Origin of the sequence: Phreatobacter sp., from assembly GCF_027532945.1 — a bacterium.
Taxonomy (GTDB): Bacteria; Pseudomonadota; Alphaproteobacteria; order Rhizobiales; family Phreatobacteraceae; genus Phreatobacter.
The window spans coordinates 111908-163890 of sequence record NZ_JAPZTZ010000001.1; the positions used below are offsets into that span (position 1 = coordinate 111908).

The window sequence follows — 51983 nt, forward strand, 5'->3', positions numbered from 1 at the left end:
GCGAGGATGGCGAGGCCGTGCCTGGCCGCCACCTCCCCGAGCGCGCCCCGCATGGCCTGGAGCTCGTTGCGGGCGCCGGTCGGCGTTGTGTGGACCGACGAGGTGATCTCGATCTGCGACTGCAGCATCTCGCTGCCGACGCGGTCGCCAAGCCTTGCTTTGGCCGCGTCGAGGAAGCCCTGCGGCATCCGCCGCATGACTGCCTTGGTCTCTGCATCGACCACGAAGAATTCCTCCTCGATGCCGAAACGGCGCGTGTCGGACATGATCATCTCCATGAAACGGCTTTGGAATTTGCTGGACGCGTCCTGCGCCTCAACGCGGCGCGGTCCGGGCCGTTCCCTGATGGGGAAGGGGTCACCGGCGGCGCAAAGCCTGGCGGGCCGGGGGGCGAAAATGTGGCCCGAACCGGTCACGCGCCGCCCCAATTCCGTAAGGCGTTGAAAGATGGCGTGAACTTAAAATGGTTGACTTGGGCGCCGTTCAGGGCAGGGGCGGCCGCCGCTGCGCTAGGCTCAGCGCCAGTCGCCAAGCACCGCCTGGACCACCGCCAGGGCCGCCACCGCCGCCGTATCGGCGCGCAGGATGCGGGGACCGAGCGACAGGGCGAGGGCCCGCGGGTGACGCGCCACCAGCGTGCGCTCCTCGGGCGCGAACCCGCCCTCGGGGCCGATCAGCACGGTGATTCCCCCGGTGATCGGCCTTGCCGCCGCCAGGGCCTCCGCCGGATTGGCGAGCGCCGCATCCTCGTCGCAGAAGACCAGCAGCCGGTCGGCGGGCAGGGCGGCCAGCGCCTCCGGCAGGCCGGCCGTCTCGTCGCAGGCGGCGAGCGTCAGCACGCCGCACTGTTCCGCCGCCTCCACCGCATTGGCGCGCATCCGGTCGAGATTGACCCGCGCGGCCTGTGTCCGCCGGGTCATCACCGGCTGGAGCCGCGTCACGCCCATCTCCACCGCCTTCTGCACCATGTAGTCGAGGCGGGCGTGCTTGAGCGGCGCGAACATCAGAGCGAGGTCGCCTGCCGGGGGTTGCGGCCGCAGCATCTCCTCGACGATCAGGTCGAGGCCCTTCTTGCCGGAACGGGCGAGACGCGCCCGCCATTCGCCATGCGCGCCGTCGAACACGGCGATGCTCTGGCCATCGCCGAGCCGCATGACGTTGAGGAGATAATTGGCCTGGTCGCGGTCGCAGCCGATGGTCGCACCCGCGGCGAGAGATCCCTCGACGCGAAGCCGGATGGCGCGGAAATCATAGGCCGCCATGCGGCATTCCTCCTCCTGCGGGCAGCCTCGGAGCCGGTGCCAGGGCCACACGCACCCGGCGGTGATGAACCTCGCCAGCCCGTCACATTGCCACGATGCCGTCGGATTGATATGTAACCTGCCGAATTCACTCAACCTCGATTGCATCGTCGCTCGCCTTGCGGGCGGGTTCAGGGGCCGTCCACATGAGCCTTCGCCGCGTCAAGACCGTCCTCGCCGCGACCGCGCTCGCCGCCGGCCTCGCCATGGGCGGCACGGTGCGGGCGAACGAGATCTGCCAGGCCGAGTTCCAGCCGCTTGTCGCCGCCCACCAGGAGGTGATGAAGGAGACCCAGGCCGGGATGCCGCGGGGCCGCCCGACCACCTTCGAACAGGCCAAGGCCAATGCCGAGCGGGCTTGCCGCCTGCTCACCAATGCCCGCGCCTCGTTCCTGCGCCTGCAGCAGTGGATGCAGAACAATGCCGATTTCTGCCGCCTGCCCGACCAGATCATCAACGACGTGAACACCGGCGTCACCAACATCACCCGCAACCGCACCCAGGCCTGCAACGGCGTCGCCCAGATCGAGCGCCAGCGCCGCCAGGCCGAGGCTGGCGGTGACGGCGGCGCCAATCCCTTCGCGCCCAATGCCGGCCGGCGTCCGCAGCTCGACCTGCGCACACCCGGCGCCCTGTGATCCGGCCGTGCCGCTGATCCGGTCATGACGGCCACCGACGGACGCGTCGCAGACGCCGTTCGCGGCTCCTGGGTCGACACGCTCGCCCCCGCCGCCTGGCGGCCCTATCTGCGCCTCGCGCGCGCCGACCGTCCCATCGGCTCCTGGCTGCTGCTGCTGCCCTGCTGGTGGTCGGCTGCCTATGCGGCGATCGCCGCAGGCCATGCCCTTCCCAATCTCTGGCACATGGCGCTTTTCGCCATCGGCGCGGTCGCCATGCGCGGCGCCGGCTGCACCTACAACGACCTTGTCGACCGCGACATCGACGCCATGGTCGAGCGGACCCGCTCGCGTCCGCTGCCCTCCGGCCAGGTGACATCGCGCCAGGCCAAGATCTTCCTCATCGCCCAGCTCGCCGTCGGCGCCATGGTGCTGCTGGCGCTGTGGAATCCCTTCGCATGGGCCGTGGGCATCGCCTCGCTCTCGGTGGTGGTCATCTACCCCTTCATGAAGCGCATCACCTCCTGGCCCCAATCGGTGCTCGGCCTCGCCTTCTCCTGGGGCGCGCTGATGGGATGGGCCGCAGCCTTCGGCCGCCTCGATGCGCCGGCCCTGCTGCTCTATGCCGCCTCCATCCTGTGGGTCATCGGCTACGACACGATCTACGCCCACCAGGACCGCGAGGACGACGCCATTGTCGGCGTCCGCTCCACCGCCCTGCTTTTCGGCGAGCGCACACCGCTCTTCCTGTCGCTGTTCTATGCCGGAACGGTCACCTTCCTCGGCCTGTCGCTGTGGACCCTTGCCGCGCCGGCCCTCGCCTATGCCGGCCTTGCCGCCTTCGCCCTGCACCTCGCCTGGCAGGTGAGGAGCCTCGACATTGCCGATCCCGACGGCTGTTTGCGCCTGTTCAAGTCCAACCGCGACGCCGGGCTGATCTTCCTCGCCGGCCTGATGGCGGCGGCCCTCCTCCAGGCGTTCGGCTGACCTCAGCGGCGACGCTTCGCCGCCACCAGCTCCGCCACCGCCTGCTCGCCCGAGGCTGCGAGGCCGGTGATCACGCCCTCCACATCGGCGGCAGGCCGGTTCTGGCTCATCTTCATCTTGCCGTCGAAGCCGGTGACGCTGAACGCCATGCCGACAATGGCGCGCATCTGCATGGCGAGGAAATCCTCCGGCGCGTCATCCATGGCCCAGGGATGGTCGCGATGCGCCTCGTGGGCATCGGTCAGATCGGAGAGGTTCTGGCGCAGGAAGGCGGTGTCGTGGGGCCATGAGACGGTGCCCCGCACATGGACGGCGGCATAGTTCCAGGTCGGGACGACCTTCCCGGTCTCCTTCTTGGTGGCATACCAGGATGGTGTCACATAGGCCTGCGGCCCCTGGAAGATCAGCAGCGCCTCCGATCCGTCGGGCGTCGTCGACCAGTGCGGATTGGCGCGGGCGAGATGGCCGAAGAAGGCGACGGTCTCCCCCTCCTGCTTCCAGATCACCGGCAGATGCGTCGCATAGAGGCCCTCGGCGCCCTGCGTCACCAGCGTGGCGAAGGGATGGGCGGCGCAGAAGGAGGCGATCTCACGGTCCTCGCCCATGGCGAAGAGCGGCGGAACGTACATCGGAACCCTCCCAGATATGACGAGGCCGGGACGATAGGGCATCGTCCCGGCCTGTCCAATGCACAGCAATGATGGTGGAAATTCGCTCCGCTGATCAGGCGGCGCGCACCTCCGTCACGAAGGTCTTCAGCGCCGCCTCGATGTTGCTGGAGCAGGCGGCGAGACGGTCGCGGGCCTGGCCGCCCTCCGCTGCCGAGCGGCCGGTGCCCTCGGCGGCCTGGCTCACATCGACGATGGACCGGCGGGCGTGGTCGGCATGGCCATTGGCCTCGCCGATGGCGCGGGAGATCTCGGCGGTCGAGGCCTGCTGCTCGTCCACCGCCGCGGCGATGGCCGTGGTGATATGGTCCATGGCGCCGATGGTCTCGGTGATGACGCCGATGGCCTGGACGGTCGCCTGGGTGGCGGTCTGCATGCGGCTGACCTGCGAGGCGATCTCATCGGTGGCCTTGGCCGTCTGGCCGGCGAGCTGCTTCACCTCGGCCGCGACGACAGCGAAGCCCTTGCCGGCCTCACCGGCGCGGGCGGCCTCGATCGTCGCGTTGAGGGCGAGAAGGTTGGTCTGCTCGGCCACCGCATTGATGAGGCCGATGACCTCGCCGATCTTGCGGGCGGCGCCGTCGAGCTCGGCGACGCGCGAACCGGTGTCGCCGGCTTCCTTGACCGCCCGGCCGGCGACCTCCGAGGAGGCCGAGACCTGGCGGCCGATCTCGCTGATGGAGGCCGCCAGCTGGTGGGCGGCGCTCGCCACGGCGTTCATGTTCTGCGTCGCCTGGTCGGTCGCGCCGGAGGCGGTGTCCACCTTCCCGCTCATGGCCGCCGCGGCGGAGGAGAGGCTGTCGGCGCTGACATCGAGGCCGCTCACCGCCGCATTGGCCTCGCTGATGCGCTGGGCCATCACCTTCTCATAGCCGACGATCGCCGTTTCGAGCCGGCGGCCGCGTTCGGCGCGGGTCTCGGCTTCCGCGAGGCGCTCGGCCTCGGCCGTCTTGGCAGCGCGGGCATTGTCGCGCAGCACGACGATGGCCCGGCTGAGATCGCCGATCTCGTCGCGCCGGGTGGAGACAGGGATGGCGCTGTCGAGGTCGCCGGCGGCGACACGCTCGAGGGCGCCGGTCGCGGCCACCAGCGGCTTCACCGCGCGCCGCACCACGAAGGCGGCGACGAGGCCGAGGACGACGACGATGCCGGTGAGCGCCGCGATCATCGCGTAGAGCGTCGACATGGCCTGTTCACGCAGCTGCTCGGTGGGGATGCCGATGAACAGCACGCCGATCACCTTGCCGGCAGTGTCGATCACCGGGTGATAGGCGGTGAAGAAGGAACGGCCGAACAGGGTCGCCGGGCCGTAATAGGGCTGGCCGGCCTTCAGCGGCGCCTGCGCCGGATGGTCGGCGGCCAGCGCCGTGCCCACCGCGCGCTCGCCATTCTGCGTGCGCACATTGGTGGTGCGGCGGATGAAGGCGCCCTTGTCGTCGGTGACGAAGATCGTGGCGACACCGCCGACCGCCTGCACCGTCCGGTCGACGATGGAATGGTCGGTGAAGGTCGGCATGGCGGGGGCCCTGAGGTCGTTGACCCGCTCGGCCACGATGCCGAAGCGGCTCTCCGGCTGACCCGCGGCGAAGAGCACGGTTAGTGTTCGCAGATTGGTCTGGGCATCCCCTGTCGCCGATTGAACGTTGCGGCTCTGGATCAGCTGCCAGCCGGCCCCCACGACGAGGGCGGCGGTCACGGCGAGGAGAAGAACAACGAAGCCGACCGACTTGGCGCCGATCTTGAGCCGCGGAAGACGTGAGAACATGGGGAGCATCGTCCTGAGGGCGTAAGGTCCAGCCCTTATTCCGCGTGCAGACCGTTAAATTCCGCTGAATAGCGGTCTTGGAATGTGTAAAAAAATTGTATTACGTTAGGTCACCTACCGAGGCGGGAGCGCGCCTCGCGGCTGTCGGCGTCCATCTGGTCGATGAGTGCCTCAAGAGAGGCGAACTTCGCCTCGCCTCTGAGGTAGGACGCGAAGGCGACGTCGACCTCCTTGTCGTAGAGGTTGCCGGCAAAGTCGAAGACATGCACCTCGAGCAGCGGCGCGCCATTGTCGAATTGCGGCCGCCGGCCATAGCTCGCGACGCCCTGGTGCCAGGTCCCGTCTAGGCCGACCATGACGGCGTAGATGCCATGGGCCAGGCCGCAAGAGGCATCCAGCCGGATGTTGGCCGTGGGATAGCCGAGCTCCCGGCCGCGCTTTTCGCCATGGATGACCGGGCCGGTGACGAACCAGGCATGGCCGAGCAGATCATTCGCCGTCTCGACGCGACCTGCCGCCAGCGCCGCGCGGATGGCGGAGGAGGAGATCGGTCCGTCAGGCCCGTCGAGGGCTGCGACCTCGATCACTGCGAAGCCACGGGCCTCGCCCGCCTGCCGGAGCGTCTCGGCATTGCCGGCCCGGCGCGCACCGTAGTGGAAGTCGCGCCCGACGACGACCGTGCCAGCCCCGAGCCAGTCGACCAGCAGGCGGTCGACGAAGGCCTCCGCGCTGGTTCCGGCCATGGTGGCGTCGAAGGGGAGCAGCGCGAGGCCGTCAGCCCCCGCCGCGGCGAGGAGCCGGGCCTTGCCGGCCGCATCGGTCAGCCGGAACAGCGGCACGTCCGGCTGGAAATAGCTGCGCGGGTGTGGCTCGAAGGTCAGCACGACCAGGGGACGGGTCGTGCGGCGCGCCATGGCGAGGACGTGGCGATGGCCGCGATGGACCCCGTCGAAATTGCCGATGGCGACGGTGGGACGGGCAAGGGAGGCGGGAAGCACCTGCCCCGGGCCGAGCACCGGAAAGGCGGCGGAAGGCCGCGGCGGCGGCAGGATCAACGGCATGTCGGACGGGATCGGAAAGGGGCCATGGCTATCGGGCGCGGACCCTGACCGCCAAGCCCTCCGCCGTCAAGCGTCGAGGCCGGTCGCGCTCAGGCCGCGGCCGCGATCTCGGCGCGCGAGGGTACCCGCACCCAGGCCTCACCCTCCAGCACCACCGCGGCATCGACCGCGCATTCGCAGACAAGCCGGGCCCGCTGGCGGGCCGGGATCAACTCGGCCACCTCGACATGGACCCGCACCACGTCGCCGATCTTCACCGGCGCCTTGAAGTTGAGGGTCTGCGACAGATAGACCGCGCCGGGCCCCGGCAGGCGGGTGCCGATCACCGCGGAGATCAGGCTCGCCGTGTAGAGCCCATGGGCGATGCGCTGCCCGAAACGGGTCTTCGCGGCATAGACGTCCGACAGGTGGATAGGATTGTGATCCCCGGAAATATCGGCGAACCCGACCACGTCCTGGTCGGTCACGGTCTTCATCACCAGTTCCGACAGGCCAACGGACAGGTCCTCATAGGCCAGCGAACGGATGGAACGGATCGTCATGGGCGTCTCCTAAGGGGGCGCAACCTTCCGCAGGCCGATGGTGCAATGCAATAGGACAATCTGCGTAATGCCGCCCCTGGGCGCCGGTTCCCGCCGTGCCTGTGGGCACCGACGCCGCGCGCCGTCCACAGGGGCTGGACGGCGAGACGAATCACGGGCGCGCGTTGCATTCTCCCGCCTTGAACAGTCCTCGACGGATCAGCCGCCAGTCCATGAACCGCCCCGGTTCCTTCCTCGTCGCCCTCAGCATGGTCGCCATTGCCGCGTCCGTGGCGGTGCTCGCCTTCACGCTCGGCGGCCTCGACGCGGGGACCGCCGCCGCCGCCGGCTGTGCGCTCCTGCTGGCGCTGGTCATCGGCCATCTCGGCGCGCAGCTCACTGCCGACCGCGCCGCGACGGACCGCCGGCTCGAGGCTCTCACCCGTGCCACCGGCGATCTGGCCCGTGACCTCGGCGACATCGCCGAGCGCATGGACCGCGTCGAGGTGCTGGCGGAGGAGAAGGCCCGCGAGGCGAGCGAGCCGCTCGGCGAGGAGATCCGCGAGCTCGGCGTGCTGGTGAAGCAGTTCGCCGAGACGCTGCAGGTTCACGAGGCGGCGATCATCGCTGCCGGCTCGCCGCAGATGGAGACCTACGCGCAGCCCGTGATGGCGGCTCCCCCGCCGCCTCCCCCGGTCCAGCCGCCGGTGTCCAAGGTCGCTCCGCCGCCGCCGCCGCCCGTCCAGGTGCTGCAGCGCCAGGCCGGCGCCCTGCGGCGTGGGGCCGAGGCGCGCATGTCATCCCCCGATCTTCCGGAGGCGCTGGCCGGCCTTGGACGGGCCGACGCCATCACCATCCTCGACGAGGCCATCACCTCGAAGCGTTACGAGCTCTTCCTGCAGCCGATCGTGACGCTGCCGCAGCGCAAGGTGCGCTTCTACCAGGCCTCAGTCCGCCTTCGGACGGCCGACGGGCGCGTGCTCCTGCCGGAAGACTACCGGGCCCTCGCCGAGGATTCTGGCCTCATGCCCGGCCTCGATACCGAGGTGCTCGGCCGTTGCGTCCAGATCGTCCGCCGGCTCACCGCGCGCAACCGCGACGTCGGCCTCGTCTGCGACCTCTCGGGCTCATCGCTCACCGATGCCGCCTTCGCCACCGACCTTATCGCCTCGCTCGAGGCGTCCCGCGCCATTGCCGGCTCGCTCATGCTCGGCTTCAGCCAGCAGACACTGCGCGACATGAGCGCCCTGGACGTCGAGACCCTGCGCGCCCTCGCCGACAAGGGCTTCCGCTTCGCCATGGATGGTGTGCGCGACCTCGGGATCGAGCCGCGTGACGTGGCCGAAAAGGGCATCCGCCTCATCAAGGTGCCGGCGCCGCTGATGATCGCGCGGGCCGCCGACACCGGCGCCTCCATCCATGTCGCCGATCTTGCTGGGCTCTTTACCCGCTACGGCATGGACCTTGTGGTCGAGGATGTGGAGAGTGAGTCGGTGGTGGTCGACCTGCTCGATTACGAGGTGAAGTTCGCGCAAGGCGCGCTGTTCTCGCCGCCGCGCCCGGTCCGGGCTGAGGTCATGGCCGCCGCCGAGCCGGCCGGTCTCCAGCCGGCGCCCGCCCCGGCCACGGCGCCGCGCCAGCGCACCGAGCCGCGCGTCGATCCGCGGAGCCCCGCTGCCGCCGCGGCTGCACCGCAGACGCTGGGCGCTGCCGTGCTAGCGCAGGGTGCGGTCACCCGCGAGCCGCGCCGGCCCGGAAGCTCCGGCCTGCGCGCCCTCATCCGTGACCGCAGCTGACGATGGCCGCGCCCGGCGCTAGCATTGCGCCATCCGCCGCAGAGGCCGCCGCGACCCGTCCCATGGCCATCCGCCAGCTTTCCGAAGGCATCGCCAACCGCATCGCCGCCGGCGAGGTGATCGAGCGTCCCGCTGCCGCCGTGAAGGAGCTGGTGGAAAACGCCCTCGACGCCGGCGCCACCCGCATCGACGTGATGATCGGCGCCGGAGGCCGGAGGCTGATCCGCGTCGCCGATGACGGCAGCGGCATGGTCAGGGACGACCTCGTCCTCTGCGTCGAGCGCCATGCCACGTCGAAGCTGCAGGACGAGGACCTGCTCGACATCCGCACCCTCGGCTTCCGTGGCGAGGCGTTGCCCTCTATCGGCGCGGTGTCGCGGCTGACCATCACCACCCGCCACGCCGATGAGCCCCATGCCTGGCAGCTCACAGTGGATGCGGGCCTGAAGGGCGAGGCGCGTCCCGCTGCCCTTGCCGCCGGCACCCGCGTCGAGATCGCCGACCTCTTCGCCGCGACCCCCGCGCGCCTCAAGTTCCTGAAGAGCGACCGGGCCGAGGCGGCGGCGGTCGCCGACGTGGTCAAGCGCCTCGCCATGGCCCATCCGACGGTCGCCTTCTCTCTCGCTGACGATGAGGGCACGACCCGCCACTTCCCTGCCCAGGCCTTCGGGGAGGCCGGCCTCCTCGCCCGCATCGGCGACGTGGCCGGCCGCGACTTCGCCCAGAACGCCTTGGCCCTCGACGTCTGGCGTGGCGAGGTCCGGCTCTATGGCTTTGCCGGGCTGCCGACCTTCGGCAAGGCGACGGGGGCGAGCCAGTTCCTCTTCGTCAACGGCCGCCCGATCCGCGACCGGCTGGTGCTTGGTGCCATCCGCGGCGCCTATGGCGACACCATGCCCCGTGACCGGCATCCGGCCGTGTCCCTGTTCCTCGAGCTCGACCCGCGCGAGGTCGACGTCAACGTCCATCCCGCCAAGACGGAGGTGCGCTTCCGCGACCCGGCCCTCGTCCGCGGCCTGATCGTCGCGGCCATCCGCGAGGCTATCGCTGCCGCTTCGCCGACGACCTCCTCCACGCTTGGTGCGGCGACGGTGGCGGCTTTCCGCCCGGCGGCAGCGCGCGCGGGCAGCTATGACTGGCGATCCTCGCCCGCGCGGCCCTTCGTGCCCGGCCTGTCGGACGGCCCTCAGGCAGGTTTTGCCCTCGACCTGCCGCCGGCGGCGGATGCCCGCGCCGCCGAGGCGCCCGCCGCCGAGGACGACCTCGACCGGCCACTCGGTGCGGCGCGCGCCCAGATCCACGGCACCTATATCCTCGCCCAGACGCGCGAAGGCCTCGTCATCGTCGACCAGCACGCCGCACACGAACGGCTCGTCTACGAACGGATGAAGCGGCAGATGGACGTGGCCGGCATCGCCCGGCAGGCGCTCCTCATCCCGGTTGTGGTCGAACTCGACCCGGCCGATGCCTCCCGCCTCGTCGATCGTGCCGACGACCTCGCGCGGTTCGGGCTGGTGGTGGAGGGCTTCGGGCCCGGCGCGGTCGTGGTGCGCGAGACCCCGGCCATGCTCGGCGAGGTCGATGCCGAGGCGCTGGTGCGCGACATTGCCGAACATCTCGCCGAATGGGACAGCGCTGCGCCGCTGGAGACGCGATTGCTGGCGGTTGCCGCGACCATGGCCTGCCACGGCTCGGTCCGCGCCGGGCGGCAGCTTCGCCCCGCCGAGATGAACGCCCTGCTCCGCGAGATGGAGGCAACCCCGGCCTCAGCCCAGTGCAATCACGGCCGGCCGACCTCGGTCGCCCTGTCGCTCGCCGATGTCGAGCGCCTGTTCGGCCGGCGCTAGCGACCGCGCCGCGTCTCCCCCACCACGTCCGCCGGCACCGCCTCCAGCGCGATGGTAACGCGCCGCTTCACCTCGTCCTTCATCGGCTCGCAGGCCGTGAGGATCTCCCGCACCTTCAGGAAATCGAGCACCCGGAACGGATCGACCGGCGGCCGCAGGTGGATGGTCGGCCGGTGTTCGGCGAGGCGCGCGGCGCTCAGCACCTGCATCATCAGCGTCACCGAGCCGAACAGCGCGTCCCAGACATTGGGCACCACCTCGTCGATCTCCAGCGCCAATTCCGAGCCGTGCAGCACATCGACCGCGACAGTGACCGGCGCCGACACCTTGTCTACCGGCACCGGATTGATCGTGCCGCCGTCGATCAGCACGCGGCCGGCATGGCGCACCGGGCTGACAACGCCGGGAATCGCCATGGAGGCGGCGACCGCCGGCAGGAGCGGCCCCGTCGAGAAGGCGACGTCCACCCGCTCGTAGAAATCGGTCGCGACCACGGTGAGCGGCGTCACCAGCTCCGAGAAGTCCTTCGGCACCTGCGCCGGAAACAGAGCGTCGAGCAGCCGCTCCGGATCGACCAGCATGGGATTGGTGATCCCCTGGCGGAACAGGTCGGAGAAGCGGCCGACGCGGGCCGAGAAGATGGCCTTCAGCACGTCCGGCTTCACCTGCATGACGTCGAGCGCATAGGCGCGCATCTCCGCCCCGCTCATCCCCGCGCAGTAGCAGGCGCCGATGATGGCGCCGATGGAGGTGCCGGCAACCTCCCGCGGCCTGAGGCCGAGTTCGTCGAGCGCCTCGATCACCACGATATGGGCGAGGCCCTTGGCGCCGCCGCCCCCGAGGACAAGCGCGAAATCGTGGGGCGGATAGGGTGCGGGGCGGATGACGGCGGTGCTCATGCCCCATCCTACCCTCACCGGCGCGGGACAGGGAGCCACCTGGCCGACTTGCGGTGGCATGGCCGGCGGGCTTTGATCGCAGGCCATTGCTCCGGACGATTCATGACCGACCTGACCCCGACCATCGCCGCCGCCTTTGATCCCGCCCATGCGCCTGCCGATGCGCTGGCGGTCAATGCGGCCATCCTCAAGCGGCTGGAGAACTGGGACAACTGGGCCCATCCGCCCGAGACCATCCGGCAGATGCGTCGCGAAGGCCGCGGCGCCTTTCCCGCGCCGGTCCTCTCGCCCCGGGCGCGGACCATGACCATTGACGGCCCGCATGGGCCTATCGGGCTGAGGATCATCACCCCCGAGGGGCAGGCGAGGGGCGTTTATCTCCACATTCACGGCGGCGGCTGGGTGCTCGGCAGCGTCGACCAGCAGGACCAGTGGCTGGAGCGCTTCGCCGACAGGGCCGGCATGGCCTGCGTCTCCGTCGATTATCGCCTCGCCCCCGAAAATCCCTATCCGCAGGGCCCGGACGACTGCGAGGCGGCAGCGCTGTGGATCGCCCGCGAGGCCAAGGCGCTGTTCGGCACCGATCGCCTCATCATCGGCGGCGAGAGCGCCGGCGCGCACCTCTCGGCCACCACGCTGCTGCGCCTGCGCGACCGGCACGGCGTCATGCCCTTCCGCGCGGCGAACCTTCATGCCGGCTGCTACGACCTCGCGCTGACCCCCTCGGTCCGCCGCTGGGGCACGGACAAGCTGGTGCTCAACACCCGCGACATCCAGATGTTCGTACGCCACTACCTGCTGCACACAGGCGCGGTGACCGACCCCGACGTCTCGCCGCTCCAGGCGGATCTGAAGGGCATGCCGCCGGCCCTCTTCACGGTCGGCTCGCAGGATCCGCTGGTGGACGACACGCTGTTCATGGCGCCGCGCTGGTCCGCCGCCGGCAACAAGGCCGACCTTGGACTTCACGATCAGCCGGTGCTCCAGCACGCGTGCGATGCGCTCGACGATGGACAGGCCGAGGCCGAGCCCGCGGGCGATCTTGGCACCCTGCTCCAGCCGCTGGAACTCCTGGAAGATGATGCGCTGCTTGGCCTGGGGAATGCCGGGTCCGGTGTCGTGCACCTCCAGCGACAGGCGCTTGCCGCGCCGCCGGCAGCCGACCAGGACGCCGCCCTTGCTGGTGTACTTGATGGCGTTGGACACGAGGTTCTGCAGCAGGCGCCGCATCAGCCGCCGGTCGGAATGGATGGCGAGCGAAGTCGGTACGAAGGTCAGCGTCAGGCCCTTCTGCGCCGCCATGGGGGCAAATTCCACCGCCAGCTGGCGGAACAGCTCGTCGAGGCGGAAGCTGGCGATCTCCGGCTTCATCGCTCCCGCATCGAGGCGGGAAATGTCGAGCAGCGCGCCGAGGATCTCCTCCACCGCTTCCAGCGAGGCGTCGATATTGTCGACAAGCCGCCGCTCGTCGCTCTCCCCCTGCCGCTCGACGAGGCTCGTCGTGTAGAGGCGCGCGGCGTTCAGCGGCTGGAGGATGTCGTGGCTCGCCGCGGCGAGGAAGCGTGTCTTCGACAGGTTCGCCTCGTCCGCCTCCTGCTTCGCCTGGGCGAGCTCGCCGTTAAGCCGCATCAGCTCCTCGGTGCGCTCGCGCACGCGCCGCTCCAGCGTCTCGTTGGCCCGCTCCAGTTCCTCGGCCGCCGCCACCGAGGCGGTGACGTCCGTGTAGGTGGTGACGATGCCGCCGTCGGGCAGGCGCGCCGCGCGCACCTCGACCACGAGCCCGAGCATGGCGAGGCGTTCGATCTGCGGCTCCTCGGCGCGCAGCAGGCGATTGGCACGCTCGGCGACCAGCGTATCGATGTCGCCGGGGCCGAACTCTCCGCGCGCGGCCAGCGCCCGCACCACCCGGTCGAAGCCGGCGCCGATATGCAGCGTCTCCGGCGGTAGCGCCAGCACCTCGGCGAAGGGCCGGTTCCACACCATCAGCTTGCCCTCGGCATCGAAGACGCTGACCCCCTGGCGGGCATGTTCGAGGGCCGTCTGAAGCACCTCGCGGTTGTACTGCATGGCGGCATTGGCGTCGTCGAGCAGCTTCAGCGCGTCGGTGGTCGAGACCGAGCGCTTCTTGAGGAGCAGCGACAGGACGAGGCGCGAGGAGGCCGTGCCGATGGCCGAGGCGAGCAGGCGCTCGGAATAGCGCAAGAGGTCGATGTCGGCTTCGGTCTGCGATTCCAGCGGCACGCCCCGCTCGAAGGCGTAACTGGAGAAGGCGGCATCCGTGCGCTCGGCGCCCAAATAGCGTGCCACCGTCGAGCGCACGTCCTCCACCGTCACGGCGCTGCGCCAGAGCCGGAAGCTCGGGGCGTAGTCCGATTGCGGCACCGGCACGAAGAGCTTGGACTGGACGATCTCGATGGCCGAGGGCCGGCGGATCAGCGAGATGGCCACATAGAGCACGACATTGATGGCGAGCGACCAGACGACACCATGGGTGAGCGGCGCCATTTCGCCGAGGCCGAACAGGTGCTGCGGCTTCAGCGCGTCAATGCCGAAGGGGCCGTCCGTTGCGAAGGCCGTGGGCACCGCCCCCGTGGTCGCCAGCATCGGCAGCAGCAGCGTATAGGCCCAGACGAGGAGGCCGGCGCCCATGCCCGCCACGGCGCCGCCGGCATTGCCGCGCCGCCAGAACAGGCCACCGAAGAAGGCCGGCGCAAGCTGCGTCACGGCCGCGAACGACAGGAGGCCAATGGAGGCGAGCTGCGCCTCACCGGCGATGCGGTAGTAGACGTAGGCGGCGAGCATGACCCCGAGGATGATCGTCCGGCGGATCGTCAGGATGGTCTGGCCGAGGTCGCCGCGATCCTCGCTGGAACTCGCGCCGGTCAGCCGCCCGCGCAGGTTCAGCAGCGAGGGGATCACCACGTCGTTGGAGATCATGATCGACAGGGCGATGCTGGCGACGATGACCATGGCGGTGGCGGCGGAGAGGCCGCCGATGAAGGCGACGAGGGTGAGGATCTCGTTGCCGCGCGCCATGGGCAGGGCAACGACGGTCATGTCGCTGTCCACCGTGCCTGGCCCGAACATGAGAAGGCCCGCCACCGCGATGGGCACGACGAAGATGTTGATGAGGACGAGGTAGAGCGGGAACAGCCAGGAGGCGCGGCGGATCTCCGCCTCCGAATGGTTCTCCACCACGCCGACATGGAACATGCGCGGCAGGAGGATGCCGCAGCAGAAGGACAGCATGCTCATCGTCAGGAAGGTCGAGGCGTCCGGCCAGCGCAGCACCGAGGCGACGATGTCCGGCCGCTCGGCGGCGCGGGCGAAGAGGTCGCCGAAGCCGCCGAACATCACGTAGGTCACGTAGAGGCCGACGGCGAGGAAGCAGACGAGCTTGACGATGGACTCCGTCGCGACCGCGAGGATCAGGCCGTCCTGGTGCTCGGTCGCATCGGCGTGGCGGGTGCCGAAGAGCATGGCGAAGGCCGCCATGGACATGGCAACGACCAGCGCGAGGTCGCCGAAGAAGGGCAGCTCCTGCGTGATGTTGACGATGCGCTCGGGGCGCACGGTGGTCATCAGCGACGCCGACACGGCTTTCAGCTGCAGCGCCACATAGGGGATCGTGCCCACCGTGACGATGAGGCAGACCATGGCCGCGACCCACTGGCTCTTGCCGTAGCGGGCGCCGATGAAGTCGGCGATCGAGGTGATGTTCTGGCTCTTGGCGAGCCTCACCACCCGGATGATGAGCGGCCAGAACAGCGCGAAGAGCAGGGCGGGGCCGACATAGATGGCGAGGAAGTCGAAGCCTGAGCGCGAGGCGAGGCCGACCGAGCCGAAGAAGGTCCACGAGGTGCAGTAGACCGCCAGCGACAGCGGATAGATCCAGGTCTGGCTCTGACGGATGGCCTTTTCGCGGGTGCGCCGCCGGTCGCCCCAATAGGCAACGCCGAACAGCGCCCCGAGATAGGCGAGCGCTGTCAGGATGATGACGAAGCCCATGCTCACGGCTGCGAACTCATTGCGTCAGGGCTCCCGCCGGTGCGAGCCGAATTCAACATGGCCGGCACGGACTGTCCACATGACGAAGGGCGGAATGTCGCATCGGCCATTGCCATCACGGACGGGATGCCGGATCGTCCGCCTGCCGCTGCGGCAGGGGTCGCGGCGGCGAGCGATCATGGAGGACAGTGCCCGATGCTCAAGGAATTCCGCGAATTCGCCCTCAAGGGCAATGTCGTCGACCTCGCCGTCGGTGTCATCATCGGTGCCGCCTTCGGCCGCATCGTCGAATCCATCGTCGGCGATCTCTTCATGCCGATCCTCGGGTCGCTCGGCGGCTTCGATTTCACCAACTACTTCCTGGCGCTGAGCAAATCGGTCACCGCCACCAACCTCGCTGACGCGCAGAAGCAGGGCGCCGTCATCGCTTATGGCCGCTTCATCACCATCGCCATCAATTTCATGATCATCGCGGCGGTGATGTTCCTGGTGGTCAAGGGCATGAACCGCCTGAAGCGCCAGGAAGCTGCGGCCCCGGCCGAGGTGAAGCCCAGCGCCGAGGCGACGCTGCTCACCGAGATACGCGATCTCCTGAAGAAGTGAGTTCGGCTCAGGCGAGGCGCAGGAACAGAAGCTGCGTCTCGCCGGCCTCGCGCCGCTCGATGAGGTCGAACCCCTCCGGCGGCGTGACAACGACATCCGCTGCCTCCTCGACCACGACGAGGGCTTGCGGTGCGAACCATCCCCCCGACAGGGCGCTCGCCAGGGCCTTTTCGGCGAGGCCCTTGCGATAGGGCGGATCACAGAAGCCAAGGCTGAACGGGTCGAACGGCGCAACGGCGCCGAGCTTCGTCGCGTCCCGCTTCAACAGGCCGGTGACCCCCGACAGGCCCATCGCGTCGACATTGCCGCGGATCAGGCCACGTGCCTCTGCGCTCTGGTCGACGAAGGCGGCGTAGCTCGCCCCGCGTGACAGCGCCTCGAAGCCAAGCGCGCCAGTCCCCGCGAAGAGGTCGATCACCCGTGCGCCCTCGCAGGGGTCGTCATAGCCATGCGCGAGCACGTTGAAGAGGCTCTCGCGCAGGCGATCCGAGGTCGGGCGGATGCCGTCCGACCTCGGTCCCAGCAGGCTGCGCCCGCGATGTTTGCCGCCGACGATCCGCAAGGCTTAGCGGTCCCGCTTGCCCCCGCCCGGACGGCCGCCCGGCTTGCCGCCGAAGCTCTTGCCACCCGAAGGCTTGCCCCCGAACGACTTGCCACCCCGGCCACCGCCGAAGGACTTGCCACCACCGAAGGACTTGCCGCCGTCGCGATCACCGAAGGAGCGCTCGCCGCGGCCACCGCCGAAGCTCTTGCCGCCGCCGAACGACTTGCCGCCCGAGGGGCGGTCGCCGAACGAGCGCTCGCCACGATCGCCGCCGAAGGACTTGCCGCCGCCGAAGCTCTTGCCACGCGGCCTGTCGCCCTCGGGACGCTCGCCGCGCGGCTTGAAGTCCCGGCCACCGCCGCGATCCTCGCGCTCGGCCCAGGGCTTCACGTCGCCGCGCGGGGCGGCGTCGCGATCCCGGAACGGCCGGTCGCCAGAGGAGCGCTCGCCTCTTGGCTTGAAGTCCCGGCGCGGAGCCTCGCCGTCGCGATCGCGGAACGGCCGGTCGCCACGGGGCTTGAAGTCGCGACCACCGCCACGCTCGTCGCCGTCGCGGTTGCCGAAGGGACGGTCACCGCGGGGTTTGAAGTCGCGGCGCGGGGCATCGCCGTCGCGGTTGCCGAAGGGACGGTCGCCGCGGGGCTTGAAGTCGCCGCGGGGTGCATCGCCGTCACGATCGCGGAAGGGGCGGTCGCCAAAGGAGCGCTCGCCTCTTGGCTTGAAATCGCGGCGCGGTGCGTCGCCGTCACGGTCGCGGGACGGCCGGTCGCCAAAGGAGCGCTCGCCTCTCGGCTTGAAGTCGCCGCGCGGAGCCTCGTCGCGGCTGCGGACCGGACGATCCTCGGCCTGACGGGCCTGGCGGCTCTCGAAACGCTCCTGCCGTTCGGCGGCCGGGCCGTCGCCGCCCATCTTCTCCACCCGCACGCGCCGTCCGCGAGAATCGGTCACCGGCGCGCCACGCTTGAAATCGCGCTCGCCGCCTTCCTCGCCGCCGCGGCCGCCCTTGTAGGCCGGCCGCGCCTTGTGGCGCGGGCCGAAATCGGTGGCCTCGCCGTCGCGCCAGACGCGCGGACGGTTGCCGAAGCGGTGCTCCGGCGTCTTGCCGCCACGCTCGCCCTCGTCACGGTCACGCCCGAAGCGGCTGGGGCCCCGGTCGTCGCGGTCGCGGCCGAAGCGGTTGCCGCCACGGTCGTCGCGATCCCGGCCGAAGCGGCCACCGCGATCCTCGTCACGGCCGAAGCGCGAGCCGCGCTCCTCGCGATCGCCGAACCTGCCACCACGGCCCTCGCTGCGACCCTCGGGACGACCCTTGCGGCCGCGCTCCTCGCGCTCGCCGATCTTCTCGAAGACCGGGCGGTCGAACTCGACGCCGGCGAGCTCGGACAGCTCTTCGCCGAGCTGGTCCCGCAGCACGCGGGTGCGCACCTCGTCGACCTCACCCTCGGGCAGCTCGCCCAGCTGGAAGGGGCCGAAGGAGACGCGGATGAGGCGGTTCACATCGAGGCCGATGGCGCCCAGGACGTTCTTGACCTCGCGGTTCTTGCCCTCGCGCAGCGAGAGGGTGAGCCAGGTATTGGCGCCCTGCACGCGGTCGAGCTCGGCCTCGATCGGGCCATAGGCAATGCCATCGACCTCGATGCCGTTGCGCAGCTCGTTGAGGGTCGCCTGGTCGACGCTGCCATGGGCGCGCACGCGGTAGCGGCGCAGCCAGCCGGTGGCCGGCAGGGCGAGGACGCGGGCAAGGCCGCCGTCATTGGTGAGGAGCAGGAGGCCCTCGGTGTTGATGTCGAGCCGGCCAACGGTCACCACGCGCGGCAGGTCCTCCGGCAGGTTCTCGAAGATGGTCGGGCGGCCTTCCGGGTCGCTGTTGGTCGTCACCAGGCCCGAGGGCTTGTGGTAGAGCCACAGGCGGGTGCGCTCGCGCTCCGGCAGGCGCTCGCCATCGACCATGATGCGGTCGCTTTCGGTGACATTCACCGCCGGGGAGGTGAGCACGGTGCCGTTGACGCTGACGCGGCCGGCCTCGATCCACTCCTCCGCCTCGCGGCGCGAGCAGAGCCCGGCGCGTGCGAGGACGCGGGCGATCCGCTCCTCACCGCGGTTCACCGGCTCGAAGGAACGGTCGCGCTCGCGCGGCACGCTGTTGCGGTCGCGGGTGGCACGGCCCTCGTAGCCACGCTCGGGACGATCGCCGCGGCGCGGCGCATCGCCGTCGCGGCTGCGCTCGGCCTTCGGCTTCTTCTCGATGCCGGCCTCGCGGGCGAGGGCCTTCACCACCGGATCCTCATCGATGTCGTCGAGGAAGTCCGGCACGTCGCCGGGAACATCGATCGGCTCATAGGTGGAGGCGACGCGCGCCTTGCCCTTCCGGGCAGGCTTCTCGGCGCTCTCGGCCGGAGCCTCGGCGGCGGCTTCAACGGCGACCGGCGCGGCGGCGACAGGCTCGGCCACCTTGCGGGGCTTGCCCTTGCGCGCCGGCACCGCGGCTTCCACCGCGACGGGCTCGGCAGCGACCGGCTCCGCGTCCTTCACCTTGCCGCGCTTCGGAGCGGCGGCGGTCTGGGTCTTCGTAGAGGCCTTCGTCTTGGCGGCAGGCTTGGCGGCGGCCGGTTGGGCCTCGACGGCCTTGGCAGGCGCCTTGGCCTTGGCCGGCGCCTTGGTCGCGGTCGCAGCGGGCTCGGCCTTCACGGCGGCGGCCTTCTTCGGCGCGGCGGCCTTGGGCGAAGCGGCCTTGGGCGCAGCAGCCTTGGGCTCGGCCTTCTTGGGCTCGGCTTTGGCCTTCGCGGCTTTCGCCGGGGCCTTCTCGGCCGTCTTGGAAATCTGGGTGGAGGTCTTTGCAGAGGTCTTTGCAGAGGTCTTGGGAGCGGTCTTGGCCGGGCTCTTGGTCACGGCGTCGGAATCGGTCTCCGTCGTCCGGCTGGTGGCCGGGCGGGCATCGTCGCGCTTGCGGGGCATGGTGGTCTCGTGGGATCGAAGTGTCGCGGCGCCGTCCGGCGTGCGCGGCCGGGCTCCCCGGCAGGAATGCGGCGATCTAGCACGAACGGACGGGAATGGCGAGAGAGGGCGATTCGGGGGCGGAAAGGCCGATGGATCTCGCCATGGCCGAGGCCCGCGCCGCCGCGGCGCGCGGCGAGGTGCCGGTCGGCGCGGTGATCGTCCGCGACGGCGCCGTCATCGCCCGCGCCGGCAACCGCACGCTCGCCGACCGCGACCCGACCGCCCATGCCGAGATCTTGGCGATCCGCGCCGCCTGCGCGGCACTCGGCTCGGAGCGGCTGCCCGGCTGCGATCTCTACGTCACGCTCGAGCCCTGTCCGATGTGCGCCGGCGCCATCGCTTTTGCCCGCATCCGCCGTCTCTATTTCGGCGCCGCCGACCCCAAGGGCGGGGCCGTCGAGAACGGCGTGCGCCTCTATGGCGACCCCACCTGCCACCACCGCCCCGAGGTCTATGGCGGGTTGCAGGAGAGCGCGTCTGCCGAGTTGCTGCGTGACTTCTTCCGCGAGCGCCGCTGAGCCTCAGTCCGGCCGGCCGCCCCTGCGGGTGTCGCGCGCGATCATGCGCGTCAGCAGGATCACCGGCACGATGCCGATGGCGACGATGACCAGCGCCCCGGTCGACGCCTGGGCGAGGCGCTCGTCGGCGGCCAGATTGTAGACGCGGATAGCCAGCGTATCGAAATTGAAGGGCCGGACGATGATCGTCGCCGGCAGCTCCTTCAGCACGTCGACGAAGACCAGCAGCGCCGCCGTCAGCAGCGAGCGCCGCAGCAGCGGCGCATGGATGGCGACGGCCACCTTGCCGGCGCTGGCGCCGAGGGTGCGCGCCGCCGCGTCCAGCGAGCCGGGGATCTTGTGGAGGCCGGATTCCACCGGCCCGGTCGCGACCGCGAGGAAGCGCACGAGATAGGCATAGAGCAGCGCGATGGCCGTCCCCGACAGGAGGAGGCCGGTGCCCTGTCCGAAAGTGGCGCGGGTCCAGGCGTCGAGGCCGTGATCCGCCGCCCCCAGCGCCGCGAGGATGCCGACCGCGATCACCGTGCCCGGCACCGCATAGCCGATGCTGGCGACGCGCAGCGCGGCGGTGGTCGCGGCGCCCGGCGCGAGGCGCCCGGCATAGGCAACGAGCGTCGCGGCCGTCACCACGATCAGCGCGGCCCCGCCGGCGAGCAGGAAGGAGTTGCGGGCGAAGGTCAGGAACCGCTCGCTGAAGAACGGGTCGCCGCCGTCGCCATGCAGGCGGATGAGGGCGATCACCGGCAGCACGAAGCCGAGCAACACCGGCAGTGCGCAGGCGAGGAAGGCGGCGGCCGCCTTCGGGCGGGAGAGCTGGAGCGGGGCCAACGTCCGGTGACGCCGTCCGCCGCCGCCGAACCGCCGGCCGCGGCGGGCGAGGAACTCCATCACCACCAGCACCAGAACGAAGGCGAGAAGACCGGTCGCAAGCTGGCTCGCTGCGACCCGGTCGCCGAGCCCGAACCAGGTCCGGTAGATGGTGGTGGTGAAGGTGGTGACGCCGAAATATTGCACCGTGCCGAAATCGGCGAGCGCCTCCATCAGCGCCAGCGCGACGCCCGCGGCGATGGCCGGGCGCGCCATGGGCAGCCCGACGCGCAGGCACGCGGCCCAGGGGTTGGCCCCGAGCGTCCGCGCTGCCTCGAGCACGCAGGTCGACTGGTCGAGGAAGGCGGCGCGGGCGAGGATATAGACGTAAGGGTAGAGCACCAGGGTCAGCATCAGGCTCACCCCCGGCAGGTTGTGGATGTCCGGGAACCAGTAGTCGGCCCGGCTCCAGCCGAAGAGCGCGCGCAGGCTCCCCTGCACCGGCCCCGCGAAGGCCAGCGCGTCGGTATAGGCGTAGCCGATGATGTAGGCCGGCATGGCCAGCGGCAGCAGCAGCATCCATTCGAGCTGCCGCGAGCCGGGAAAGCGGCAGAGGGTGACCAGCCAGGCCGTGCCGACGCCGATCAGCGCCGTGCCGGCGCCGACCATGACCATGAGCCCCAGCGTGTTGAGGACGATCTCGCCGAGCACGGTCTGGAGGAGATGGGTCAGCGCGCCCTCGCCCCGCTGCAGCACGCTCGTCGCCACCGCCAGGATCGGCACACTGACGAGCGCCGCCACGGCCATCGCCCCTGCCAGCAACGCACGACGCCCGGCCGAGGTGGCCGGGCGCATGCGGGCGGTGATGGGGGCGGAGAGGGCGGTGTCGGTCAATCCGTCACTTCCAGCCGGCGCGGTCCATGATCTTCAGCGCCTCGGCATTGTTGCGGGCGAAGACGCGGGCATTGAGCGGATCCACCTTGAAAGTCCCCCAGGCCGCGACATGCGGCGGCGGCTCGACGCCGGCCACAACCGGATATTCGTGATTGCCGAAGGCAAAATAGCGCTGCGCCGACGGCGTGGCCAGATATTCCAGGAAGGCTCTGGCCGAATCAAGGTTCTTCGCGTGGCGGGCGATGCCGGCGGCCGAGATGTTGACGTGGGTTCCGCGGTCCCCCTGGTTCGGGAAGACGATCCGCAGCTTTTCGACGACCGCACGGTCCTCGGGCCGGTTGGAAACGGTCAGGCGGCCAAAATAGTAGGTGTTCGACACCGCGATATCGCCCTCGCCGGCTGCGGCCGCCCGGAGCTGGTCGGTGTCACCGCCGCGCGGCGGACGGGCGAGGTTGGCGACGATGCCGCGGGCCCATTCCTCGGTCTTCTCCGGGCCGAGCGCCGCCAGCATCGCGCCGGTCATCGACTGGCTATAGACGTTGGTGGACGAGCGGGTCAGCACCTTGCCCTTCCACTTCGGGTCGGCGAGGTCCTCGTAGCTGCGGATCGCGCCTTCCGGAACCTTGTCCTTGGCTACGAAGATGACGCGGGCACGGGTGGAGAAGCCGAACCAGTGGCCGTCGGGGTCGCGCAGGTTGGCGGGGATGCGGCTGGCCAGCGCCTCGGAGGCGAAGGGCTGAAGCAGGCCGAGCGAGGAGGCCCGCTCGATCCGGCCGGCATCCACGGTGATCAGCACGTCAGCGGGGGAGTTGGCGCCCTCGCTCTGCATGCGGGCGAGCAGCGGGTCCTCGCCGGCCTCGACGCGGTTGATGGTGATGCCGGTCTGCTTGGTGAAATCGGAATAGAGCGCCTCGTCGGTGTCGTAATGGCGCGAGGAATAGAGGTTCAGCGTCCGCGTCTGCGCGCGAAGCAAGGCCGGAGAGGCGACGAGAAGGGCGGCACCACCGAGCAGGGTGCGGCGGGTGGGGGCGAGGGTCATGGCGGTCTCCGGGGGAGCTGCGGGCTGGACGGGCGCGTTCGCCGCATCCGAAACGTGATGCCGGGCAATCTACAGTTCCATCACAGAGCGGCAAGATGGTGCCAAAACATTGGAACAACTCCAAAGTCCTGTTTGGAACGGCTCTAGGCGGACCGCATTGTTGCTTTGGCGGATCAACTTAAGGGGCCCCGACGATGGCCATACGGGCAGGCCGACACCGGCGCCCGGAGCAGGTCAGCCCTGCGACCGATTTTCGCAGGCTCCGCTCAGCCGCGTTCCTGCACCGCGAAGGCGCCGCTGCAGGCGATGAAGTGATCGGTGCGGAACTGTCGGTCGGCGCGGCCATAGCCAAGCGGCGCGCCGTCGGGCCGGGTCATGGCGCCACCGGCCGCTTCCAGCACCGCATGGGCAGCGGCGATGTCCCATTCGCTGATCGACGCGAAACGGACACTGACATCCGCATCGCCCTCGGCGATCAGCGTGTACTTCAAGGACGATCCGACGGCCCGGCGCTCGGTAATGCCACGCGCCGCATAATAGGCCTCGCTGGCGGCATCGGGATGCGACCGGCTGACCAGCGCGGTGGCACCTGCCGCTGGCAGGTCTCGCGTGCGGATGGGACGGCGGTCGCGGGCCGATGCGACCGTCTCGCCGGAGCCGAGCGACATGGCCTCCGCGCCGAGCGGCGAGCCGATCCACAGCCGGTCCAGCGCCGGCGCCTGGACCACGCCCACGACGGGCCTGCCGGCGACGATGATCCCGATATTCACCGTGAACTCGCCGTTCTGCGACAGGAACTCGCGGGTCCCGTCCATCGGGTCCACGGCGACGAAGACCTCCGTCGAGGCAGGCCAGCGGCCGGCCGCGGCCGATTCCTCGGCCAGCACCGGTACGCCCGGCAGGAGGTTTGCCAGCCCCGCGAGGATCTCCTCCTCCGCATCGTGGTCGGCCGCTGTCACCGGCGAGCCGTCGCCCTTCACCGTGGCCTCGCAGCCGTAATGGCTCATGATCCGCGCGCCTGCCCGGCTCGCCAGCGAGGCAAGCGCGTCGAGGAGGGCCGGGTTGGCGAAATCGCGACTCATGTTGCCTGACTAGGCCATCGCCGGCCGGGAAGGAAGCGTACCGACCTCGCGCAGGGTGTGAACGAAGTCTTAACCCCGTTTCTTGGCGAGAAGTTCACCCGGCTGGGCGATGATGAACGCCTCGTTAGGGACTTCCCGCGATTTTTCGGAAAATGCCGATGAGTGTTGCGTTCGGCACACAGAGCCCCGGTCGCCGGGCGCTGACGTGGTTTGGCCTCGCCGCGGTCGTGCTGTCGATCGCCGCCTGCGGCCGCTATGCCTATGAGCGCCGCGAGCAGTGGCGCTCCGACCTCGAAAGCCGCTGCATGGCATCCGGCGCCGTGCAGATGAGCCGCTACGTCCAGCGTACCAACGCCATCAACGGCCCGGGCACCTGCGGCATGGACTATCCGCTGCGCGTCGCCGCCCAGGCCCGCGGCCAGGTCTCCTATGACCGGCCGCAGACCCTGGCCTGCCAGATGATCCCCACCGTGGACCGCTGGATCGACAACGTCGTCCAGCCCGCGGCCCAGCGCTGGTTCGGTGCCGCCGTGGTCGAGGTGAAGGCCGGCTCCTATTCCTGCCGCGGCATCCGCGGCGGCCGGTCCGGCCGCATGTCGGAACACGCCTTCGGCAATGCCCTCGACGTCTTCGCCTTCGTGCTGAACAGCGGCCACACCGTCGTGGTGCGCCAGCATTGGCGCGGCGAGACCGCCGAATCCGGCTTCCTGCGCGAGATCTTCGTGCGCGCCTGCGATCATTTCACCACCGTGCTCGGCCCGGGCTCCGACGCCTTCCACTACGACCATTTCCACCTCGACCTCGCCCGCCACGACCCGCGCTGGACGCGCCGCGTCTGCCGGCCGCGGCCGGAGACGGTGCAGATGCTGCAACCCGGCTCGCCCACCGGCGGCTTCGGCTGGGGCTTCGGGCGCCAGGGCAGCGTCATGCGCTGACGCCGCGACCCCGCGCGCCTTCCGCCCGGGGGTCCGATCCCCTACATTCCGGCTTCGCACTGTGGCCGCGGAGCCCTCCGTTGCAGAACACGCTGCTCGCCCTCGCCATCGCCCTCATCGCCGCCATCGTCGCGGCGCTGGTGGGGCCTTTCCTCGTCGACTGGAACGCCCATCGCCCGCGCATCGAGGCCGAGGCGACGCGCCTCCTTGGCACGCCTGTTCGCATCGGCGGCGACCTGACCGTCCGGCTGCTGCCCACCATCACCATCGATGCCCGCGACGTCGCCATCGGCGAGGGGCAGGGCGGCGCCCGCATCGGCCGCCTGCGTGGCGACCTGCGCATCGCGCCGCTGCTGCGCGGCCAGGCATCGCTGAACAGCCTGCACATCCGCGACGCCGATGTGACGCTGCGCGGCGGCATGGCGCCGAACCGCCTCTTCGCCGTCGATGCGCTGACGATCGAGAACTCCCGCCTGTCCGTCGCCGACGGCGAGGGGCCGACCCGTCTCGTCGCCGAACGCCTGATGCTGACCGGCGAGTCGCGCGGACAGGGCGGCCCGCTGCGCCTCGACGGCACCGCGGTTGCGGGGGAGACGGTGCACCCGGTTGCGGCGCTGCTCAGCCTCACCGATGCCGGCCGGCTCGCCGCCCGGCTCCGCGTCACCGCCGGCACGGGCGGTGGCTTCGGCTTCGAGGTCGAGGGCCTCGCCAGCACCGAGGGGCGGCCACGGCTCGACGGCGAGGTGGTGCTCACTGGTGGGGCAGGGCGACTGCCCTGGCGTCTCGCCGGTCCGGTCGCCGTCACGCCGCAGGCGCTCATCATCCAGCGCGCCGAGGGCCAGCTCGGGTCCGGCGACAGGCTGGTGCGGGCAACCGGTTCCTTCCGCCTCGGCTTCGGGCCCGGCGAGGGTGTCGAGGCCGTGGCGAGCATCCTCCAGGCCGATCTCGATCGCCTGGTCGAGGCACCGCAGCGCCTTCCCCGCGACGTGCTCGCCGCTGTCCTCGCGGAAGCACCGTCCCTCGCCGCGCCAGCGGTTCCTGTGACTCTCAGCCTCGAAGTTGCCGGCCTCACCGTGGGCGGCGGCGCCATCGGCGACCTGCGCGGCGACATCCGCGCCGAGGACGGCGCCTGGCGCATCGAGCGGCTTGCGGCCCGCCTGCCGGGTGACGCCGCCGCCGACCTCGCGGGTCGTCTGACGCTGGCCGGCGATGTCGCCTTCTCCGGCACGCTGGCGCTCCAGGCGGCGCGGCCTGCGGCCTTGATGGCCTGGCTCGACGGGCAGCAGGCGCCTGCCGGCACGCTCGACGATCCGATCCGCCTCACCACCCGCGTCACCGCCGATCCCGGCCGCCTCGTTCTCGACGCCATCGATGCGGAGACGGCCGCAGGGCGCACGACCGGGCGCATCGCTCTGGACGTGCCGGCCCTCGGCCGCCACGCGCTGCTCGCCGAACTCTCCGCCGAGGCGCTCGACCTCGACCTTCTCGTGCGCATCGCCCGCGGCGCCGGTGCACGGCTTGACCCCGCCACCGACACAAGACTGCGGCTGAGGGCGGCGCGCGCCGCCCTCGCAGGGCTCGTCGCCCGTGATCTCGACCTTGCCGTCGCCACGGACGGGCGCACATTCGAGGCCGAACGCCTGTCCATCGGCGATCTCGCCGGCTTCGGTATGGACCTGACCGGGCGGCTTGATGGCCTCGGCGGCCCGCTCCTCGGGCGCCTGTCCGGCCGCGCCCGGGCCGAGACCGTCGACGGGCTGGTGGCGCTTCTCTCCCGTCACGCCGCGACCCGCGATCTCGCGGGATGGATCCGCGACCGCGCGCCCTCCCTCGCCGGAGCCGAACTCGGGCTCACCTTTGCCGCCTCCGGCCGCTCCGCCCTCGGCCTGCGCATCGAGGGCCGCATGGGCGAGACCATGGTCCAGCTCGATGCGGCGGGCTCGGGCGATCCCTTCGCGCCGCAGGACCTCACCGGCCGGGTGCGGCTCGACCTCCAGGCCCCACGCGCTGATCGCATCGTTGCCCTCATTGCGGGCACGCCGGTTCCGGCGACCGGGCCAGGCGGCGCGCAGCTCACCGCCGAATGGGTCCGCGCCGACGCCGCGACCCATCGCCTCTCCGGCACGCTGACCAGCGGCGCGACGACCATCACCGCGGAAGCCGGTCGCGGCCGGAGCGGGGAGGGAAGCCTGTCAGCCACGCTGCGCTCCACCGACATCGCCGCGCTCATGCCTCTCCTCGGCGTGCCAGCGGACCTGTCCGGCCGGCTGCCGGCGCGCCTCGATCTCGCCGCGCGGGCGGCTGGCGATGTCTGGCGCACCGATCGTGCCGAAGGCGAGATCGGCGGCACCCGCATCGCGGCGCGGCTGGCCCTGGCCGGGCGTCGCCTGTCCGGTGACCTCGCCCTCGGCACGATTCCGGCCGAGGCGGCTCTCACCCTTCTCTCCGGCCCGGCCTGGCTGATCGAGGCCGGCGCTGGCGAATTCGCCTCCGCGGCTTTCGGCGAGACCGTCTTCGATCGGCTCGACGCCGACCTCACTGTGACGGCCGACCGGCTCCTTCTTGGCGCCTATCCCGATCTTGTCGGCCTGAAGACCCGACTGGTCCGCGACGGCGGCCGCACCCGGCTCACCGGCCTTGCCGCGGCCATCGGCCCCGCGACCCTGTCGGCGGACCTCACGCTTGATCGCTCGGCCGTGCGAACCCTCGCCTCCGCGCGCATTGGCCTCGAGCGCGTGCCGGCAGCCCTGCTCTGGCCCGGCGCCGAAGGCACCGCCTCGCTCACCTCCGACGTTACCGCCGATGGCGCGACGCCGGCTGCCCTTCTCGCGGGCCTGCGGGGCTCGGGGCGCCTCGCCTTCGCCCTGACCAGCCTTGCCGGCGCCGATCCCGGCGCCCTGGCCCGCGTCACCCGCCAGGCCGAGATCGCCCAGGATGTCGGCCGACCGATGACCGACATGGCCTTCGGCGCGGCCCTTGCCCAGGCCCTCGACGGCCGCGTCGCATTGCCGCCGACGCCGCCTGCGGCGATCGCCCTCAGCGGTCTCGCCCTGCGCGGCGCGCCCGTGACCGCGAGCCCTGCGGGCGGCGCCATCACCTGGACCGGTTCCGTCGACCTCAGGGAAGGCACGCTGGCGGCCCAGGTGAAGATCGCCCCCGATCCGCTGCGCGATGCCGAGACCATGCCGGTCCTTGCCATCCGCCACGACGGTGCTCTCGGGGCGCCGGAGCGGATGATCGAGACCGACGACGTCTCCGGATGGCTCGGCCTGCGGCTCGTCGATCGTGCCGCCCTGCGGATCCGCATGACCGAGAGCGACCGGCTGGAGCGCAGCCGCCAGCGCGCCTTCTCCCGCTACACCGCCCTCCCGCCGCCGCAGGTCGAGGTGCCGATGCCGCCCATGCCGGAGCCGCTGCCGGCCGAATTGTTCCTGGCGCCCCGCGCCACGGCCCCGGCCGAGCCGTCGCCCGAGGGGGCGCCGGTGCCGGCACCGCGCCCCACCGTGCCGCGCGCCGCGCCGACGGCGACCGACCTGCCCTCGGTGGTGCGCCGGGCTCTTGACGCCCGCCCGCCGGAGACGCCTCCGCCTCAGGCCGCGCCGCTCTCGATCCTGCCGCCGCTGCCGCCGGCGGTGGAGGTCGGACCGGCCCCCGGTATGCGCCGCTGAAGGCCTTTCGCCGGCGCGCCACCTCGCCTATATTCGAAGAGCCGGGGCAACCCGGCTATGGCGATAAACGGCTATCGTAATAAACCTATCGGACCCGGGGGCAGTACCCGGCGCCTCCACCAGCAGGGCTCCTGCGGGTGCCCTGCTGATGGGGGCGAAACAGGATCGACGAGGGTGTAAAGGGTGGACTTTCGCTCGGCATGGTTCCGCCGTTATCGGGCCGTCTCAATAGTTGCCAACGACAACTATGCTCCGGTGGCCGTTGCCGCGTAATGCGGTGATGGTACCGATCCAAAGCCCTTGCGGGTAGCACTGTAAGGCGGGGTTCGGAGGCACCTGGCAACAGAAGCCTCCACTCCTCTCCGCGGCGGGGGCGCAGCGGCTCGGAGGGGCACGCCCGCGTGTTCCAAGGCCCCGGACCCGTTCGCCAGCAAGCAGCTCATGCCCACCGATCTCATTCGCTACGATCTTCTGGCTCAGGACGCCCTGCGCGGCGTTGTGAAGCGCGTCCTCACCGACGCCGCCCGCGACGGGCTGCCCGGCGATCATCATTTCTATGTGACCTTCGATACGCGCGCGCCCGGCGTGCGGCTGTCGAACCGCATGCGCGAGAAATATCCGTTGGAGATGACGGTGGTGCTGCAGCACCAGTACTGGGATCTCGCGGTCACCGAGCATTCCTTTGAGGTCGGCCTGTCCTTTGGTGGCATCCCCGAGCGCCTCCTCGTTCCTTTCGAGGCGGTGAAGGGCTTCTTCGATCCCTCCGTCCAGTTTGGCCTGCAGTTCGAGGTGGCGGGTCCCGAGGGCGAGCAGGGTGAGATCGGCGTGCGCGAAGTCGCGCCCCAGGCTGCCGGCGAGCCGGTGGCGGAGGCGCGGCCGACGCCGCGCAAGCTCGAGCCGGAAGCCAAGCCGGCGGACCCAGCTGACGCCGGCTCTGTGAAGGCTGCCGACGCCGCGGCCGGAGCCGGTGGTGCCGAAGTTGTGAGCCTGGACAAGTTCCGCAAGAAGTGATGACCGGCTATGCCGCGGTGATATGACGCGCTGCGTCATGCACCCGAATCCAACAAAAAAGCTGCTTTGCGGCCGGGATTGCCCGTCCCTATGCATCCACGGCCGTTCACGGCGGTACTCGGGGAAGGTTTTCACGAAATTTCTGGGACGCTAATTTTTGCGCAGCGGCTGGCACGAAACCGCCCGCTTTTTTTCGTCAGGATCGACGGAACCGGACCCTCCCTCCTGCGTTGGAGTTGCTGCGATGGGTGACGTCATCAATTTGAAGCGCGCTCGCAAACGAAAAGCCCGCGACGCGGAGGCGCAAACCGCCGACGCCAATCGCCTTCGCTTTGGACGCCTGGGTGCCGAACGGAAACTCGAGGAGGCTCGCGCCGACCTTGAGGCCAGGAAGCTCGACGGCCACAAGCGGTCGGAGTGAATGAATGAAGAGCCACGTCGTCAAACGCTCTATCGTGGTCGAGGGCCACAAGACGAGTGTCAGTCTTGAGGACGAATTCTGGAATGCGCTCAAGGAGATCGCTGCCGAGCGCCGTGAAACGCTGTCGGAACTGGTCGGGCAGATCGACGGCGGCCGGACGCATGGGAACCTGTCTTCCTCGATCCGTCTTTTCGTGCTGCAGCATTTTCGGATGAAAAGCACCCAAGACGCGTGAGGCCGTGGTTATACTGACGACCTTCGGCTAATTTTTCCCCATTTGCGGTCATTCCCGCCGCTTGTTTTCCGACGGTTGACATGATGTCATCCGCGCGCAAAACGACCGGCCTCGCGCTTGGTTCAAAAGAGTGCTCCGCAGTGGGGGAACGATGCAGGACGACAAAGTAGGAACGGCCGACGAGGCGCGTGGCTTCATCAAGAGCCCGCAGGATATGTTCGCTGGCCTGTTCATCATCGCGTTCGGCCTGTTTTGCCTCTGGGCGTCGTCGAACCTCACCGGTGGTCGCGGCGCCAACCTCGGCCCGGGCTCGTTCCCGCGCGGCCTGTCCTTCCTGCTGATGGGGGTCGGCGCGGTCATCGTGGTCCAGGCGCTGACCGTCGTCGGTCCGCGCCTCGAGGCCTGGTCGATCCGCGGTCCGATTTTCGTCCTGGGCGCGGTCCTCATCTTTGCCGCCACCATCCGCGGCACCACGCTGAACATCCCCGGCATCGGTCGCACCGAGCTTCTGCCGCCCCTCGGCCTTCTCGTCGCGGGACCGCTGACCCTGGTCATCGCCAGCCTCGCCTCGAACGAGCGCAACTGGTTGCAGACTCTCATCTTCGCGGCGGCCATGACGGCCTTCTGCATCCTGTTGTTCAAGGTGGCGCTCCGGCTGCCGATTCCCGTCGCCCCCTGGGCGGGTTGGTGAGGCGTAACCCATGGACATGTTCTCCAACCTTGCGCTCGGCTTCGGCGTTGCGCTCACCATCAAGAACCTCGGCCTCTGCTTCCTCGGGTGCATGATCGGCACGCTGATCGGCGTGCTGCCGGGCGTCGGCCCGATCGCCACCATCGCGATGCTGCTGCCGATCACCTTCGGCCTTGATCCGGTCGGCGCGCTCATCATGCTGGCCGGCATCTATTACGGCGCCCAGTACGGCGGCTCGACCACGGCCATCCTGGTCAACATCCCCGGTGAGGCCACCTCGGTGGTCACCGTGCTCGACGGGCACCAGATGGCCCGCAACGGCCGCGCTGGCGCCGCCCTCGGCATCGCCGCCCTCGGCTCGTTCTTCGCCGGCACCGTCGCCACCCTGGTCATCGCCGCGCTGGCCGCGCCGCTGACCCGCGTCGCGCTGCTTTTCGGCCCGGCCGAGTATTTCTCGCTCATGGTCATGGGCCTGATCTTCGCCGTCGTGCTGGCGCGCGGCTCGGTGGTGAAGGCGGTCGCCATGGTGCTCTGCGGCCTCATGCTCTCCACCGTCGGCCAGGACCTCGAGACCGGCGCCGACCGCATGACCTTCTCCTGGCCCGAACTGTCGGACGGCATCGACTTCGCCACCATCGCCATGGGCATGTTCGGCTTCGCCGAGATACTCCGGAACCTCGAGAATCCCGAGACCCGCGACGTGCTGAAGAACCGCATCGGCAGCCTGCTGCCGAACTGGGGGGAGATGAAGCAGTCGATCCTGCCGGTGCTGCGTGGCACCAGCATCGGCGCAGCGCTGGGCATCCTGCCCGGCAACGGCGCCGTGCTCGGCCCGTTTGCCAGCTACACCATGGAGAAGAAGCTCGCCAAGGATCCGTCCCGCTTCGGCAAGGGCGCGATCGAGGGCGTCGCTGGTCCCGAAAGCGCCAACAATGCCGGCGCCCAGACCTCCTTCATCCCGCTGCTCACCCTCGGCATCCCGCCGAACGCGGTGATGGCGCTGATGGTCGGCGCCATGACCATCCACGGCATCGTTCCCGGCCCGCAGGTCATGGAGAAGCGGCCCGATCTCTTCTGGGGCATGATCGCCTCGATGTGGATCGGCAACCTCATGCTGCTCATCATCAACCTGCCGATGATCGGCATCTGGGTGAAGCTGCTGAAGGTGCCCTACCGCATGCTGTTCCCGTCGATCCTGATGTTCTGCTGCATCGGCATCTACTCGGTGAACAACAACCCCTTCGACGTCATGATCACCGCCTTCTTCGGCCTGGTCGGCTACGCCTTCATCAAGATGGGCTTCGAGGTCGCGCCGCTGCTGCTCGGCTTCGTGCTCGGCAAGCTGATGGAGGAGTATCTGCGCCGCTCCATCCTCATGTCGCGCGGCGACTGGTCGGTCTTCGTCGACGTGGTGAACCGGCCGATCTCGGCGGCGCTCATCGGCATCGCCGTGGTGCTGATCATCATCTCCTTCCTGCCCTCGATCACCAAGAAGCGCGAGTCCGTCTTCGTGGAGTGATCCGGCCGACAGGTCTGGCTCTGGCCGGCGGCGCTCCGAAAGGGCGCCGCCGGTTTCGTTTCAGGCGCTGTAACGGTGGCGCGCCCCGCCGCGTAGGGGAGGGCAGGGAGCCTGACCTGGCTCCAGACCCGGAGCTTTCCGATGCCCGACCGTGCCGTTTCGCTTGCCACCCGCCGCGCGCTCCTGCTCGCCGCGCCCGTCCTCGGCCTCGGCCTCTCCACCCGCAGGGCATTCGCCGCTCCGGAGATCTACACCGCGACGCTGTCGAGCCTGGCCGCCGACGGCCACGATGTCGTCGCCTTCCACACCGATGGCCGTCCGACGCAGGGAAGCGCGCGCTTCACCCATGGCTGGAAGGGCGCGACCTGGCGTTTCGCCTCCGCCGCCGCCCGCGACGCCTTCGCCGCCGCTCCCGACCGCTATGCGCCGTCCTATGGCGGCCATTGCTCCTGGGCCGCCTCGCAGGGCTACCGCGCCTCCGGCGATCCCCGTCACTGGCGCATTGTCGACGGGCGGCTGTTCTTCAACTACGACGCCCGCGTCCACCGCACCTGGCTGACCGACATTCCCGGCTTCATCGCCGCCGCCGACCGCAACTGGCCGACGCTGCGCTGACGCCTGTGGGGAAGCCCGGCCGCCCTGCTGCCAGCCGGCCGCGAAGCGCGGTATAAGGCTCTCTCGCGGATTCGCGTCCCGGAGACCCCCGATGCGCCAGTATCACGACCTGATGGAGCATGTGCTGCGCCACGGCGTCCGCAAGGACGACCGCACGGGCACCGGCACGATCTCGGTCTTCGGCCATCAGATGCGCTTCGACCTGTCGGAGGGCTTTCCGATGGTCACAACGAAGAAGCTGCACCTCAAATCGATCATCCACGAGCTGCTGTGGTTCCTGCAGGGCGACACCAACATCGCCTATCTCAAGGCCAATGGCGTCAGCATCTGGGACGAATGGGCCGATGCCGAGGGCAATCTCGGCCCCGTCTATGGCAAGCAGTGGCGCTCATGGGCCGCTCCCGACGGCCGAACCATCGACCAGATCGCCGGTCTCGTCGCCATGCTGCGCAAGAACCCGGATTCGCGCCGTCTCATCGTCTCGGCCTGGAACCCGGCCGACGTGGAGGCCATGGCCCTGCCGCCCTGCCACTGCCTCTTCCAGTTCTACGTCGCCGAGGGCCGGCTCTCCTGCCAGCTCTACCAGCGCTCCGCCGACATCTTCCTCGGGGTGCCCTTCAACATCGCCTCCTATGCCCTGCTGACGCTGATGCTGGCGCAGGTCACCGGCCTGAAGCCCGGCGACTTCGTCCACACGCTTGGGGATGCGCATCTTTACCTGAACCATGTCGAGCAGGCCGAGTTGCAGCTGACCCGTCCGCTGCGCCCACTGCCCACCATGCAGCTGAACCCGGCGGTGACCGACCTCTTCGGCTTCACCTATGACGACTTCACGCTGGTCGGCTACGACCCGCATCCCGCCATCAAGGCGCCGGTCGCGGTGTGAGCGGGGATCTCACGTCGCTCCAGCGGCGGGTCGAGCAGATCAGCCGGCAGTACGAGCAGGCCTTCGGCATTCCGCCCGGTGAAGACTGGATCGTCTTCAAGCTTCAGGAGGAACTGGGCGAACTCACCCAGGCCTATCTGGCTGCCACCGGCCGGTCGCGGCACCGGCTGGACGGCGTTGAAGCGCAAGCGGCGCTATCTGCGGAGATCGCGGATGTGCTTGGCTTTGTGCTGGCCCTCGCCGAGCGGCTCGGCATCGACGCCGATGCCGCCCTTGCGGAGAAGTGGTTGAAGTACGAACAGACGTGAGACCGCCGGGGCGTCAGCGCCCCCAGTCGGTCTTCGCCGCCTCGCTGATCGCCACCACCGCGGGGTGGCTGAGCTTCCTCTCGACGGAAATGGCGAAATATTCGGTGGTGATCCCCTCGACCTCGCCGACGAGGGTCGCCTCGAACTGTTCGGCCATCTCGCCCGCGAGCACGGCGGGGGCCGGGAAAATCCCCATGCCCGCCTGGCCGAAGGCCTTCATCAGGGCGCTGTCCTCGAACTCACCGACGATGCGTGGCTCGATGCCCTGCTCGCTGAACCAGCGGGTGAGGCCCATCTGCATGGTCGAGCCCTCGCCGGCGATCAGCATGGGCGCGCCGGACAACGATTGCGGGAAGCCCGGCCCATAGCGCTCGGCGAGTTCTGCGGCGGCGAAGAAGGCGATGCGCGTGCGCCCGAGCGAATGGCTGTGGCCCTTCACCCCCAACGCCGGCGGCAGCGGCCGGTCGGCGATGACGAGGTCGAGCCGGTGCACGGCGATCTCGGCGAACAGCCGCTCCAGCTTGTCCTCGCGGCAGACCATGCGGACACGGCCCGCCGTCAGGCCCGGCGCGAGCAGGCGATAGGCGATGGATTTCGGCACCACGTCCGCCACGCCGACGCGGAACAGGATGTCCTTGCCGTCGGCCTGGTTGCGCAGATTCGCCTCCAGCTCGCGGCCGATCTGGAAGATCTCGTCGGCATAGGAGAGCGTGAGCTCGCCTGCGGGTGTGAGCTCCAGCCCGCGGCCGACCCGCCTGAAGAGCTGGGAGCCCAGTTGCTCCTCCAGCGTGTTGATCTGGGCGCTGATCGTCTGCGGGGCGAGGCGCAGCTGCGTCGCCGCCCGGGCGATGCTCCCGGCCTTCGCCACCCGCCAGAAATAATGCAGCTGCTTGAAGTTAATCACGGCGGCACCTGCGGATCGTCAGTTTTTTTCGATGAAAATCGCTTGAACAATCTGCTTTTTCCGATGGGCGATCAAGGCCATTGTCCGCGCCATCGCCCGGGCCCCCGCCGCGGGCCCCTCAACGACGGGCTCACCATGGACCTGATCCTCTCCTTCCTCACGGCCGATTTTCTCGGCAAGCCGGCATGGCTCTGGCTGACCTTCCTCGTGATCGTCGGCGCGCTGCTGGTCTTCGACCTCGGTGTCCTCCACAAGGAGGACAAGGAGCTCGGAGTGCGCGAGAGCCTCGTGCTCTCGGCCTTCTACATCGCCATCGCCGTCGCCTTCGGCGTCTGGGTCTGGTGGTCGATGGGCTCCCAGTCCGGCATCGAGTACTTCACCGGCTATGCCCTCGAAAAGGCGCTGTCGATCGACAACGTCTTCGTCATCTCCATCATCTTCGGCTATTTCGCTATTCCCGCGAAGTACCAGTACCGCGCCCTGCTCTGGGGCATTCTCGCGGTGCTCGTCCTGCGCGGCATCATGATCGGCCTTGGCGCTGCCCTGGTGCAGCAGTACGAGTGGGTGCTGTACATCTTCGGCGCCTTCCTGATCGCCACCGGCATCAAGATGCTGATGGTCGGCGAGAGCGAGCAGGACGTGTCGCAGAACCCGGTCGTCAAGTTCCTGTCGAAGCGCATGCGCATCACCCAGGAGCTGCACGGTGCGAACTTCTTCGTCACCCAGCCGGATCCGGTGACGGGCAAGATGGTGCGCTTCGCCACGCCCCTCTTCCTCGCCCTGGTGGTGATCAACCTCGCCGACCTCGTCTTCGCGGTCGACTCGGTGCCGGCGATCTTCGCCATCACCACCGACACCTACATCGTCTTCACCGCCAACATCATGGCCATCCTCGGCCTGCGCGCCCTCTACTTCGCGCTTGCCGCCATGGTGCACCGCTTCGAGTACCTGAAATATGCCCTGGCCATCGTGCTGGTCTTCATCGGCGCCAAGATCTTCTGGAACCAGATGGTCGGCAAGCTCGACCCGGCCATCTCGCTCGGCGTGACCCTCGCCCTGATCGGTGGCGGCGTGGTCTTCTCGCTCTGGAAGACGCGCGGCCAGGCTGCCGGCAGTCACAGCCACGGCTAAGGCCTCGGACATCACCTGAGGAAGGGGCGTCGCCACAAGCGGCGCCCCTTTCGCTTGTGCCGGCGTCGCCTCGCGGCGTGAACCATGCTAGCCAGCGCCCATGAGCCAGCCTGCTTCGGCCAAGACCCCCATCGTCCTCGTCGCAGCCGTCGCCGCGAATGGCGGCATCGGCCGTGACAACCGCCTCCTCTGGCGGCTGAAGTCCGACATGGCGCATTTCCGCGCCACGACCGCCGGCAAGCCCCTCGTCATGGGCCGCAAGACCTTCGAGAGCTTTGGCGGCAAGCCGCTGCCGAAGCGTCTCAACATCGTCGCCTCCCGCCAGCCGGGACTGACCTTGCCCGGCGCGGTGGTGACCGGCTCGCTCGAACAGGCCCTTGCCATCGCCCATGCGGAGGCGCTGCGCAGCGGCGTGGGCGAGATCGCCGTCCTCGGCGGCGCCGATATCTACGCCCAGGCCATGCCGCTCGCGGACCGGCTGGTCATCACCCATGTCGAGGCCTCGCCCGAGGCGGATGCCTTCTTTCCCGCCATCGACCCGGCGCTCTGGACCGGCTCGGCGCTCTTCGCTTCCCTCGCCGGCCCTGGCGACGACCATGCGTTCCATGTCGTCGACTACCGCCGCACCAGCGGCTGAACGCCGCATCGCTTTTGGCCGCGGCCATCCCCAACGTGGCCTCCGACACACGGGCCGGAGCCCCCGCCATTCACCAAGGCCATTGGTCGCAGTGCCAATCGCGTGGCCTTTGCGTTGAAAGCGGCGGAGGCGTCTTCTATATCCGGACGGGTCCCTGGCGCTTCCGGCGCCGGGGCGTCAGGCTCCGTGCCTTCCAACGAGGACATTTCATGCCCTGGAACAATCAAGGCGGCGGCGGCCCTTGGGGCGGCGGCGGCGGTAACGGTGGCGGCGGCCCGCGTGGTCCCTGGGGCCAGGGTCCCTCCGGCGGCGGTGGCGGCAGTGGCGGCGGTGGTGGCGGCCAGCCCCCGGATCTCGAGGAACTGATCCGTCGCAGCCAGGAGCGGCTGAAGAACGTCCTTCCCGGTGGCGGCGGCAATGTCGGCGCCAAGGGCATTGCCTTCATCGCCGTGCTCGGCGCGCTGATCTACGGCCTCACCGGCTTCTACACGGTGAGCCAGAACGAGGTCGGCGTGAACACCGTCTTCGGTCGCCACATCGGCAACGCGGCTCCGGGCCTCAACTGGAACCCGCCGGCGCCCTTCGGCCTGGTCATCAAGGTCCCCGTCACCGACGTGCGCCGCACCGAGGTGGGCTATCGCTCCGGCGGCGGCCCGCGCGGCGGCAACCGCGAGGTGCTCGAGGAGAGCCTGATGCTCACGGGCGACGAGAACATCGTCGACATCGACCTCGAAGTGCAGTGGGACGTGAACGCGGCGCAGGTCGCCAACTTCGTCTTCCAGCTGCAGAACCCCGAGGGCACCGTGAAGGCGGTGGCCGAGAGCGCCCTGCGTGAGGCCGTCGGCCGTCGCAACATCCAGAACATTCTCACGACCGACCAGGCGGCGATCGCCGGCGAGATCCGCCAGATCATGCAGCGGATCATGGATGACTACCGTTCGGGCGTGAACATCCGCGTCGTCCAGCTCGTGTCGGCCCTGCCGCCGGCTCAGGTGCGCAACTCCTTCCTCGACGTGAACGCGGCCCAGCAGGACCAGAACCGCGTCCAGAACGAGGCGCGCACCTATGCCAACCAGGTGGTGCCCGAAGCGCGCGGCCGCGCCTCGCAGATCCTCCAGGAGGCCGAGGCCTATCGCGACCGCGTCGTCGCCGAGGCCAACGGTCAGGCGAGCCGCTTCACCCAGGTGCTCGAACAGTACAAGCTCGCCCCGAACGTGACGCGTGAGCGCATGTTCATCGAGACCATGGAGCGCATCTTCGGCGGCACCGACAAGGTCATCATCGACCAGTCCGGCGGCAACCAGGTTCAGCCCTTCCTGCCGCTCGACCAGCTCCTGCGCCGTCAGGCTCCCGAAGCCGCGAGGCCCCAGCGATGAACTCTTCAGTCAAACTCGGCCTCGGCATTGTTGCCGCGCTGGCGCTCTTCGCGCTGGCCAATTCCTTCTTCATCGTCCAGATGACCCAGCACGCCATCGTGCTGCGCTTTGGCCAGGTGGTCCGCCAGCCGATCAGCGAGCCGGGCCTCTACTTCAAGGTGCCCTTCATCGAGAACGTGGTGACGGTCGACAAGCGGATTCTCGACCTCGACCTGCCGGTCCAGACGGTGCTCTCTACCGACCGTCAGAACCTCGACGTCGACGCCTTCGCCCGCTACCGCATCACCCAGCCGCTGCGCTTCTTCCAGACGGTGCGCACGGTGCCGAACGCCAACACCCGCCTCGCCAGCTTCGTCAACTCGTCGATGCGCAACATCATCGCCGGCGCGACCATGTCGCAGCTCATTCGCACCGAGCGCGACCGGCTGATGAACCGCATCCAGGAAGAGGTGAACCGCGAGGCCGGCACGCTCGGCGTCGAGATCGTCGATCTGCGCCTCACCCGGGTCGACCTGCCCCAGGTGAACCAGGAGGCGGTGTTCAACCGCATGCAGACCGAGCGTCGCCAGGAGGCCGCGGACCTGCGCGCCACCGGTAACCAGGCGGCGGTGACGATCCGCGCCCGCGCCGACCGCGAGGTCGTCGGCATTCTCGCCGAGGCCAACCGGCGGGCTGAAGAGGTGCGCGGTGGCGGCGACGCCGAGCGTAACAAGATCTTCGCCGAGGCCTATAACCGCGATCCGGACTTCTTCTCGTTCTATCGCAGCATGCAGGCCTACGAGCAGAGCATCAAACAGGGTGACACCCGCCTCGTCCTCTCGCCGAATTCGGAGTTCTTCCGCTACTTCAACGATGCCGCCGGGCATCGGGCGCGTCCTCAACCGGCGCCCGAGGCGCCGCGCAACTGATCGCAAGATCGCGGCCAGGCCGTCGTGACCCCGTCACGACGGCCTCGTTGCATGGGCGGGCGCCATGAAAGACTTCTTCGTCGCCGTCGGTCTCGTCCTCGTGATCGAGGGACTGATCCTCGCGGCCTTTCCCTCCCGTATACGGGATGCCCTCGAAACCATGCGGGTGACGCCCGACCAGCAGCTGCGGCTGGTGGGGCTTCTCGCCGCGGTCATCGGCCTCGGTGTCGTCTGGTGGATTAGGGGCTGAGCCCGGCGGGGGGCCGGGTCGACGAAAGAGATGATTGACAAGGCGGGCCGGAGGTTCGATGGGAGGACCGACCTTGCTCGCCCCGCACGACAAGTAGACAGATTCCCATGGCCCAGTTCACGCTTCCGAAGAACTCCAAGATCACCGAGGGCAAGACCTGGCCGAAACCGGCTGGCTCCAACCGGTTGAGCGAGTTCCGCATCTACCGCTGGAACCCTGACGATGGCGCCAATCCGCGCATCGACACCTATTACGTCGACCGCGATGATTGCGGTCCGATGGTCCTCGACGGCCTCATCTGGATCAAGAACAAGGTCGACCCGACGCTGACCTTCCGCCGCTCGTGCCGCGAGGGCATCTGCGGCTCCTGCGCCATGAACATCGACGGCACCAATACGCTCGCCTGCACCAAGGGCATGGACGAGGTGAAGGGCGGCCAGGTGAAGATCTATCCGCTGCCGCACATGCCGGTGGTCAAGGACCTCGTCCCCGACCTCACCCGCTTCTATGCGCAGCACGCCTCGATCGAGCCCTGGCTCAAGACCACGACGGCCCAGCCTGAGAAGGAGTGGCGCCAGTCGAAGGAGGACCGCGAGAAGCTCGACGGCCTCTACGAGTGCATTCTCTGCGCCTGCTGCTCGACCTCCTGCCCGAGCTACTGGTGGAACGGCGACCGCTATCTCGGCCCCGCCATCCTCCTCCAGGCCTATCGCTGGCTCATCGACAGCCGCGACGAGGCCACCGGCGAGCGCCTCGACAACCTCGAGGACCCGTTCCGCCTCTACCGCTGCCACACGATCATGAACTGCTCGAAGGCCTGCCCGAAGGGGCTCAACCCCGCCAAGGCCATCGCCGAGATCAAGAAGATGATGGTGGCGCGCCAGGTCTGAGGCCGGCCCGACCCCTTTGAGATCCTTCCGAAGGCGGCCCATTGGTCGCCTTTGGCGTTTTTGGCGTCGAAGGGGGGCTGCATCAGCCTCAACGATCGGTTAACCAGAACCCGAACATCGTCGCGAGGACGGGGCCCTGCCATGGAAATGCCGCCGCGCGGCCCCATGGTGCGTTGGTCCCGCAGCCTCGCGTGACACCAGTCGGATGACCCTCTCCATGGCCCTGCGCCCCGCCGCTCTGCTGCTCTGCGCCGTCGCCCTCGCAGGCTGCACCTCCTCCGGGCGTTTCGGCGACTTCTCCACGGCTTCTGCGCCCTCGGGTTCCGACCGCTTCGGCCGCTCCGACGCGCCGGTCCAGCCGCAGATCCAGCCGGCGCCTTCCGACGACATCATCCCCGGCGGCCAGCCCGGTGGCCCCGGCACGATCGAGAGCCAGGAGATCGCCCCGCCGACCGCCTCAGGCCGGTCGGATGTCGGCGCGCCTGCGATCGACCAGGCGCTGGCGCCGAGCCAGCCGGGCGCCCAGCCGCAAATCATGCAGCCCGAGCCGCCGCGCGGTGGTGCGCCGGCCAGCCCTCCGCCGGTCGTCTCCGCCATGCCGCGCCAGGAGCGCGCCGCCCCCGCCGCGACCACCGTCGCCGGCACCTGGACGGTGTCGGATGCAGGCGATCGCTGCCGCATCACGCTCACCTCGACGCCGCTCTTCGAGTTCTATCGCGCCAGCCCGCAGAATTGCCGCGCCCCCACGCTCGCCCGCATCAACGCCTGGGAGCAGCGCGGCTCGGAGATCGTTCTGCTGCAGCCCGGCGGGCGCGTTGCCGCGCGCCTCTCGCCTCAGGGTTCGGGCTATTCCGGCGCCACCGCCACCGGCGCGCCGGTGTCGATGGAACGCTGAGGGCGTCAGGCCTCGACCCCGGGCTTCCGTCGCCGGCGGCCGCCCCGGGCGAGGCGCATCTGCCGGTCGATCAGGCCGGCGGCCACCGCAGAACCGTCGCTCCACATTTCACGCCACAGCGAGATCGGGGTTGCCGGCAGCGCCGTGACCGCAGCCACGCTGTCGCCCGACGCGAAGGTGATCTTGCCGTCGAAACGCGCCGCCAGCCGCTGCATCCCGCGATTGGCGGGCAGGCAGGTCATGACGAGATTGCCGACGCCGCGGTTGCGGGCGGTGAGCAGAAGCCGGCCGAACAGCGCCGAGCCGACGCCGCTGAGGCGCCAGTCCTCCTCCACGGTCACGGCCACCTCGCCGGCGCTGTCCGGCAGCAGGCGCAGTTCCGCGGCGCCCCGCAGCACGTCATCGACGAAGAAACCATGGACGATGGCATCCGCCCCGAGGGCCGTCGCCGCATAGGCGGTGACCGTGTCGTCGGAGACGCCGGCGGCGAAGCGGCAGCGGCGGGAATCCGGGTCGAGGCGGAGGAAATGGGCAGCGAGAAGCTCGCTCTCCCAGGCGAAGAGCTTGCGGATGACGCCCTGCGCGATCAGTTCGTCCAGCATTGGCGACCCCCATGAAAGGCCCTCAATGGGCCTGATCCGGTGTGGTCCCTCACAATGCGGCGCTGCTTCCCTGCCAAGGGCCGTACAGGAGGGCTCCTGTGGCGGCAAGTCGATTATTGCAGTGCAGCATCACGATGACGGCAGGGCGGCGTGTTGGTGGCGTTTGGCAAAACGGCGGATGAACGGCGCAAACGAAAACCCCGGCCGCAGGGCCGGGGTTTCGATCTGGGATGCGCGAAAGTGGAAGAATCAGCGCTTCAGGGCGCCGATGCCGCCGAACTTCTGGTTGAAGCGCGACAGGCGACCGCCGCGGTCCATCAGCTGCTGCGAGCCGCCGGTCCAGGCCGGATGCACCTTCGGATCGATGTCGAGCTGGAGGACGTCGCCCTCCTTGCCGTAGGTGGAGCGGGTGAAGTACTCCGTGCCATCGGTCATGACGACCTTGATGGTGTGGTAGTCGGGATGGATGCCGGTCTTCATGGGGTCGTCCTCGCAGGCGCCGTTCGTGTGGTCCGGCGCTAAGGGCCGTGTCCTGAATGAGAAGCCGCGCTTTTAAAGGAAGTCACTGGCCATTTCAAGCCAGCCGTGGCATCGCCCGCCCGTAACGAGAAGAAGAGTCCAGTGTCGATGTCCACGGTCGAAACCGCCGCCGGCAGCCCGCAGGCCGGGACCGCGCCGCGCCGTCCGAAGCTGCGCCCCCTGATGCGCTTCCTGCCCTTCGCCTGGCGCTACAAGGGCCTGATCCTCGGCGCGGCCATCTCGCTGCTCGTCGCCTCGCTTGCCACCCTCGCCGTGCCGCTGGCGATCCGCCGCATGATCGATTTCGGCTTCGCGGCCGAGGGCATGATCAACCAGTATTTCGCCATGCTGGTGGTGATCGCCGCCGTGCTCGCCGTCGCCTCGGCCGCCCGCTTCTATCTCGTCACCACCATCGGCGAGCGCGTGGTCGCGGATATCCGCACGGCGGTCTTCGACCATCTGGCGACGCTCTCGCCCGCCTTCTTCGACCAGGCGCGCACCGGCGAGCTGGTCTCGCGCCTGACCGCCGACACGACGCAGCTGAAGTCGGCGCTCGGCGTCTCCGTCTCCATGGCGCTGCGCAACGTCATCATGTTCGCGGGCGCCGTCTCGATGATGGTGATCACCAGCCCGCACCTGTCGCTCTACGTGGTCGGCGCCATTCCCTTCCTGGTGCTGCCGCTGGTCGCCTTCGGCCGCAATGTCCGCCGCCGCTCGCGCGCCGCGCAGGACCGGCTGGCGGATGCCACCGCCTATGCCAACGAGAACATCCAGGCCGTGCGCACCATGCAGGCCTTCACCGCCGAGACCTCGGTCACCCGCCGCTTCGCCCATGCCGCCGAGGAGGCCTTCAACGGCGCCCGCGACGCCAACCGCGCCCGCGCCATCCTCACCGCCGTCATCATCTTCCTCGTCTTCGCCAGTGTCGTCGCCGTGCTCTGGACCGGCGCCCAGCAGGTCCTCGCCGGCACCATCTCCAGCGGGCGCCTGTCGCAGTTCCTGCTCTATGCGGTGATGGCGGCAAGCTCCCTGTCCCAGCTCTCCGAGGTGTGGAGCGAGGTCAGCCAGGCCTCCGGCTCGGCAGAGCGGCTCGGCGAGATCCTCGCGGTGAAGCCCGACATCACCGCCCCCGAGAAGCCGCTGTCGCTGCCGGAGCCCGCCCGCGGCGAGGTCGCCTTCGTCGCGGTGCGCTTCGGCTATCCGACGCGGCCCGAGACGCGCATCCTCGACGACGTCACCTTCACCGTGAAGGCGGGCGAACGCGTCGCCATCGTCGGTCCCTCGGGCGCCGGCAAGTCGACGCTCTTCGCCCTCGTCCAGCGCTTCTACGACCCGCAGGGCGGCGTTGTCCGCTTCGACGGCGTGCCGGTGGCCGAGGTCGATCCGCGCGAGCTGCGCCGCCGCATCTCGCTCGTGCCGCAGGATGTCGCGATCTTCGCCGCCACGGTTGCCGAGAACATCCGCTACGGCCGCCCCGACGCCACCGACGAGGAGGTGGCCGCCGCCGCCCGCATGGCCCATGCGGAGGAGTTCATCGCGCGCATGCCCGAGGGCTATGCCAGCCTCGTCGGCGAGCGCGGCGTGACGCTATCCGGCGGTCAGCGCCAGCGCATCGCCATCGCCCGCGCCATCCTGCGCGACGCGCCGCTGCTCCTCCTCGACGAGGCGACCTCGGCCCTCGACGCCGAGAGCGAGACGCTGGTGCAGGAGGCGCTGTCGCGGCTGATGAAGGGCCGCACGACCCTCGTCATCGCCCATCGCCTCGCCACCATCCTCGACTGCGACCGCATCATCGTCATGGACAAGGGCCAAGTGGTCGAGCAGGGCACCCATGCCGAACTCGTCGCGGCCGGCGGCCTCTATGCCCGTCTCGCCGAACTGCAGTTCAGGACGGTCGCAGGCGCAGCGCCGGAGGCTCAGGCCGCCACGCCATGAGGTCGACGGGCCGGCCCTGCTCGTTGAGGCGGTGGCCGGTCGTGACGAAGCCCGCGCGCCGGTAGAAGGCAATGGCGCGGGCATTGTCGGCATTGACGTCGAGGTCGAGGCCGGAGGGCGAGGCCGCTTTCGCCGCCGCCATCAGGGCAGCTGCGACGCCGCTCCCCTGAGCCGCGAGGCCGACCAGCATCTGGTCGATCCAGCCGTCGGGCGCCACCGTGACGAAGCCGGCAGGCGAGCCCTCGACCTCCGCCACGAGGATGCGGGCGCCCTCGGCCTCCATCCGCTCCAGCCGGTCGAGCAGCCAGCCGCGCCGCGCGGCGAAGTCGATGGCGGGATAGGCGGCCGCCCAGGCCTCCACCCACAGATCCGGGATCGCCGCACGGTGTGCGGGCGTGAACGCTACGATCCGCGTCACCGGTCGGTGAGGCGCAGCTCGATGCGCCGGTTGCGGGCGAGCGCCTCCGGGCTGTCGCCCTGGTCGATGGGCTGGAACTCGCCGAAGCCGGCCGCGACCAGCCGCTGCGGCGGGATGCCCCGGCTGATCAGATACTGCACCACGGCAATGGAGCGCGAGGCCGAGAGCTCCCAGTTCGAGCGGAACCGGCCGCCCTGCATGGGCCGCGCATCCGTATGGCCGTCCACCCGCAGCACCCAGGGAATGTCGGAGGGGATGTCCCTCTCAAGCTGGGTGAGGGCAGCAGCCAGCTTGTCGAGCTCGGCGCGTCCGCCGGGCTCGATCTCTGCCTGGCTCGAGCCGAAGAACACCTCGGAGCCGAACACGAAGCGGTCGCCGACGACACGAATATCGCTGCGCTCGGCGAGGATCTCGCGCAGGCGCCCGAAGAATTCCGACCGGTAGCGCGACAACTCCTGGACCCGCTGGGCCAGCGCCAGGTTTAGGCGGCGGCCAAGATCGGTGATGCGCGACTGGGCGTCGCGGTCGCGCGCTTCGCTCGCCCCCAGCGCCTCCTCCAGCGCCGCGAGCTGGCGGCGCAGCGCGGCGATCTGCTGGTTGAGCAGCTCGATCTGGGCGATGGCCGCCTGGGCGTTGCGGCGCTGTTCGAAGAGCTGCTGCTCGAGCGTGGTGGCGCGCCCCGCGGCGTTGCCGGCCTGTCCCTGCGCGTCATCGAGGAGGCCCTGCAGGCGCCGCCGCTCGGCGTCCGAGGTGCCGAGCGTGGCGGTGATGGCGGCAAGGCCTTCCTGAAGGGTCTGGCGCTGGCCGCGCTCCAGTTGCAGGAGGTCGCCGAGCTCGGCGATCTGCCGCTGCAGGCGCAGCATGGTCTCATCCTTGCCAGCGATCTCCCGCGACAGGAAGAACTGCGCCAGCATGAAGACCGAGAGCATGAAGATGATGGCGAGCAGGAAGGTGGACAGCGCGTCCACGAATCCCGGCCAGTAGTCGATCCCGCGTTCGCCGCGGCGCGACCGCGACAGGGCCATCAGACCGGGCCCTTCTCGCGCAGGACCTGTTCGAGCAGGCGCCGCAGCTCCTTCTGGTCGGCAGCCTGGGCCTGCATCCAGTCACGCACCACCTGCTGCTCCGCGCGCATGTGGGTGACGAGGCCCTGGATGCCCTCCGCAAGGTTCGCCATGGCGGCGCCCGCACGCTGGCCACCGCTGTCGGCCATGGCCTCGCGCAGCCGGTCGAAAGCCCGCTGCAGGTCAGCGACGCTCACCTGCGGCGCCGAACCGTCGGTGCTCGACGGCCCGATCACCGCCATGTCCTGCACGGTCGAGGACAGCCAGTCCTCCACCTCGGTATAGAAGCGGTTCTGCGCCTGGCTCGCCTGCAGGTCGAGGAAGCCGAGGACGAGCGAGCCGGCAAGGCCGAAGAGCGAGGACGAGAAGGCGATGCCCATGCCGCCGAGCGGCTCGGCAAGGCCGCGCTTCATGTCCTCGAAGATGGTGCCGAGCTCGCCTTGGGTCGACAGGCCGTTGATGACCTTGCCGACCGAGGTGACGGTCTCGATGAGGCCCCAGAACGTGCCGAGCAGGCCGAGGAAGACGAGGAGGCCGGTGAGGTAGCGCGCCAGCTCCCGGCCCTCGTCGAGGCGGGTGGCGAGCGAATCCAGCAGCGAGCGCATGGTGGCGGTGGAGATCGCCATCTGCCCGGTGCGCGCGCCCAGCATGGTGGCCATGGGTGCGAGCAGGATGGGCGGGCGCTCCACCACGAGCCCGGGTTCGGCGAGCCGGAAGCCGTTGACCCAGGTCGCCTCGCGGAACAGCCGGATCACCTGCCGGAACGACAGGATCACGCCGATGAGGCCGACCGCGACGATCACGCCGTTGAGGCCGGGATTGGCCATAAAGGCCACCTGCATCTCGCGCTGGAGAACGAAGACCACGAGGCCGACGAGCGCCAGGAAGACCAGCATGCGGAACAGGAAGATCCGCGGGGACGAGACCTTGAAGGGATCGAGTTCGCGGGCCATCGACACTCATCGCGGGGTTGCGGGCAAGGCACAGGCTAACCCTGCCGGCCACAGAAATGAAGCCGGGTCGATGACGGCGCCGTGACGGGTGTCACGGCACCGGCGCCGCATGGGGCTCAGGCCGTGAGCAGGCCTTCCGCCGTCACGTGGTCGAGGACGCGGTCGAGCGTGCGGGCGACGCGATCGAACAGGTCGTCGATCTCTTCCGGCGAGATGATCAGCGGCGGGCAGAGCGCCAGCGCGTCGCCGAGATTGCGCAGGATGACGCCTTCCTCCTGGGCGATGGCCACCGCCTTGGCGCCAATGCCGGCCTTGGGCTCGAAGGCCTTCTTGCTGCGCTTGTCCGCGACCATCTCCAGCGCGCCCATCATGCCGAGGCCACGCGCCTCGCCGACCAGCGGATGGTCGCCGAGCGCCTTCAGATGCGCCTGGAACTGCGGCGACTTCGCCGCCGCCTTCTCGATGATCTTCTCGCGGTCGTAGATCTCCAGCGTCTTCAGCGCCACCGCCGCGCCCACCGGATGGCCGGAATAGGTGAAGCCGTGGCCGAACGTGCCGACCTTCTTCGATTCGACGATGGTCGCCTGGTACATCTCCTCGGGGATGAGGATGGCGCCGACCGGCATATAGGCGGAGGTGAGCGCCTTGGCGATGGAGATCGAGTTCGGCTTGTAGCCGAGCGCCGAGGAGCCGAACCATTCGCCGAGGCGGCCAAAGGCGCAGATCACCTCGTCGGCGATCATGAACACGTCGTAGCGCTGGCAGACCGCCATCATTTTCTCGAAATAGCCCTTCGGCGGCACGATGACGCCGCCAGCGCCCATCACCGGCTCGGCGATGAAGGCGGCGACCGTGTCCGGCCCCTCGCGCAGGATGAGGTCCTCGAGGTCCTGGGCGCAGCGCGTGGCGAAATCCTCCTCGCTCTCGCCCTCCAGCCCGAAGCGGTAGTGGTGCGGGCAGGAGGTATGGAGGATGCCGGAGATCGGCAGGTCGAAATCGGTGTGGTTGGCGGGCAGGCCCGTCAGCGAGGCCGAGGCGATGGTGACGCCGTGGTAGCCCTTGATGCGCGAGACGATCTTCTTCTTCTGCGGCCGTCCCATGGCGTTGTTCATGTACCAGATCATCTTGATCTGGCTGTCATTGGCCTCCGAGCCCGAGCAGACGAAGAAGACCTTGGAGATCGGCACGGGCGCCTTCTCCTTCAGCCGCTCGGCGAGCTCGATGGCGGGGTCGTGGCTCTTGCCGCCGAAGAGATGCGTGAAGGACAGCTTCTTCATCTGCGCATAGGCGGCGTCGGCGAGCTCCTCGTTGCCGTAGCCGAGCGAGGTGCACCACAGGCCCGCCATGCCCTCGATATAGGGCTTGCCGTCGACGTCGTAGACGTGGATGCCCTTGGCGCGCTCCAGCACCAGCGTGCCGGTGTCACGGATCGTCGCCTGGTTGGTATAGGGGTGAAGGACGGTTTCCAGGTCGCGGACCTGGAGATTGGTCAGAGCCATGGCGGCCTCCCGGGACAATGTGAGGCGAGTGAAGCTGATTGGCTCCGCTGGTGTCAAAGCAGGGGAGGAATGCGGGTTATCCCGCATCGCGGCGCGGGACGCCGGCTACAGTCAGGCGCCGACGATCACCCCTCCGGCGGGGTCTCCTTCGGGTCGGCCGGCGCCGTGGCGCTCGCCGACGCCTTCACCGCCCGCGTCTCGCGGCGCTTGAGCCGGCGGGGCGGCAGGATCTCCGGATCGCTCACCACGGTCTTGGCGAGGAAGATCGCCGCGTCGAGCTTGGTGAAGGACCGGCCGCGATAGAATTTGAGCGCGTTCTCGTTGTTCTCCGCCACCTCCAGCACGAGGTGGGTGCAGCCGCGCAGCTTGGCGAGATGTTCCAGCTGCTCCAGCACGAAGGTGCCGAGCCCGCGGCCTTGGAACTCCGGATCGACCGCCAGTTCCTCGACGAAGAGCGGGCGCATGTCGCGGGCGCGGAAATAGCGCTCGTTCATCCAGTTGTCGGTGCCAATGATGGCCAGCGCGCATTCGGCATAGCCGACGATCCGCTCCTTGCCGTCGGTGCGGATGACGAAGAGCAGCTGCTCGATGCCCTTCTCCTCGAAGACCTCAAGGAAACGCTTCTTCGACTTCGGCCGCTGGTACTCCACCGTCGAGCGGTTCACCTCGCGGAACACCGCCTTGATGAACTCCCAGGTGCGGTTGAGGTCGCGCTTGTTGAGATGGCGGACCCGCACCTGCGGTTCGGCATCGGCGGTGTCGTCGGGAATGGTTGAGTCGGAGGCCATGGGATGAACAGGGGTTCCGTTGCCGCCAGTCTCTACCGCATCGGAGGGGGAGGAGCCTAGCCGCACGATGCAGTGCACAGGGCGGATGGTGGCAGGCGCGGCCGCGATGCGATCAGGTACCGCACCGGTCGGATGATTGACCAACCGCATCGCGGCACCCAATGTCGCGCCCGAGGCAACGCATCCCAATGAGAGGCTCCACCATGGCCCCGTCCCCCACTTTCACCCGCCGCGCGACGCTGGCCGCTGCCGCGGGCTTCGCCCTTGCCCCCTCCGTCGTCCGCGCCCAGGGCGCCTGGCCGCAGCGTCCCATCCGGCTCGTCGTGCCCTTCTCGGCCGGTGGCGCGGCGGACAGCGCGGCGCGCGTGCTGACGGGCCACATGGGCGATCGGCTCTGCCAGCGCTTCGTGGTGGAGAACCGCACTGGCGCGAGCGGCAGCATCGGCGGGGCGGAGGTGGCGCGCGCAAATGATGGCCACACCTTCCTGTGGGACGCCTCCAGCCACATCGTGAACCCGTCGCTGCTGCGCGGCCTGATGTTCGATTATGCAACGGCCTTCGCGCCGATCTCACTGGTGGTGACCTTCCCCTCGGCCGTCGCGGTGAAGGCCGATTTCCCGGCGCGGACGCTGAGCGAATTCGTTGCTGCCGCCAAGGCGCAGCCGGGCAAGCTCACCGTCGGCACCCAGGGCAATGCGACGGCGGGGCATATCGGGCTCGTCGCCTTCGCGCGGGCTGCGGGGATCGAGGTGATCCACGTCCCCTATCGCGGCGGCGCGGCGGCGGCGCAGGATCTCGCCACCGGCGCTCTCGACGCGGTGTTCACGACGCTCGTCTCCGCCGGTCCGGTGGTGGACAGCAACCGCGCGCGGTTCCTGGGGGTCGGCACGCTCACGCGGGTGGAAAGCCGGCCTGATATTCCGACCATCGCCGAGCAGGGTTTCCCGGGGTTCGAGTCCAACGAATGGGCCGGACTGTTCGGACCGGCGGGAACGCCGGCGCCGGTCATTACCGCTCTCTATGACGCGCTGGCGGACGCGATCGCCCAGCCGGCGCTGCGCGAGCGCCTCGTGCAGATCGGCTGCGTGCCCGTCGCCTCCCGCCCCGACGCCTTCGCGCGCTTCGTGACGGAAGGCCGCGCGGCCATGGCGACGCTGGTGCGCGAGGCGAACATCCGCTCGGAGTGAGGCTTGGCAGGGAGGGTATGAGGCCCGCCTCGGGAAGGACGCGGCCCCCACCCATTCCCCCTGCGCATGTCCCCCGTCCCCTCCGCGCCGCTTGCCGCAGCGGGAGCGCCATTGCACGGTGCCGGCAACGAAGACCCGAGGGGGGAGTGCATCCATGGCCGCCGACATGTCGCTCGTCGCAAAGAGCGCCACCGATATCGTGAAGCTCCTGAAGGCCGGCGAGGTGACGCCGCTCGACCTCATCGACACGCTGGAGAAGCGGGTGAAGGCGGTGGAGGGCAAGGTCAACGCCCTGCCCACCCTCTGCTTCGACCGCGCCCGCAAGCATGCCCGCGCCCTGATGAAGAAGCCGGCGGCCGAGCGCGGATTGCTGCAGGGCATGCCGGTGCCGATCAAGGACCTGACCGATGTCGCCGGCGTGTTGTCGACGCAAGGCTCGCCTATCTTCAAGGACTTCGTGCCGGAGGTTTCCAACGTCCTCGTCGACCGGCTGGAGGCCCAGGGCGGCATTGTCTACGCCAAGTCGAACACGCCGGAATTCGGCGCCGGCGCCAACACCTTCAACGAGGTCTTCGGCGCCACCGTGAACCCCTACAACACCAAACTCTCGGCGGCCGGTTCGTCGGGCGGCGCGGCGGTGGCGCTCGCCACCGGCATGGCCTGGCTCGCCCATGGCTCGGACATGGGCGGGAGCTTGCGCAACCCCGCGAGCTTCTGCGGCATTGTCGGCCTGCGCCCCTCGCCTGGCAGGGTCGCTGCGACGCCGGGCACGAAGATCGACTCGACGCTCGGCGTCGAAGGCCCCATGGCCCGCACTGTCACCGACCTTGCGCTGCTGCTCGACGCCATGAGCGGCGACGACCACCGCGATCCGCGCTCGCTGCCCGCGCCCCGGAAGAGCTTCCGCTCGGCGCTGCGTGGCCCCTGGAAGCCGAAGCGCGTGGCGTGGTCGCCGGACCTCGGCATCACCCCGGTCGATCCGGAGGTGCGCGCCATCACCGAGAAGGCCGCCAAGCGCTTCAAGGAGGCGGGCGTCATCGTCGAGGAGGCCCATCCGGACTTCTCGGAGATCCACGAGTGCTTCGGCACGCTGCGCGCCTATGCCTTCGCCACGACCAAGGTGGAGCTCCTCAAGACCCATCGCGACAAGCTGAAGCCCGAGGTCATCTGGAACATCGAGAAGGGCCTCAAGCTCACGATGGAGGAGATGACGAAGGCCGAGGCGCAGCGCCAGGCCATGCTGCAGCGGACGCTCGCCTTCTTCGAGCGCTACGACCTGCTGCTGACGCCTGCCACCATCGTCGCCGCCTATCCGGTGGAGCAGCGCTTCGTCGCCGAATGCGACGGCTACACCTTCCCCGATTATGTGCAGTGGCTCTCCATCGCCTATGCGCTGACGACGGTGTCCTGCCCGGCCCTGTCGCTGCCCTGCGGCTACACCAAGGACGGCCGGCCGATCGGCCTGCAGGTCGCGGCTCGGCCCCATGGCGAGGACCGGGTTCTGGCGGGCGCCAAGATCCTCGAGGACATCCTCGGCCTCGGCACGGTGAATCCGGTCGATCCGCGCTGAGGCAAGCGCCATCGGTGCCGCCCCTTCACCTCTCCCCGGCGGGGGGAGGTCGGCCGAAGGCCGGGAGAGGGGGCTTCGCGTCATCTTGGGAGGGCTTTGCCCCCCACCCCCCCCCCCCGAGGGCCGCGCCCCCACCCCCCCCGCGGGGGGGGGGCGGTTTACCATGGGGGGGGGTGCATTACCCCCCCCCAATACGGCCCCGGGAAACGGCCCA

The 51983-nt window shown here is 69.5% G+C and carries 46 protein-coding genes, 1 other RNA gene and 2 pseudogenes (1 of these 49 cut by a window edge); 28 read left to right on the forward strand and 21 right to left on the reverse strand.

Annotated elements, in window-relative coordinates; genetic code table 11:
* Both O9344_RS00550 and O9344_RS00555 read right to left on the reverse strand, forming a co-directional pair.
* Nucleotides 1-266: the 5' portion of a carboxylate-amine ligase gene (locus O9344_RS00550; RefSeq protein WP_298471521.1), read on the reverse strand. 856 nt of this gene lie to the left of the window's left edge; the window shows 266 of its 1122 coding nt (coding positions 1-266); the start codon lies at nucleotides 264-266; its stop codon lies off the left edge, out of view.
* Nucleotides 267-515: 249 nt separating this feature from the next.
* Nucleotides 516-1262, reverse strand: a complete 747-nt coding sequence (locus O9344_RS00555; RefSeq protein WP_298471524.1) for a 16S rRNA (uracil(1498)-N(3))-methyltransferase — start codon at nucleotides 1260-1262, stop codon at nucleotides 516-518.
* A 185-nt stretch (nucleotides 1263-1447) separates the two neighbouring features.
* Here O9344_RS00555 and O9344_RS00560 point away from each other — a divergent pair, with 185 nt between their 5' ends.
* Together O9344_RS00560 and ubiA are read left to right on the forward strand one after the other, a co-directional pair.
* Nucleotides 1448-1939 carry a hypothetical protein gene (locus O9344_RS00560; protein WP_298471526.1) on the forward strand — a complete coding sequence of 164 codons (492 nt, stop codon included), beginning with the start codon at nucleotides 1448-1450 and terminating at the stop codon, nucleotides 1937-1939.
* 24 nt (nucleotides 1940-1963) lie between these two features.
* Entirely contained in the window at nucleotides 1964-2905 is a 942-nt protein-coding gene (ubiA, locus tag O9344_RS00565) for a 4-hydroxybenzoate octaprenyltransferase (protein WP_298471528.1), read from the forward strand.
* 2 nt (nucleotides 2906-2907) lie between these two features.
* On the opposite strand, the gene O9344_RS00570 is transcribed toward ubiA, so the two are convergent.
* The 4 genes from O9344_RS00570 to O9344_RS00585 form a co-directional block, all read right to left on the reverse strand.
* On the reverse strand, nucleotides 2908-3534 hold the full coding sequence (locus O9344_RS00570) for an FMN-binding negative transcriptional regulator (RefSeq protein WP_298471531.1): 627 nt from the start codon (nucleotides 3532-3534) through the stop codon (nucleotides 2908-2910).
* 94 nt (nucleotides 3535-3628) lie between these two features.
* Complete coding sequence (locus O9344_RS00575) at nucleotides 3629-5338, reverse strand: Cache 3/Cache 2 fusion domain-containing protein (protein WP_298471533.1); 1710 nt, start codon at nucleotides 5336-5338, stop codon at nucleotides 3629-3631.
* A 110-nt stretch (nucleotides 5339-5448) separates the two neighbouring features.
* Nucleotides 5449-6399: a bifunctional riboflavin kinase/FAD synthetase gene (locus O9344_RS00580; protein WP_298471535.1), complete on the reverse strand. Its 951-nt coding sequence runs from the start codon at nucleotides 6397-6399 to the stop codon at nucleotides 5449-5451.
* Nucleotides 6400-6488: 89 nt separating this feature from the next.
* The gene (locus O9344_RS00585) at nucleotides 6489-6941 is read right to left on the reverse strand and encodes a MaoC family dehydratase (protein WP_273512520.1); all 453 of its coding nucleotides are present in this window, start codon (nucleotides 6939-6941) and stop codon (nucleotides 6489-6491) included.
* 212 nt (nucleotides 6942-7153) lie between these two features.
* Here O9344_RS00585 and O9344_RS00590 point away from each other — a divergent pair, with 212 nt between their 5' ends.
* Nucleotides 7154-8716, forward strand: coding sequence for an EAL domain-containing protein (locus O9344_RS00590; RefSeq protein ID WP_298471540.1), 1563 nt, complete (start codon nucleotides 7154-7156; stop codon nucleotides 8714-8716).
* Nucleotides 8717-8778: 62 nt separating this feature from the next.
* Nucleotides 8779-10563: a DNA mismatch repair endonuclease MutL gene (mutL, locus tag O9344_RS00595; protein ID WP_298471543.1), complete on the forward strand. Its 1785-nt coding sequence runs from the start codon at nucleotides 8779-8781 to the stop codon at nucleotides 10561-10563.
* Here the strand turns inward: mutL and O9344_RS00600 are convergent.
* Nucleotides 10560-11786, reverse strand: coding sequence for a patatin-like phospholipase family protein (locus tag O9344_RS00600; RefSeq protein WP_363321895.1), 1227 nt, complete (start codon nucleotides 11784-11786; stop codon nucleotides 10560-10562). The genes mutL and O9344_RS00600 overlap by 4 nt on opposite strands.
* On the opposite strand from O9344_RS00600, the pseudogene O9344_RS00605 reads away from it, so the two are divergent.
* Nucleotides 11766-12362 (forward strand): annotated as a pseudogene (locus tag O9344_RS00605) (alpha/beta hydrolase); the annotation flags it as partial. The gene O9344_RS00600 and the pseudogene O9344_RS00605 overlap by 21 nt on opposite strands.
* A 114-nt stretch (nucleotides 12363-12476) precedes the next feature.
* On the opposite strand, the pseudogene O9344_RS20110 reads toward O9344_RS00605, so the two are convergent.
* Nucleotides 12477-15470: pseudogene (locus O9344_RS20110) on the reverse strand (PAS-domain containing protein); the annotation flags it as partial.
* Between the two features lie 195 nt (nucleotides 15471-15665).
* Here O9344_RS20110 and mscL point away from each other — a divergent pair.
* Nucleotides 15666-16073, forward strand: coding sequence for a large conductance mechanosensitive channel protein MscL (gene mscL / locus O9344_RS00615; protein ID WP_298471545.1), 408 nt, complete (start codon nucleotides 15666-15668; stop codon nucleotides 16071-16073).
* 7 nt (nucleotides 16074-16080) lie between these two features.
* Here the strand turns inward: mscL and rsmD are convergent, their stop codons facing one another.
* Both rsmD and O9344_RS00625 read right to left on the reverse strand, forming a co-directional pair.
* Nucleotides 16081-16635: a 16S rRNA (guanine(966)-N(2))-methyltransferase RsmD gene (gene rsmD / locus O9344_RS00620; RefSeq protein WP_298471548.1), complete on the reverse strand. Its 555-nt coding sequence runs from the start codon at nucleotides 16633-16635 to the stop codon at nucleotides 16081-16083.
* Between the two features lie 3 nt (nucleotides 16636-16638).
* Nucleotides 16639-19572: a pseudouridine synthase gene (locus O9344_RS00625; RefSeq protein ID WP_298471551.1), complete on the reverse strand. Its 2934-nt coding sequence runs from the start codon at nucleotides 19570-19572 to the stop codon at nucleotides 16639-16641.
* Between the two features lie 131 nt (nucleotides 19573-19703).
* Here O9344_RS00625 and O9344_RS00630 point away from each other — a divergent pair, with 131 nt between their 5' ends.
* Entirely contained in the window at nucleotides 19704-20132 is a 429-nt protein-coding gene (locus tag O9344_RS00630) for a nucleoside deaminase (protein WP_298471554.1), read from the forward strand.
* Between the two features lie 3 nt (nucleotides 20133-20135).
* On the opposite strand, the gene O9344_RS00635 is transcribed toward O9344_RS00630, so the two are convergent.
* The 3 genes from O9344_RS00635 to O9344_RS00645 all read right to left on the reverse strand — a co-directional run bounded on the left by O9344_RS00635 (nucleotide 20136) and on the right by O9344_RS00645 (nucleotide 23954).
* A complete protein-coding gene (locus tag O9344_RS00635; protein WP_298471557.1) occupies nucleotides 20136-21833 on the reverse strand; it encodes an iron ABC transporter permease in 1698 nt (565 codons plus the stop codon).
* Between the two features lie 4 nt (nucleotides 21834-21837).
* Nucleotides 21838-22872 (reverse strand): Fe(3+) ABC transporter substrate-binding protein, encoded by a 1035-nt coding sequence (locus O9344_RS00640; protein ID WP_298471559.1) that lies wholly within the window; start codon nucleotides 22870-22872, stop codon nucleotides 21838-21840.
* Between the two features lie 266 nt (nucleotides 22873-23138).
* Entirely contained in the window at nucleotides 23139-23954 is an 816-nt protein-coding gene (locus O9344_RS00645) for a 3'(2'),5'-bisphosphate nucleotidase CysQ (protein ID WP_298471561.1), read from the reverse strand.
* A 158-nt stretch (nucleotides 23955-24112) separates the two neighbouring features.
* Here O9344_RS00645 and O9344_RS00650 point away from each other — a divergent pair, with 158 nt between their 5' ends.
* The 11 genes from O9344_RS00650 (at nucleotide 24113) to O9344_RS00700 (ending at nucleotide 34243) form a co-directional block, all read left to right on the forward strand.
* The gene (locus tag O9344_RS00650; RefSeq protein ID WP_298471564.1) at nucleotides 24113-24889 is read left to right on the forward strand and encodes an extensin family protein; all 777 of its coding nucleotides are present in this window, start codon (nucleotides 24113-24115) and stop codon (nucleotides 24887-24889) included.
* 80 nt (nucleotides 24890-24969) lie between these two features.
* Nucleotides 24970-28557, forward strand: a complete 3588-nt coding sequence (locus O9344_RS00655; protein ID WP_298471567.1) for an AsmA family protein — start codon at nucleotides 24970-24972, stop codon at nucleotides 28555-28557.
* A 1-nt stretch (nucleotide 28558) separates the two neighbouring features.
* Nucleotides 28559-28914, forward strand: a transfer-messenger RNA (tmRNA) gene (gene ssrA, locus O9344_RS00660).
* 84 nt (nucleotides 28915-28998) lie between these two features.
* Entirely contained in the window at nucleotides 28999-29568 is a 570-nt protein-coding gene (locus O9344_RS00665) for a ClpXP protease specificity-enhancing factor SspB (RefSeq protein ID WP_298471569.1), read from the forward strand.
* 244 nt (nucleotides 29569-29812) lie between these two features.
* Nucleotides 29813-29989, forward strand: coding sequence for a DUF4169 family protein (locus tag O9344_RS00670; protein ID WP_298471571.1), 177 nt, complete (start codon nucleotides 29813-29815; stop codon nucleotides 29987-29989).
* Between the two features lie 4 nt (nucleotides 29990-29993).
* Nucleotides 29994-30224: a ribbon-helix-helix domain-containing protein gene (locus O9344_RS00675; RefSeq protein WP_298471574.1), complete on the forward strand. Its 231-nt coding sequence runs from the start codon at nucleotides 29994-29996 to the stop codon at nucleotides 30222-30224.
* A 151-nt stretch (nucleotides 30225-30375) separates the two neighbouring features.
* A complete protein-coding gene (locus tag O9344_RS00680; protein WP_298471577.1) occupies nucleotides 30376-30915 on the forward strand; it encodes a tripartite tricarboxylate transporter TctB family protein in 540 nt (179 codons plus the stop codon).
* Nucleotides 30916-30925: 10 nt separating this feature from the next.
* A complete protein-coding gene (locus tag O9344_RS00685) occupies nucleotides 30926-32434 on the forward strand; it encodes a tripartite tricarboxylate transporter permease (protein WP_298471580.1) in 1509 nt (502 codons plus the stop codon).
* Nucleotides 32435-32575: 141 nt separating this feature from the next.
* Nucleotides 32576-33049, forward strand: coding sequence for a YHS domain-containing (seleno)protein (locus O9344_RS00690; protein WP_298471583.1), 474 nt, complete (start codon nucleotides 32576-32578; stop codon nucleotides 33047-33049).
* A 91-nt stretch (nucleotides 33050-33140) separates the two neighbouring features.
* Nucleotides 33141-33935 (forward strand): thymidylate synthase, encoded by a 795-nt coding sequence (locus O9344_RS00695; RefSeq protein WP_298471587.1) that lies wholly within the window; start codon nucleotides 33141-33143, stop codon nucleotides 33933-33935.
* On the forward strand, nucleotides 33932-34243 hold the full coding sequence (locus O9344_RS00700; RefSeq protein ID WP_298471590.1) for a pyrophosphatase: 312 nt from the start codon (nucleotides 33932-33934) through the stop codon (nucleotides 34241-34243). Before O9344_RS00695 ends, O9344_RS00700 begins: the two co-directional genes overlap by 4 nt.
* A gap of 13 nt (nucleotides 34244-34256) precedes the next feature.
* On the opposite strand, the gene nhaR is transcribed toward O9344_RS00700, so the two are convergent.
* The gene (gene nhaR / locus O9344_RS00705; protein WP_298471592.1) at nucleotides 34257-35147 is read right to left on the reverse strand and encodes a transcriptional activator NhaR; all 891 of its coding nucleotides are present in this window, start codon (nucleotides 35145-35147) and stop codon (nucleotides 34257-34259) included.
* A gap of 135 nt (nucleotides 35148-35282) precedes the next feature.
* On the opposite strand from nhaR, the gene O9344_RS00710 reads away from it, so the two are divergent.
* The 7 genes from O9344_RS00710 (at nucleotide 35283) to O9344_RS00740 (ending at nucleotide 41234) form a co-directional block, all read left to right on the forward strand.
* A complete protein-coding gene (locus O9344_RS00710) occupies nucleotides 35283-36278 on the forward strand; it encodes a TerC family protein (protein WP_298471595.1) in 996 nt (331 codons plus the stop codon).
* A gap of 100 nt (nucleotides 36279-36378) precedes the next feature.
* A complete protein-coding gene (locus tag O9344_RS00715; RefSeq protein WP_298471599.1) occupies nucleotides 36379-36915 on the forward strand; it encodes a dihydrofolate reductase in 537 nt (178 codons plus the stop codon).
* Between the two features lie 209 nt (nucleotides 36916-37124).
* Nucleotides 37125-38291 carry an FtsH protease activity modulator HflK gene (gene hflK, locus O9344_RS00720; protein ID WP_298471602.1) on the forward strand — a complete coding sequence of 389 codons (1167 nt, stop codon included), beginning with the start codon at nucleotides 37125-37127 and terminating at the stop codon, nucleotides 38289-38291.
* The gene (gene hflC / locus O9344_RS00725) at nucleotides 38288-39199 is read left to right on the forward strand and encodes a protease modulator HflC (RefSeq protein ID WP_298471605.1); all 912 of its coding nucleotides are present in this window, start codon (nucleotides 38288-38290) and stop codon (nucleotides 39197-39199) included. The genes hflK and hflC overlap by 4 nt, the downstream gene beginning before the upstream one ends.
* A 64-nt stretch (nucleotides 39200-39263) precedes the next feature.
* Nucleotides 39264-39449 (forward strand): DUF2065 domain-containing protein, encoded by a 186-nt coding sequence (locus O9344_RS00730; RefSeq protein ID WP_298471608.1) that lies wholly within the window; start codon nucleotides 39264-39266, stop codon nucleotides 39447-39449.
* Nucleotides 39450-39556: 107 nt separating this feature from the next.
* Nucleotides 39557-40339: a succinate dehydrogenase iron-sulfur subunit gene (locus tag O9344_RS00735; protein WP_108175025.1), complete on the forward strand. Its 783-nt coding sequence runs from the start codon at nucleotides 39557-39559 to the stop codon at nucleotides 40337-40339.
* A 217-nt stretch (nucleotides 40340-40556) separates the two neighbouring features.
* Nucleotides 40557-41234 carry an AprI/Inh family metalloprotease inhibitor gene (locus O9344_RS00740; RefSeq protein ID WP_298471618.1) on the forward strand — a complete coding sequence of 226 codons (678 nt, stop codon included), beginning with the start codon at nucleotides 40557-40559 and terminating at the stop codon, nucleotides 41232-41234.
* A 5-nt stretch (nucleotides 41235-41239) separates the two neighbouring features.
* Here O9344_RS00740 and O9344_RS00745 read toward each other — a convergent pair whose 3' ends face one another.
* Nucleotides 41240-41836, reverse strand: a complete 597-nt coding sequence (locus O9344_RS00745; RefSeq protein ID WP_298471621.1) for a GNAT family N-acetyltransferase — start codon at nucleotides 41834-41836, stop codon at nucleotides 41240-41242.
* A 249-nt stretch (nucleotides 41837-42085) separates the two neighbouring features.
* Nucleotides 42086-42316 (reverse strand): 50S ribosomal protein L31, encoded by a 231-nt coding sequence (gene rpmE / locus O9344_RS00750; protein WP_108175021.1) that lies wholly within the window; start codon nucleotides 42314-42316, stop codon nucleotides 42086-42088.
* Nucleotides 42317-42463: 147 nt separating this feature from the next.
* On the opposite strand from rpmE, the gene O9344_RS00755 reads away from it, so the two are divergent.
* Nucleotides 42464-44290, forward strand: coding sequence for an ABC transporter transmembrane domain-containing protein (locus tag O9344_RS00755; protein WP_298471627.1), 1827 nt, complete (start codon nucleotides 42464-42466; stop codon nucleotides 44288-44290).
* Here the strand turns inward: O9344_RS00755 and O9344_RS00760 are convergent.
* From O9344_RS00760 to O9344_RS00780, 5 genes are all read right to left on the reverse strand, one after another.
* A complete protein-coding gene (locus tag O9344_RS00760) occupies nucleotides 44241-44651 on the reverse strand; it encodes a GNAT family N-acetyltransferase (protein WP_298471630.1) in 411 nt (136 codons plus the stop codon). The genes O9344_RS00755 and O9344_RS00760 overlap by 50 nt on opposite strands.
* Before the next feature lie 53 nt (nucleotides 44652-44704).
* Nucleotides 44705-45733, reverse strand: coding sequence for a peptidoglycan -binding protein (locus O9344_RS00765; protein ID WP_298471633.1), 1029 nt, complete (start codon nucleotides 45731-45733; stop codon nucleotides 44705-44707).
* Nucleotides 45733-46725, reverse strand: a complete 993-nt coding sequence (locus O9344_RS00770; protein WP_298471636.1) for a flagellar motor protein MotA — start codon at nucleotides 46723-46725, stop codon at nucleotides 45733-45735. The genes O9344_RS00765 and O9344_RS00770 overlap by 1 nt, the downstream gene beginning before the upstream one ends.
* Nucleotides 46726-46841: 116 nt before the next feature.
* Nucleotides 46842-48224 (reverse strand): aminotransferase, encoded by a 1383-nt coding sequence (locus tag O9344_RS00775; protein WP_298471639.1) that lies wholly within the window; start codon nucleotides 48222-48224, stop codon nucleotides 46842-46844.
* 125 nt (nucleotides 48225-48349) lie between these two features.
* Nucleotides 48350-49012, reverse strand: a complete 663-nt coding sequence (locus tag O9344_RS00780; protein ID WP_298471642.1) for an N-acetyltransferase — start codon at nucleotides 49010-49012, stop codon at nucleotides 48350-48352.
* Between the two features lie 203 nt (nucleotides 49013-49215).
* On the opposite strand from O9344_RS00780, the gene O9344_RS00785 reads away from it, so the two are divergent.
* Entirely contained in the window at nucleotides 49216-50199 is a 984-nt protein-coding gene (locus O9344_RS00785) for a tripartite tricarboxylate transporter substrate-binding protein (RefSeq protein ID WP_298471645.1), read from the forward strand.
* Between the two features lie 154 nt (nucleotides 50200-50353).
* A complete protein-coding gene (locus O9344_RS00790) occupies nucleotides 50354-51769 on the forward strand; it encodes an amidase family protein (protein ID WP_298471650.1) in 1416 nt (471 codons plus the stop codon).
* The last annotated feature ends 214 nt before the right edge of the window (nucleotides 51770-51983 follow it).

Excerpts from the sequence above, each read along its gene's own strand:
- O9344_RS00555 (WP_298471524.1), bottom strand. The coding sequence starts at position 1,262 with ATGGCGGCCTATGATTTCCGCGCCATCCGGCTTCGCGTCGAGGGATCT.
- O9344_RS00560 (WP_298471526.1), top strand. The coding sequence starts at position 1,448 with ATGAGCCTTCGCCGCGTCAAGACCGTCCTCGCCGCGACCGCGCTCGCC.
- ubiA (WP_298471528.1), top strand. The coding sequence starts at position 1,964 with ATGACGGCCACCGACGGACGCGTCGCAGACGCCGTTCGCGGCTCCTGG.
- O9344_RS00570 (WP_298471531.1), bottom strand. The coding sequence starts at position 3,534 with ATGTACGTTCCGCCGCTCTTCGCCATGGGCGAGGACCGTGAGATCGCC.
- O9344_RS00575 (WP_298471533.1), bottom strand. The coding sequence starts at position 5,338 with ATGTTCTCACGTCTTCCGCGGCTCAAGATCGGCGCCAAGTCGGTCGGC.
- O9344_RS00580 (WP_298471535.1), bottom strand. The coding sequence starts at position 6,399 with ATGCCGTTGATCCTGCCGCCGCCGCGGCCTTCCGCCGCCTTTCCGGTG.
- O9344_RS00585 (WP_273512520.1), bottom strand. The coding sequence starts at position 6,941 with ATGACGATCCGTTCCATCCGTTCGCTGGCCTATGAGGACCTGTCCGTT.
- O9344_RS00590 (WP_298471540.1), top strand. The coding sequence starts at position 7,154 with ATGAACCGCCCCGGTTCCTTCCTCGTCGCCCTCAGCATGGTCGCCATT.
- mutL (WP_298471543.1), top strand. The coding sequence starts at position 8,779 with ATGGCCATCCGCCAGCTTTCCGAAGGCATCGCCAACCGCATCGCCGCC.
- O9344_RS00600 (WP_363321895.1), bottom strand. The coding sequence starts at position 11,786 with ATGCGGGCCGTCAATGGTCATGGTCCGCGCCCGGGGCGAGAGGACCGG.
- mscL (WP_298471545.1), top strand. The coding sequence starts at position 15,666 with ATGCTCAAGGAATTCCGCGAATTCGCCCTCAAGGGCAATGTCGTCGAC.
- O9344_RS00625 (WP_298471551.1), bottom strand. The coding sequence starts at position 19,572 with ATGCCCCGCAAGCGCGACGATGCCCGCCCGGCCACCAGCCGGACGACG.
- O9344_RS00630 (WP_298471554.1), top strand. The coding sequence starts at position 19,704 with ATGGATCTCGCCATGGCCGAGGCCCGCGCCGCCGCGGCGCGCGGCGAG.
- O9344_RS00640 (WP_298471559.1), bottom strand. The coding sequence starts at position 22,872 with ATGACCCTCGCCCCCACCCGCCGCACCCTGCTCGGTGGTGCCGCCCTT.
- O9344_RS00645 (WP_298471561.1), bottom strand. The coding sequence starts at position 23,954 with ATGAGTCGCGATTTCGCCAACCCGGCCCTCCTCGACGCGCTTGCCTCG.
- O9344_RS00650 (WP_298471564.1), top strand. The coding sequence starts at position 24,113 with ATGAGTGTTGCGTTCGGCACACAGAGCCCCGGTCGCCGGGCGCTGACG.
- O9344_RS00665 (WP_298471569.1), top strand. The coding sequence starts at position 28,999 with ATGCCCACCGATCTCATTCGCTACGATCTTCTGGCTCAGGACGCCCTG.
- O9344_RS00670 (WP_298471571.1), top strand. The coding sequence starts at position 29,813 with ATGGGTGACGTCATCAATTTGAAGCGCGCTCGCAAACGAAAAGCCCGC.
- O9344_RS00675 (WP_298471574.1), top strand. The coding sequence starts at position 29,994 with ATGAAGAGCCACGTCGTCAAACGCTCTATCGTGGTCGAGGGCCACAAG.
- O9344_RS00680 (WP_298471577.1), top strand. The coding sequence starts at position 30,376 with ATGCAGGACGACAAAGTAGGAACGGCCGACGAGGCGCGTGGCTTCATC.
- O9344_RS00685 (WP_298471580.1), top strand. The coding sequence starts at position 30,926 with ATGGACATGTTCTCCAACCTTGCGCTCGGCTTCGGCGTTGCGCTCACC.
- O9344_RS00690 (WP_298471583.1), top strand. The coding sequence starts at position 32,576 with ATGCCCGACCGTGCCGTTTCGCTTGCCACCCGCCGCGCGCTCCTGCTC.
- O9344_RS00695 (WP_298471587.1), top strand. The coding sequence starts at position 33,141 with ATGCGCCAGTATCACGACCTGATGGAGCATGTGCTGCGCCACGGCGTC.
- O9344_RS00710 (WP_298471595.1), top strand. The coding sequence starts at position 35,283 with ATGGACCTGATCCTCTCCTTCCTCACGGCCGATTTTCTCGGCAAGCCG.
- O9344_RS00715 (WP_298471599.1), top strand. The coding sequence starts at position 36,379 with ATGAGCCAGCCTGCTTCGGCCAAGACCCCCATCGTCCTCGTCGCAGCC.
- hflK (WP_298471602.1), top strand. The coding sequence starts at position 37,125 with ATGCCCTGGAACAATCAAGGCGGCGGCGGCCCTTGGGGCGGCGGCGGC.
- hflC (WP_298471605.1), top strand. The coding sequence starts at position 38,288 with ATGAACTCTTCAGTCAAACTCGGCCTCGGCATTGTTGCCGCGCTGGCG.
- O9344_RS00730 (WP_298471608.1), top strand. The coding sequence starts at position 39,264 with ATGAAAGACTTCTTCGTCGCCGTCGGTCTCGTCCTCGTGATCGAGGGA.
- O9344_RS00735 (WP_108175025.1), top strand. The coding sequence starts at position 39,557 with ATGGCCCAGTTCACGCTTCCGAAGAACTCCAAGATCACCGAGGGCAAG.
- O9344_RS00740 (WP_298471618.1), top strand. The coding sequence starts at position 40,557 with ATGGCCCTGCGCCCCGCCGCTCTGCTGCTCTGCGCCGTCGCCCTCGCA.
- O9344_RS00745 (WP_298471621.1), bottom strand. The coding sequence starts at position 41,836 with ATGCTGGACGAACTGATCGCGCAGGGCGTCATCCGCAAGCTCTTCGCC.
- rpmE (WP_108175021.1), bottom strand. The coding sequence starts at position 42,316 with ATGAAGACCGGCATCCATCCCGACTACCACACCATCAAGGTCGTCATG.
- O9344_RS00755 (WP_298471627.1), top strand. The coding sequence starts at position 42,464 with ATGTCCACGGTCGAAACCGCCGCCGGCAGCCCGCAGGCCGGGACCGCG.
- O9344_RS00765 (WP_298471633.1), bottom strand. The coding sequence starts at position 45,733 with ATGGCCCTGTCGCGGTCGCGCCGCGGCGAACGCGGGATCGACTACTGG.
- O9344_RS00770 (WP_298471636.1), bottom strand. The coding sequence starts at position 46,725 with ATGGCCCGCGAACTCGATCCCTTCAAGGTCTCGTCCCCGCGGATCTTC.
- O9344_RS00775 (WP_298471639.1), bottom strand. The coding sequence starts at position 48,224 with ATGGCTCTGACCAATCTCCAGGTCCGCGACCTGGAAACCGTCCTTCAC.
- O9344_RS00780 (WP_298471642.1), bottom strand. The coding sequence starts at position 49,012 with ATGGCCTCCGACTCAACCATTCCCGACGACACCGCCGATGCCGAACCG.
- O9344_RS00785 (WP_298471645.1), top strand. The coding sequence starts at position 49,216 with ATGGCCCCGTCCCCCACTTTCACCCGCCGCGCGACGCTGGCCGCTGCC.
- O9344_RS00790 (WP_298471650.1), top strand. The coding sequence starts at position 50,354 with ATGGCCGCCGACATGTCGCTCGTCGCAAAGAGCGCCACCGATATCGTG.